The following is a 55,854-nucleotide window of genomic DNA, read 5'->3' as shown; positions in this document are numbered from 1 at the left end:
TACAACAAGGCGGTCGCTCTGCGTCCACGCGACGATGCCGCCCGCAGCGGCCTCGCCCGCGTCGGCGGCTGAGGGGCCGCCGCCTTAGTCGGGGGTGGAGCTCTTCGGCAGGACGGAGTGGAACATCGACTTCATGCCCGACAGCATCTCGTCCGCGACGTTGGTCTTCTTCGGCCGCGGCATGGTTGCACCAGCATCGGCGCGCAGGTCGAGCGGCGGCGCGATCACCGGCACGGGAATGTCAGCCGGTGGCGTCATCCGATTCGGGTCGTCGTTGCCGACCGAGGCCGTGTAGGACGGCGACGAGCCGCCATTGCCATAGGCCTCCGGTGCGGGCGTCGACACAGTGATCGGCGGCGGCAGCGGACGCACCGTGGACGGCTCGGTCGTGACGATTCGCGGGGCCTCGGGGATGCGGACGGCTTCGCGCATCACGGGCTCAGGGGTCCGCTCGACCGGCTTGGTCTCGGTAGATTTGGCCTCGGCTGCCTTTTCGGCAGCTTTGCCCTCAGGCGACTTACGAAGGCGCTCGATGGCGGCGCGCGCCAGATCGTTGGCGTCGGGGGTCGCGGCCTGGGATGCAGCAGCCGGCGCCGAATTGGCTTCAACCACCGGAGCGGTGGGAGCCGGGGTCGACTTGGCGGCCGCCTTCTCACGTGCCGGGGCGCGGCCGTGCGAAGCAGTGTCGGAGGGAGCAACGTCCGCAGCCTTGGTGTCCGCAGCCTTGATGTCCGCAGTCTTGGTGTCAGCAGTCTTGGTCTCGGACTTGTCGGCAGGCTTCTCGACCGCCGCCTTCTCGATCACGTTCTTCTCTGAGACGCCCTTGGCCTTGACGCCAGGAGCGGGAAGGCTGGCGGTGTCGGCAGGCTTGCCATTCTTGCCGGCCTCGGCAGGCGCAACGATAGCCGCAGGGGTATCAGCCGCCGGCTTGGCGTTGATGTAGTGGTTAACGATGTAGGCCCCGATGATCGTTGCGAGCACCGAGGGTAAGATATCCATCGAGATTTTAGCGAGGTATTTCAGCATTTCTCGGCCACTCCCCGCGCGATCAGATGCGGGAACTTTGGGGCATTGTAAGGGATCAACTGCGACGGATCGATGGCAAAGGTTACGCGTGCATTACGGCTTCAGCTCGATCTCAAGGAACACGATCTCGGTTGAGGTTTCGTTAAGTACGTCGTGTTGGACGCCGGTCTTGCGGAAGTAAGATTTTCCGGCCGCGAGCTGCGCCTTGGAACGCTCCCCATTGGGCGCCACGATGGTCATTTCGCCGGCAACGACGGGAACGATGACATAGTCCATGCCATGGGTGTGATGCCCGGTCGCGCTGCCCGGGGCGAGCCGCCATTCGGTCACCCGGACCTCGTCGTTGTCGATCTGGACCTCGGACTTGGCGGCAAGCATCGGAACTCTCCTGGGGAATTGCTTCAGGGCACGAAAACCATGAACACGTAGACAGCAAATACCACCATATGGACCAGCCCGAACAGGACATTGGTCCTGCCCGTGCCGAAGGTCAGCATGCTCAGCAAGAATGTCAGGACCAATAGCGCCGTGTTCTGGGGATTGAGGCCGAGCACGAGCGGCTGGTCGAACGCATAGGTGGCGAGCCCGACCGCCGGAATGGTCAGGCCGATGGTGGCAAGCGACGAACCGAGCGCCAAATTGATGCTCTTCTGGAGGTCGTTCTTGCGGGCGGCCGCGACTGCCGAGACACCCTCCGGCAGGAGGATCAGGAGCGCGACCAGAAGGCCCGCAAACGCCGGCGGGGCGCCGATCCTGACCGCGACGGCATCGACCACCAGCGAGAACTTCTTGGCGAGGAGAACCACGGCCAGCAGCGAGATCAGCAGCAAAACGATGCTGAGCACCAGCATCTTGCCGGACAAATGCGTCTCCCCGCCCTCGCCATCCGCCCTCTCGTGGACGAAATAGTCCTTGTGCAGGACAGTCTGGGTGTAGAGGAACACGCCGTAGAGCACGATCGTCACGAGGTCGACGAAGCCGAGCTGAAGCGCCGAAAAGAACGGGCCCGGCGTCGTCAGCGTGTAGTTGGGCATGATCAGCGTGAGGGTCGCCATTGCAATCAGCACGCTGAGATAGACATTGGCGCCCGAGACCTGAAAGCCCTGCTCGCGGTAGCGCATGCCGCCGATGAACACGCAAATGCCGACGAGGCCGTTGCAGACGATCATCACGACCGAGAACACGGTGTCGCGCGCGAGCTCCGGCGCCGGCTTGTCGCCGAGCATGATCGTGGTGATCAGCGCAACCTCGATGATGGTGACCGCGAGCGTCAGCAGCAGCGTGCCGTAAGGCTCGCCGATCCGCTCGGCGATCACCTCGGAATGATGAACGGCCGCGAACACGGTGCCGAACAGGATCACCAGCAGGACGACCGCAAAGGCGGCGCCGCCGGCCGACAGGGTGAAGCCATAGCCGGTCGCAGTGACGATCAGGAACAGCAGCACCGCCAGAGCGGGGAAGATCCATGACGACCGCGGCATCGGTCCGTGTGCGCTCATGCAGGCGATTCCTTCAACTGGGAGACCGATTATGCGCGAGAAGATCGCGCCCGTCAGCCCTCAGGACCCATTGATGAAGTTTCGCGCGGTCTCCAAAGCCCCGAAATCATCGAGATTTTCGTGGCCTCCGCCGGGAAACCGCACCAGCTTCTTCGGTTCTTGCGCAAGAGCAAACAGGCGTTCGCCGAACGTGATGGGAATAGCCGGATCATTCGTGCCGTGCATGATCAGCAGCGGCACTGCAACGCGCGCAATCCGCTCGTCGGAGTGAAACTGGTCGCGCATCAGGAGGCGAATCGGAATGAAGCGAAAGAGCGAAGCGGCAACGTCGACCGTCGACGTGTAGGGAGCTTCCAGAATCAGCTTGCCGACCGGTTGCTGGGAGGCGACGGCGACTGCAACGCCAGTCCCGAGCGAGAAGCCCCAGGCGACGATACGCCGGGGGTCATAGCGCTCTGTCGCAAAGGCGTAAGCGGCCGCGGCGTCCTGCAACAGGCCCTGCTCGCTCGGCGCGCCGGTCGAGCCGGCGTAGCCGCGATAGGACAGCGCGATGAGGCCCGTGCCGTCGGCCGTGATACCCTTGAAGCGGCTGACGCGCCCTGCAAGGAAATCGCCGTTGCCGTGGAAGAACAGCACCACCGCATGGCCGGGCTTTGCCGGCACGTGCCAGACGATGACCTTCTCGCCGTCCGATGTCGTGAGGACGTGTTCCTCGGCCTGCGGAAATCCCGCCGCGGCGGGCGCGGTGCGCTCAGTGGTCGGGATCGGAAACAGCATGGCACGCTGCTTCACGAAAAGCAGGACGAGACCGGCGCAATAGCCGGCGGCAACGACGATGGCGATCCATTTCAGGAATGTCATCGTTGCGCCGGCTCTCCGGCGCTACATCGCCTTGACGATGCTCTCGGTGACCTTCTTGGCGTCGCCGAGCAGCATCATGGTGTTGTCGCGATAGAACAGCGGATTGTCGATGCCGGCGTAGCCAGAGGCGAGCGAGCGCTTGATGAACATGACGGTACCGGCCTTCCAGACCTGGAGCACCGGCATGCCGTAGATCGGCGAGGTCTTGTCGTCTTCGGCCGCCGGGTTGGTGACGTCGTTGGCGCCGATCACGAAGGCGATATCGGCCTGCGCGAATTCGGAGTTGATGTCCTCGAGCTCGAACACCTCGTCATAGGGCACGTTGGCCTCAGCCAGCAGCACGTTCATGTGGCCGGGCATGCGGCCGGCGACCGGGTGAATGGCGTATTTCACCTCGACGCCTTCCTTCTTCAGGATGTCGCCCATTTCGCGCAGCGCATGCTGGGCCTGCGCCACCGCCATGCCGTAGCCGGGCACGATGATGACCTTCTGGGCGTTCTTCATGATGAAGGCGGCATCGTCGGCCGAGCCGAGCTTCACCGGCTTCTGCTCGCCGCTGCTGCCGCCGCCGGCCGCCGCGGTCTCGCCGCCGAAGCCGCCGAGGATGACCGAGATGAAGGACCGGTTCATCGCGTGGCACATAATGTAGGACAGGATCGCGCCGGATGAACCGACCAGCGCGCCGGTGATGATCAGCGCGGAGTTGCCGAGCGTGAAGCCGATGCCGGCCGCGGCCCAGCCCGAATACGAGTTCAGCATCGAGATCACGACCGGCATGTCGGCGCCGCCGATCGGGATGATCATGAGCACGCCGAGCGCCAGCGCGATCATGACGATCAGCCAGAAGTCGAGCGCGCTGCCCGACATCACGAGACCGACGATGAAGACGACGAGCGCGATCGCCAGCGCAACGTTGATGATGTGGCGGAACGGCAGGATGATCGGCGCGCCGCTCATCCGCGCGGACAGCTTCAGGAACGCGATCACCGAGCCGGTGAAGGTCAGCGCGCCGATGGCGACGCCGAGCGACATTTCGACAAGGCTCTGCGGATGGATGTTGCCGGGCGTGCCGATGTCGAAGGCCTCGGGCGCGTAGAACGCGCCGGCGGCGACCAGCACCGCGGCCATGCCGACAAGCGAGTGGAAGGCGGCGACCAGTTCCGGCATCGAGGTCATCGGCACCCGTCGCGCGACGACCGCGCCGATAGAGCCGCCGATAGCGATGCCGAGAATGACGAGCAGCCAGGCGAGGCCGTCTGCCGGCGGATGGTTGGCGAGCGTGGTGGCGACCGCGATCGCCATGCCGATCATGCCGAACAAATTGCCCTGGCGCGACGAAGCCGGGCTCGACAGCCCGCGCAGCGACAGGATGAACAGCACTCCCGCCACGAGATACAAAAATGCAGAGAGGTTGGCGCTCATCTCAGGTCCCCATTGATCCCATCAGCCCGAGGTGGCCGCTTACTTCGACTTCTTCTTGTACATCGCCAGCATGCGCTGGGTGACAAGGAAGCCGCCGAAGATATTGATGCAGGCAAAGATCAGCGCGACGAAACCGAAGGCGCGTGCCCAGCCCGAGCCGCTCGAAACATTGGCGACGCCGCCTGCCAGCAGTGCGCCGACCACGATCACCGAGGAGATCGCGTTGGTCACGCTCATCAGCGGCGTATGCAGCGCGGGGGTCACCGACCACACCACGAAATAGCCGACGAAAACGGCCAGTACGAAAATCGACAACCGGAAGACGAAGGGATCGACGACCTGTGCAACATGCTCCATGGCGGCTCTCCTTAAACCTTCGGCTGGAAGTTCGGGTGAATGACGGCGCCGTCCCTGGTCAGCGCGGTCGCCTTGACCAGTTCATCGTCCCAGTTGACCGCGAGCGCCTTGCTGGTCTTGTCGACCATGGTCTCGATGAAGTTGAACAAATTGCGCGCGTAAAGGCTGGAGGCCGAGGCCGCGACGCGGCCGGCGACATTGGTGTAGCCGACGATCTTGATGCCATCGACCTCGGCGACTTCGCCCGGCCTTGCACCCTCGACATTGCCGCCGCGCTCGACGGCGAGATCGACCAGCACCGAACCCGGCTTCATCGACTTGACCATCTCGGCCGAGACGAGCTTCGGCGCGGGCCGGCCCGGAATCAGCGCAGTGGTGATGACGATGTCCTGCTTCTTGATGTGCTCGGCGGTGAGCGCTGCCTGCTTGGCCTGGTACTCCCTAGACATTTCCTTGGCGTAACCGCCGGCGGTCTGCGCGTTCTTGAATTCCTCGTCCTCGACGGCGAGGAATTTCGCACCGAGCGATTCCACCTGCTCCTTGGTCGCGGGCCGGACGTCGGTCGCGGTGACGACGGCGCCGAGCCGGCGCGCGGTCGCGATCGCCTGGAGGCCGGCGACGCCGACGCCCATCACGAACACCTTCGCCGCGGGCACGGTGCCCGCCGCGGTCATCATCATCGGGAAGGCGCGGCCGAAGGCCTCGGCGCCCTCGATCACGGCGCGGTAGCCGGCGAGGTTGGCCTGCGAGGACAGCACGTCCATCACCTGCGCGCGCGTGATGCGCGGCATCAATTCCATCGCGAAGGCGGAGACGCCGGCATCGGCCATCGCCTTCAGCGCGGCCTCGTTGCCATAGGGGTCCATGATGGCAATGACGAGCGCGCCGCGCTTGTATTGCGAAAGCTCGGAGGCCTCGGGGCGCTTCACCTTGATGATGATGTCGGCGTCCTTCAGCGCATCCGCGCTGACGGTGGCGCCCACGGCGGTGAACTCGGAATCCGGCAGGCCCGACTTGATGCCGGCGCCCGGCTCAACGGCGATCTCGGCGCCCAGCGCCTTGAACTTCTTCACCGTATCAGGCGAAGCAGCAACGCGCGGCTCCGACGGATCGATTTCCTTGGCAACAGCGATCTTCATAGGCCCTCCGGCGACGCGGGCAAAAACGCGCACGCGAACTTAGCGTCACTCCCGCAACGTTGGATACCGGTTTTGGAACCGGCTTGTATGCAAATTTTATAAGCAGCCGCCGGCGTTGGCGGATGCAGCAGGCGATCAATCAGGTCAGGAAGATCGCCATCAGGATGACGATGAGCGCAACCGAGGCCGTGCCGTACTTCACCAGCTTGATGAAGCCCTCATAGGTCTGCTCGTGGGCAATATAGTCGTTGCCGTCAGCAGTGGTGTAGGCCACTTCGCTATGGTCAGCCATGGATTGTCCCCAGTCGAAAGTCGAATTCTTGGGCTGGGATACCTTAATCCTTCGGGCAGGGCAACGGCAGGCAGACGCGGTTTTGCAGCAAATCAGCTCATTCGGAATCCAGATTGTCGCGAATCCAGCGTGTCAGGCTCTGCTCGCTGACTTCACCGGCGGCGAGTGAGAGGATGATCGCTGCCGCTTCCGCCTCGGGCACAGCGAAGTCGATGCCGTTGACGCCGAGGAACGTGTACAGCGCGAGCAGTGACGTGCGCTTGTTGCCGTCGACGAATGGATGGTTGCGCGCAATGTCGAAGGCATGCGCCGCCGCCAATTCGGGGAGGTCGGCGTTCTCGTACGACCATTTGTTTTTTGGCCGATCAAGCGCGGAGCCGAGCGTGCCCGCATCGCGAAGGCCGCTAGCACCACCGTGGATAGCGAGCTGTTCGTCGTGGATGGCAATGATCATTTGACGCGTCAGCCAGAACAGCTCGCTCACTTGGCGAGTTCAGCGAGGGCGTTGTGATAACGCTTCATGCCTCGCCGCGCGACTTCCATTGCCTTCTCGAAATCAGGATCATGGGGCGTCAGCAAGAACCCGCCGTCCGGTTGCTCCACCGGAAACAGCTTATCGCCTTCCTTGAGATTGAGACGCGCAGCCAACTCCTTCGGCAGAATGACGCCGATGGAATTGCCGATCTTTCGCACCTGAAGAACGGTGGATTCGCTCTTCACGTCCTTGGGGGAGGCATTCATGGTCACACCTATGTTATACAAATGTATAACACGACAAAATCCCTGCGTTCAACAGATGTTTTACACCCGTTCGGCACCCCCCTCGCCTCACCCCATATCCAGCACGGCGACCGTCACGGTCGGCGGCGGCGGCTCCTCGACCGACAGACCGAGGGCGCGGCGGACTGCTCGGATGGAGTCCATCTTGCTGTCGCAGAAGCCGCGCCTCGCACAGCGCTCGCCCGGGACGTTGACGACGATCTCGTCGGCGCCGGCATCCTCGCTGAGGAAGCCATGCGTCATATGGAAGCCGAGCGCGCGGTAGACCTCGAACTGCTCCTCGGAGAAGAACTGGTCGCCCGTGGTTTCGTGCGGAAAGGTATCGTTGCGACGCGCATAGTCGCGGATGTAATCGTTCTCGTCGCCACTCAGGGACGACTTGATGTAGACGAGATATCCCGTCTCTTCCCCGCCATAGTCGATCCTGCCGATCGCGACATGCGGTCCGGCGGACGATCGCAGCGGCTCCCCCAACGGCTTGCCAGCGTTGCAATTCATCCATTCCCGCGTCGCGTTGCGGATCGGCGTCCACGGCAGGTCGATGATGATCCCGAGGTCGATGCGCGCGTATCGCTGCAAGGTCACCAGCGCAGAGAAATTCATCGGCGCATCGGCTTCCGCGTCGACCGCGATGATCACCCTGCACCGCCGGCGCAACAATTCGTAGACGCCGAGATTCTCGATGTGCCCACCATCGGTGAGATAGACCGCGTCGGCGTTCTCGTAGAGGCGCCCCGAGATTTCAGACCACAGGAACAGCGGCGTCGAGTGATGCTGCGGCCTGTCCTTGGAGTCCACATAGCGCGGATTCTTGAGCCAGTAGCCGAGACGCACGTTGAGCAACGCCAGGGTCGGCGTCAGCGATTTGATCGACCCGGAGCCCATGTTCGAGGACGCAGCAGCCCCCGAGATCGCCATGGCGGTCGCAAGGTCGAGGCCCGGCGCGACCTTTTCGAACGCGCAGGTGCGCGCATAGCCGGTCGCTTCGCTGCCCACACGCAACGGCGAGAACATGAAGAAATCGGCATTCCGTCCGCGCCGATTGGCGAAGTCAGAGCCCTGGATGTTCAGGGCGGCGTTCACGATGTGGTACGGTGAAGCGAGGGCCTTGGCGATCACCTGCGCCGGCCCGTCGGCCTCATCGACCGTGGGATGAAGCAAATGGCTCAGCTTCTCCTCGTCGAGCGGGAGGAAGTCACGCCCCTGGTCAAGACTCGGCTCGTTCCGTGCCGGCTCGCCATCAGCATAGTAGCACGGGTTGAACAGGAAGGCCTTGCTCAGCCGGTCGCGATAGAGGCGATGCAGGGAATTTGCATTCGGTCCCAGAATCCACGACAGCGCGAACAGGATGATCGCGGCAACCAGGTAGAGCCCCGCCATCCGCAGATTGACGTTGTTGCCGAAGCGGTACTTTACCCACTGGAATTCGTCGGCGGATGTCTCGACGTCCGTGGAGGCACGCCAGGGCGCGATCGAAAACAGCCAGGATGGAATGTGCGATACCGGGGTCACATCCTTCTTCGCCGACAGCGACCTTGGTTCGTTTTTCGCCCTGGCCCTGGTTTCCGTCCTGGTGTCGTTGCCGGTCTGGTTGCGGCCGCCGATTTCGGCGGATGGCGTTCGCGACGCCGGATCCAATCGCGCACTGTCCTTTGCGCGGGCCAGTCTGCCCGGCATAGGCCTCACGGCTGCCCGGCCCCACTCGTCCGCCATCTGATATTGGCGACTCCTGTCCTCCAGCACCTTGTCGTCGGCGATGCCCCAATAGCAGAGGTAGAGATATCCGACCCAGATCAGCAGCGGCACCGCGAGGCCGGCAACGATCACGGCGGCTTTCGCGACATGGGCGAGCAGGCGTGACGTCAGGTCAGACGCGCCGGCCCCCTTCAGCAGGTCGGCGAATTGCTGCCTGAACACCGTCACGGCCGCGGCGACCGGCGCCGTGATGGCGGCGAGCGATTGAACCCACTTGATCGCAACGCCTGCAACGATGCCGCCCGACTGGTTCGCATTGGCCTCGGCGATGTCGAACATCTGCGCGATCATGAAGGGCTGGAATTCGAAGAAGCAGATCGCCGCCAGCAGCACCAGATAGGTCGCGCCGATCGTCGGCGGATAGCCGCGGAATTCGCCTCGGGTGATGGGCAGCACGGATCGCAATATCGCCCAGGCGAAGAACAGAATCAGCCCCAGCAGAACGGCGGCCAGCGTCAGCCCGAAATGGTCGACCGACAGATAACGTGCGATCGCGCAGATGAACCCCATCGCGAGCGCAAGTCCCGCGGTGTACTGAAAGAATTCACGCCGAGCGACCGTGAAGACGACGCGATAGACCCCTCCTGCCGACAACATCAACAGCGCCGCCGCGACGCCCGCCAGAATGAAGCCCGGCGCGGATCCGAGCCATGCCAATGGTCCGAAAAGCTGGTCATCCTCGACGCTGAGCCCGAAGAAATTGGCCACATAGAGCGACGACCGCGCCGCATTGGACAGCACCGTGATCGCCGCGACGCACAACACCGCCGGCAAGGTCAGGCCGAGATTGGCGACGAGGCCCCGAACGACGATCGCAATGCCGGTGATCAGGTCGCGCACGCCTGCGGGAACGAGGTAATTCGAATAATTGCGGATGTGACCGACCGCAGGCGTGTCACTGATCTCCTTGGCCAGTTTCGGCCCGTCGGCGCTGCGGTTGCCGAAAACGAAATGGCCCGAGCGGGTCATCGTCGCGGTCAGGGAACTGCCGACATAACCGCCGCCCGAGACCGTCGACAGATAGTCGACGCGCTTGATGAGATCGTGATGATTGAGCGCCTGCAAGACGCCGAGACCGATGGCGGAAGAGCGGATGCCGCCTCCCGAAAGGGCGAGGCCTACCGTTTCGATCGCCTTGTCGTCGCCGGGATATTGCACGGGGTCGAATCCCTCGGCCCGGCGGCGCGTGTTGATCGCCGCCAGCTCGAGCCTGACCATGTTCCGGTGCTGCTCGCCCCAAGGCTTCTGCGTTTCCACATGCCGCACCGGATCAGGCTGCGGGACGCGGGCTCCCATCCTGGCCATATCGGCCTCCGAACCCGGCACTCGGACAATCAACAATCAAAAATTGCATTCTGAAAAAATAGTGCCGCACAGGATTAGTCTGGCAAGGACGCGCGAACGTTCAATCCAAAATAGCAACGCCTCGCGCGCCGTCGCGAAGGTGGCTTGGCGGGAGCGGGCCGGGACCCGCGGCGGCCCCGCCGCTCCGTCGCCAGACCGTGCGCCGCTGCCTCAGCCCATCGCCTCCAGTTCGTCGATCATCCCGGCGATGACGCTCAGGCCGCCGTCCCAGAATTTGGGATCCTTGGCGTCGAGCCCGAACGGCCGCAGCAGCTCGGAATAGTGCTTAGTGCCGCCGGCGGCGAGCATGTCGAGATAGCGCTCGGCAAATCCCTCGGCCGCGTTCTCGTAGACGGCGTAGAGCGAGTTCACGAGGCAATCGCCGAACGCATAGGCGTAGACATAGAACGGCGAGTGGATGAAGTGCGGGATGTACATCCAGTAGTTCTCGTAACCCGCCTTGATCTCGATCGCGGGACCGAGGCTCTCGCCCTGCACCGACAGCCAGATCTCGCCGAGCCGCGTCGCGGTCAGCTCGCCGTTCTTGCGCTCGGTGTGGACCGCGCGCTCGAACGAATAGAACGCGATCTGCCGCACCACGGTGTTGATCATGTCCTCGACCTTGCCGGCGAGCAGCGCCTGGCGCTGCTTTGCGCTCTTGGTCTGCGCCAGCAGCCGGCGGAAGGTCAGCATCTCGCCGAACACGCTCGCGGTCTCCGCCAGCGTCAGCGGCGTCGGCGCCATCAGCGCGCCGTTCTTGGCCGCCAGCACCTGATGCACGCCATGGCCGAGCTCATGCGCGAGCGTCATCACGTCGCGCGGCTTGCCCTGGTAGTTCATGAGCACGTAAGGATGCGCCGACGGCGTGGTCGGATGCGAGAAGGCGCCCGGGGCCTTGCCCGGACGCACCGGCGCGTCGATCCAGCGGTCGGTGAAGAAGCGCTCGGCGATGTCAGCCATTTTGGGCGAGAAGCCGCGATAGGCCGTCAGCACCATGTTCCGCGCGTCGGGCCAGCCGATGATTTCGGTCGCCGCGAACGGCAGCGGCGCGTTGCGGTCCCAATAAGCCAGCCGCTTCCTGCCGAACCACTTCGCCTTCAGCGCGTAATAGCGATGCGACAGCTTTGGATAGGCCGCGCGCACCGAGGCGACCAGCGCGTCCACCACCTCGCGCTCGACGCGGTTGCTCAGATGCCGGGAATCCGCGACGTCCTTGAAGCCGCGCCAATTGTCGGAGATGTCCTTGTCCTTGGCGAGGGTGTTGGTGATCAGCGCAAAGGTGCGCTCATTGGCCTTGAACGTCTTTGCCAGTGCTTCCGCCGCCGCCTTGCGCTTGGCGCCGTCGCGGTCCGCCAGAAAATTGAGTGTCGGCTCGATCGCGAGCTCCTTGGACCCGACTTTGAATCGCAAGCCGGAGATGGTCTGGTCGAACAGCCGGTTGAAGGCGGAATAGCCGGTCTGGGACTTCTCCAGGAACAGCTGCTCGAGCTTGTCGTCGAGCTGATACGGCTTCTCCTTGCGCAGATCCTCGATCCAGGGACGGTAGTGCGCCAGCTCCGGCGCCTGGATCGCGCGGTTCAAAATATCGTCATCGACGCGATTGAGCTCGAGCGCGAAGAACAGCAAATGCGTCGACGCATCCGTCAGCCGCTCCGACACATCGCCGTAAAACTTTGAAATCGCAGGGTCCACGCTGTCGCCGGCATGGACCAGGCCGGCATAGGAGCCGAGGCGGCCGGCCAGATCGTCGATCGCCTCATAGCGTCGCACGGCCTGCGCGAGCCATTTTCCGCCATCTTCGTTTGCTGTTCCTGTTGCGAGCTTGCCCTTGAAGTCGGTCTCGAACGCGACGCAATCGGCATCCATCTTTGCGAGATCGCGCGCCACTTCCGGCGCATCGATCCCGGAATAGAGATCGGCCAGGTTCCACTCCGGAAGCTTGCCGGTCTTGCTCGCAGGTTTGCTGGAGGGTTTTGCCTTGGTGGCGGATTTCTTGACGGCGGATGTCTTGGTGGCTGGCTTGCGGAGAGCGGGCTTCTTCAAGGCAGACTTCTTGAGAGCAGATTTGGAGCGCGAATTCATTGTGTGGGAAACCTGTGTTCAACAATCGCGACGGCGGGCGGGGGCATCAAGGTTTAAGAGTGCGTTAATCGGCTTCGGCCAGAGTGCCCCGATTCGAGACAGATAGTAGTAGCGTGCGGGGAACACCATGGCTGCCAGTATTTTGATCGCCGACGACGACGCAGTGGCCCGCCGGCTGATCGAGAACATGGTGCAGAAATGCGGCTATGAGACGATCGTCGTGGACTCCGGCGACGCCGCGATCGCCACCCTCACCGCCCCCGACGCACCTGTCATCGACGCCATCATCCTCGATCTCGTGATGCCCGGCCTCGACGGCATGGGCGTGCTGGCGAAGATCCGCGACGCCGGCCTGACCGTGCCTGTCATCGTGCAGACCGCCCATGGCGGCATCGACAATGTCATCTCGGCGATGCGCGCAGGCGCGGCCGATTTCGTGGTCAAGCCGGTCGGCGTGGAGCGGCTCCAGGTTTCCTTGCGCAACGCGCTCAACGCCTCCGCGCTGAAGGGCGAATTGCAGCGCATCCGTCACAGCCGCGAGGGCCGGCTGACCTTCTCCGACATCATCACCCGCGCCGAGGCGATGGCGGGCGTGATGCGCACCGCGCAGAAGGCGGCGGGCTCGTCGATCCCCGTGCTGATCGAAGGCGAGTCCGGCGTCGGCAAGGAAATGTTCGCGCGCGCCATCCATGGCAGCGGCGAGCGCAAGGCCAAGCCGTTCGTCGCAGTCAATTGCGGCGCGATCCCGGACAATCTCGTCGAGTCCATCCTGTTCGGCCACGAGAAGGGCGCCTTCACCGGCGCCACCGAACGCCACACCGGAAAATTCGTCGAAGCCCATGGCGGCACGCTGTTTCTGGACGAGGTCAGCGAGCTGCCGCTGGCCGCGCAGGTCAAGCTGCTCCGCGCGCTCCAGGAAGGCGCAGTCGAGGCCGTCGGCGGCCGCAAGCCGTTGAAGGTCGATGTCCGCATCGTCTCAGCAACCAATCGCAGGCTGCTGGAACGGGTCAAGCAGGGCCATTTCCGCGAGGATTTGTTCTATCGCCTGCACGTGCTGCCGCTGACGATCCCTTCGCTGCGGGCGCGCCGTGAGGACATCCCGCATCTGCTCCGGCATTTCCTGGTGCGCTTTGCCGCCGAGGAGAACCGCTCCATCAGCGGCATCAGCGGCGAGGCCGTCGCGCACCTCGCCCAGCTCGACTGGCCCGGCAACATCCGCCAGCTCGAGAACGCGGTCTACCGCGCTGTGGTCATGAGCGAGGGCGACCAGCTTGGCCTTGCAGACTTCCCCGTGCTCACCTCGCAGCCACATCTCGCGGCAGACATTCCGACCGCACCGCTGATGCTCGAGCCGATCGCGGCCCCCTCGATGATATCGGGTAGTGAAATACCGATCGCGCCGTTGCCCCTGGCCGGCGCCCTCTCCATGCTGACCCCAACCGGCGACGTCCGCCCTCTGGAGGACATGGAGAACGAGATCATCCGTTTCGCCATCTCGCATTACCGCGGACAGATGTCCGAGGTCGCCCGCCGCCTCAAAATCGGCCGGTCCACCCTCTACCGAAAACTCGACGAAGCCGGGGTTCCCGGCCATGGCGGGAAAAGCGGCGAGGAGACGCACTGAGCCTCATGCGAACGGAGGTTCGCGCGACGCTGCGGGACGGTCGTAAGCCGTTCGCATGACGGCAGAATTCAACTGCGACTTGAACCGTGACTTGGAAGTGACAGACAGAGGGAAAAGCGCGTGCTGCAGGCGCACAATCCGTTGCCAAGAGGCTCCCTTGAAGTCAGTTTGTCGTGAGTTGTCCCGGGTAGCGCTGGCTGCGAAATCGGGGCCTGTATATCGTCTGCGTAAGAATCGTTGCGTGCAGGCGTGCAACTTTCGAGAGGCCGGCGCGGTTTAGCCGAAGCTCAATAGGCGATAACGAAAGCTGTTCCACGAGGAACAGTTCACCCAAGGGGTGCGACCAATGCGTGACTGTTTGAACCACCGTCGAGGCTTTGACCGCGTCTTGATGACGGTCGCGGCGACCTTCCTCACGGTCTCGGCCGGTGCGGCGCTGGCGCAGGATCAGGCGCGCAGCAGCGCGGCCGAGCTCGCGATCGAAGCCGCGATCCCGCGCCCCGAGCCCGCAAACGTCCCGCCCCCGACCGCATCCGACATCAGGCTCGACACCACCGCCACGGTGCAGGACGCCCCGAAGGACGCTGCCAAGGAGCCCGTGAAGGCTGAAGCCGCTCCCGCACCGGACAAGGTCGAGACCAAGCCTTCCGACGTCGCCACCACGCCTCCGGTCGAGGCGCCCAAGAGCGAGACGGCCAAGACCGAGCCCGCGAAGACCGAGCCCGCCAAATCTGAACCAGCAAAGGCCGACACTGCGACGGCAACGCCTGCGGCACCCGCCGCTCCAGCCGCCGAGCCGGTGAAGGCCGCGAGCAATGTTCCCGCTGCCGACCAGCCGGTTGCCGACAAGCTCAAGGACATCATCGGCGCCAAGACCTCGCGCCATTTCGACCGCAAGACCGAGCGCGCCGCGATCGAGAAGTTCTACGGTGCACGCGACTTCGCGCCGGTCTGGACGCAAGCCGGCAGCCTGACCGCTGCGGCCAAGGGCGTGATCGCGCGGCTGAAGGATGCGGCCTCCGACGGGCTCAACCCCGCCGACTATCCGGTGCCGGATTTCGCCGCCGCCACCAACCCCGATGCGCTCGCCGACGCCGAGCTGAAGCTCACCGCCAGCATGTTCGACTATGCGCGCCAGGCGCAGAGCGGCCGCATGCACTGGTCTCAGGTCAGCGCCGACATCCTCTATCCCGAGCATCCGACTGATCCGAGCGACGTGCTCGCCAAGGTCACGACCGCGACTGACGCCTCCGCAGCGCTCGACAGCTATAACCCGCCGCAAAAGCTCTACAAGGAGCTGAAGGCCAAGCTTGCGGAGCTCCGCGGCCAGGGCAGCGGTCCGGTGGTCGAGATCGCCGACGGCCCGGCGCTGAAATACACCCCGGCCGGCAAGAAGCAGGCGGAAATCGTCGTCGAAGATCCGCGCGTGCCGCAACTGCGCGCCAAGCTCGGCCTCGCCGAGAACGCCAGCGACACCCGCTATGACGCCACCGTCGCCGAAGCCGTGCGCAAGTTCCAGAACGGCGCCGAGATGAAGGCGACCGGCGTTCTCGACGCAGTGACCGTGAAGGCGATCAACACCCCGAAGCGCGACAAGCAGATCGACGTGGTGCTGGTGAACATGGAGCGCTGGCGCTGGCTGCCGCGCGACCTCGGCGTGCCCTCGCTGGGCGATGCCTATGTCATCCTCAACATTCCCGACTACACGCTGAAGGTGATGCAGCGCGGACAGCAGGTCTGGACCACCCGCGTTGTCACCGGCAAGCCGGGCCAGCACGCGACCCCGCTGCTGACCGAGACGATGAAGTACATCACGGTCAATCCGACCTGGAACGTGCCGCCGTCGATCGTCTATGGCGAATATCTGCCGGCATTGCAGCAGGACCCGACCGTGCTTCAGCGCATGGGTCTGAAGCTCGAGCAGAACCGCGACGGCTCGGTGCACATCTCGCAGCCGCCCGGTGAAGCCAACGCGCTCGGCCGCATCCGCTTCAACTTCCCGAACAAGTTCCTGGTCTATCAGCACGACACGCCGGACAAGAACCTGTTCGCCCGGGACGAACGCGCCTTCAGCCATGGCTGCATGCGCGTGCAGAACCCGGATCAGTACGCCTCCGTGCTGCTCGGCATCGCGCTGCCGAACGAGAAGTACACGCCGGAGCGCGTGCGCAGCATGTACGGCAAGGGCGAAATCGACCTGAAATTCCCGACGCCGATCCCGGTCAACATCACCTATCAGACCGCGTTTGTGGACGATGGCGGCAAGCTGCAATTCCGCAAGGACGTCTATGGCCGCGACGCGACCATGAGCAACATCCTGAAGAACAGCCGCGGCAAGGACCTAGAGAACGTCGTCGCCCACTCCCAGCCGAGCTATTCGCGCCCGGCAACGACGCTGCCGAACGGCGTGTTGGCGGCCAACAATGGCGGCTCGTCCGGCCCGAACTTCTTCGAGCGGCTGTTCGGTGGTGGGGCCCCGGCCCAGCCGTCGGCCCCGGTCGGCCGCAAGCCCCAGCGGGTGTTCACCCGCTGAGACTCGGCCCAGCGTCTCAATTTCTAGAATTCTGCAATAAAATCAGCGACCTCATCCCCTGGATGGGGTCGCTTAACGTTAACCATTCTCCACCCGATCTCGGGCAGCGGGCGTTTTTTCGCCACACTCAAGCGTTTAGGTTTGTATTCTGGCTTGGTTTTGGGGGCGGGAAGGTAAGTTCGGATTAACCTTCTCGCTTTAAGAAAGCGTTCACCCTCTTTCGCGCGCTAACGGGGTTGGCGGGAGAGTCCATTTTGAACGCTGGTCGACTGGGTGGGCTCTAACGTGCTGACTGGTCTCGCACGCCAATTATCTGTGCTGTCGTTGTCCCATGCGGGAGTGAAGGTCGGTTCCAGGATCGGCCTCGCGTCCGTATTGCTGCTTGCTGCCGCGGGCTCAGTCCATAACGCCGCCGCGCTGAACGAGACCAAGACGCTCTCCTTCCACCACACCCATTCCGGCGAAGATCTCACCGTCACTTTCAAGCGTGATGGCCGCTACGACGAAGCCGCGCTGAAGCAGCTCAACCACTTCCTGCGCGACTGGCGCACCCAGGACGAGACGGTCATGGACCGTCACCTGTTCGACATCCTCTGGGAAGTCTATCGCGACGTCGACGGCAAGCAGCCGATCCAGATCATCTCCTCCTATCGCTCCCCCGCCACCAACGCCATGCTCCGCCGCCGCTCCTCGGGTGTGGCGCGCTTCAGCCAGCACATGCTGGGACATGCGATGGACTTCCACATTCCGGGCGTGCCGCTGGAGCAGATCCGCTTCGCCGGCCTGCGCCTGCAGCGCGGCGGCGTCGGCTTCTATCCGACCTCCGGCTCGCCCTTCGTGCATCTCGATACCGGCAGCATCCGGCACTGGCCGCGCATGACGCATGACCAGCTCGCTCGCGTGTTCCCGGACGGCCGCACGGTGCATGTCCCGACCGACGGCACCCCGCTCAAAGGTTATGAGCTCGCCAAGGCCGACATCGAACGCCGCGGCGATGGCGACGATGCCGGCAGCAAGCCGAGCTTCTTCGCCGCCTTGTTCAAGGGCAAGCCGGCTCCGGCAGCCACGAGCAGCGACGAGGATGACGAAGGCGCGCCCGCCCCGGCCGCCAAGCCTGTCGCGCCAACCGTGGTCGCCGCCGCAGCCAAGCCTGTCGAAACAAAGCCCGCCGATCCGGTACCCACGCCCCGCGCCAAGCCGTCAGTTGCCGCCGCGATCCAGCTCGCTTCCGCCGATGCGCAGCTCGTTGCGCCGCCAAGGCCGAAGCCCGCGCCCGTGGCTGACAAGCCGGCCGCCGGCAAGCCTGAGACCCCGGCCGACATCATCAATGCTCGCGGCTTCTGGGATGCCCCGGCCACGCCGCAGCAGGCGACGCCCGCGCAGATCGCAGCGCTGAAGGCGCGCCAAGCCCTTGCCGCCGCCACCGATCCGCAACCGACCGCGAGCGTCTCCAACGCAACGCTTCAGGCGCTGGCTTACGCGCCGGCCGCCTCCCCCGTCGATCGCGCCAATGTGGTCGCCGCCTCCGCGCCGATCCCGCGCTCAGCCCGTCCCGCCTCCGCCGCACGCAACCTCGCGCCCGCGACCGAGATCAACAGTGTGGTCGGCAAGAGCACCGATGGCATGATCGCGACGGCGACCCGGCTGTCCGCGGCCAAGGGCGGCAGCATCTGGCTGAAGATCGTGATGCTGTCGCCGAGCGCCAGCCGCGCGATGTCGGTCACGCTGATGGGCGAACTCGACATGGCGACACTGCGTGGCTATTTCGTCAAGCCGCAGGCCGTTGTCGCGATGGGCTTCACCGACGATCCGATGCAGGGCCTGTCCTGCGACAGTTTTTCGGGCAGCGCGACGGCGAAGCTCCAGACGTCGTCCTTCGTCGTGCGCACGGCGGCGCTGCACTGACTCTGAAACTTACGCCGAGCGCCTCCGGCGCCGTTCCAGATGATATTTCAGCGCCAACGACAGGCAGACCGATAGCTCACGCTTCGGCAGCTTGCCCGCCACCGGCAATAGCAATGCCCGGGTCTGCCGATATTCGAACTGATCGGGAAAGCGCTCGCGGAAGGTATCGACCAGCGTCGTCTTGCAGTTGAAGAGAATAGCGGCGTGCTCGGAGTCCTTGAGGCGGCCGAGCCGGATCGTCGAGCCGCTGCCGGTCTCGTCGGTCAAATAAGCGGGCTCGCCCCATTTCAGGGTCTCGGTGAGTTCACCGACATCGTCATGCGCAGCTGCGGTCGCGAAGATCAGGTCGCGCACCTGAAGCAGCCGCTTGCTCATCGGCGCCGGCAGGGCGTCGAACGCACGGCTCACCTCGCGCGGCGGCTTTGGCGCAGTCACGGCGGTCTCCGTTCACACCACGGATTTGTAGCCCGGATGGAGCGCAAGCATAATCCGGGCTACGGCAGCGGTGTCTGAGGCGCGAACGCCTCAGAGCATGCCCAGCGCCTGCATGTAGGTCTCGAGAATGGTCTCGGCCTCGGCGCGCTCGTTCGGGTCCTGCTTGCGCATGCGCACGATGGTGCGCAGCGCCTTGACGTCGTAGCCGTTGCCCTTGGCCTCGGCGAAGACGTCGCGGATGTCGTCGGAGATCGCCTTCTTCTCTTCCTCCAGCCGCTCGATGCGCTCGATGATGGATTTGAGCTGGTCCTTGGCAAATTTCGTCGCGGGCTCGTCGTCGCGGACGGCGGCGGTGGTGGCCATCTTGGTACTCCAAATGGAACTGGCAAAACGAGGTGACGCCGGCATCCTCACCGCGCGTGCTGCAGAACCCTTAGGGTTGGCGTCCCTCGCGTTCAAGCAAGCATCGCGCTCGTCCACAGCGCGCCCACACCTTCCTGCGGGGAGGCGAAGAAAGCTGTTGTGTGGTGCGACTCAAGGGGGCGCGCTCAGTGCCCGTGGGGATGGACCTTCTTCATCGCCTCGATCTGCTCCGGCGTGGCCGTGCCCTGGTGCTTCGATTTCCAGGTCTCGTAGGGCATGCCGTAGACGGCCTCGCGGCTCTCGTCCTTGCTCAAGACGACGCCTTGCGCGTCGGCGGCGTCCTTGAGCCAGTTGGACAGGCAATTGCGGCAGAAGCCCGCGAGATTCATCATGTCGATGTTCTGGACGTCCGTTCGCTCCCGCAAATGGTCGACCAGGCGCCGGAAAGCGGCCGCCTCGAGCTCCGTTCTGGTTTTGTCGTCGATGGCCATGGCTGGATCCCTTGACTGCCCTTTTGGCGACCCCTGAAATCGTCACCCTTACGGGATCAGGTGGGGTCCTGTCACAGATTTTGCCATATCGCGGCGCAAACGGGCCAAAGCCCGGCTTCGGGGCGGTTCCCCCCGGGCCCTACGCCAAATCGTCAATCATCTGGTATACGTTCCGCGACAATGATCGCCGAATCTCCCCGTTTCCCCCTTCGCCTGCTCGCCCGGTTGGTCCCGGTGCTGGCGATTGCCCTGCTGTGCCTGTGGGCGAGCCCCGCCGCCGCCGATTTCCGGCTCTGCAACAACACATCGAGCCGGGTCGGCATTGCGCTCGGCTACAAGGACGCCGAGGGCTGGACCACCGAGGGCTGGTGGAACATCTCGTCCCGCTCCTGCGAGACCCTGCTGCGGGGAACGCTGGTCGCGCGCTATTATTACATCTACGCGATCGACTATGACCGCGGCGGCGAATGGTCGGGCCAGGCCTTCATGTGCTCGCGCGACAAGGAATTCACCATCCGCGGCACCGAGGATTGCCTCGCGCGCGGCTATGACCGGACCGGCTATTTCGAGGTCGATACCGGCGAGCAGCGCGCCTGGACGGTGCAGCTCACCGATGCCAACGAGCAGCCGTCGCAGCAGCAGCGCGTGCCCGGCATGCCCGGCCCTGTCGGCCCTGGTGGCGGCGTTCCGGGTTTGCCCAATGGTCCGCCCGGTGGTACGCCCCCCGCGCCTGGCCTCCCGCCAGTTCCCTCGCCACCATCTGGAAATAAGCCATGAGGCGTCTTCGCCGTATCAAGATTCTCGCGACCCTCGGACCCGCTTCCTCGGACCTCGCGATGATCCGCCGCCTGTTCGAGGCCGGCGCCGACGTATTCCGCATCAACATGAGCCACACCCCGCATGACAAGATGCGGGAGCTGGTCGCGACGATCCGCAATGTCGAGTCGAGCTACGGCCGGCCGATCGGCATCCTGGTCGATCTGCAGGGCCCCAAGCTACGGCTCGGCGCGTTCGCCGAGGGTGCGGTGCAGCTCCAGAACGGCCAGGTATTTACACTCGATTCCGACAAGACGCCGGGCGATGCCAATCGCGTCAATCTCCCGCATCCGGAGATCCTGGCTGCGCTGCGGCCCGGCCACTCGCTGCTGCTCGACGACGGCAAGGTACGGCTGATCGCGGAGGAGACCACCAAGGAGCACGCGGTGACGCGTGTCGTGGTCGGCGGACGGATGTCCGACCGCAAGGGCGTCAGCCTGCCCGACACTGATCTGCCGGTCTCGGCGATGACGCCGAAGGACCGCGCCGATCTCGAAGCGGCGCTGGTGACCGGCGTCGACTGGATCGCATTGTCGTTCGTGCAGCGCGCCGACGACGTGATCGAAGCCAAGAAGATGATCCGCGGCCGCGCCGCGGTGATGGCCAAGATCGAGAAGCCGCAGGCGATCGACCGCCTCGCCGAGATCCTCGAGGCCTCCGACGCGCTGATGGTGGCGCGCGGCGACCTCGGTGTCGAGCTGCCGCTGGAGCGCGTGCCGAGCCTGCAAAAACAGATGACGCGGATGGCGCGACGCGCCGGCAAGCCGGTGGTGATCGCAACCCAGATGCTGGAATCGATGATCCAGTCGCCGGTGCCGACCCGCGCCGAAGTCTCCGACGTTGCCACCGCCGTCTACGAAGGCGCCGACGCCATCATGCTGTCAGCGGAATCTGCGGCCGGCAAATTCCCGGTCGAGGCAGTCTCGACCATGAACCGCATCGGCGAAGAGGTCGAACGCGACCCGATCTATCGTTCTGTGCTCACCGCTCAGCGCCCGGCGCCGGAAGCGACCGCCGGCGACGCTATCGCCGACGCCGCGCGACAGGTCGCCGAAACGCTCGACCTGCCCGCCCTGATCTGCTGGACCAGCTCGGGCTCGACCGCCGCGCGCGTCGCACGCGAACGGCCGAAACCGCCGATCGTGGCGATCACGCCGAACATTCAGGCCGGACGCCGGCTCGCCGTGGTCTGGGGCGTGCATTGCGTGGTGGCCGAAGACGCGCGCGACCAGGACGACATGGTGAGCCGCGCCGGCCAGATCGCATTCCGGGACGGTTTTGTCCGCGCCGGTCAGCGCGTGATCATCGTCGCCGGCGTGCCGCTCGGCATACCCGGCACCACCAACATGCTGCGCATTGCTTCGGTCGGCCCCGAGGGCGACGCGAATATTTAAGGCGCCGGACCTCGACAAACAAAAATGTCGAAAACAACCCCATGCACAGTAGCCGGCTGGTCCGGCGAGAATGCTGCGGTTTGTCGAAAAGTTGCGCTCAGGCAATGACCTGAGCGTAATCAGGTCTCAGCCTCGACCGCGCCCTGCTTTTAAGCTCCGACCAACGCTTTCACGGTCGGCAGCAGCGTCTGCTGCACCACCAGACCCCGGGCGCGGGCGTCCATGACGCCGACGGCGCGCAGCGCCAGCAGGGTCACGGTCTGGACGGCATCGCGCATCCGGGCGGTATCGTCGAGATTGTCCGGTGCGAGCGGCCCGACCAGCGACTCATGCAGCGCGCCGAGTAGCGCAGTGGCGGCAAGCGCGGTGTCCTGCGCCGGCAAATGACCGGCGCGTACGGCGGCGTCGATCCGCCCGGCCATCTCGCCGGCGATCTCGCGCCGGCTGGCGAGCCTGGAGGCACTGACATCGACATCGACAGGCTCGGCCAAAATGCCCCAGGCCAGCCTGCGCTGCGACAGGGTATGGACCGCCACGGTGGTGACCGCGGCCGCCAGCGCCGAGGACGGACCGGGCGCTGCATCGGCCGCCCGGCGGATCGCCGCGAGCTCGTCGCGAGAGACCTCGGCAATCAATTCGGAGATCAGCTCGGCCTTAGACGGGAAGTAGCGATAGACGGTGCCCGCCGCGACATTGGCGCGGACCGCGACCGGCGCGATCTGCACCGCCGCCATGCCGCCTTCCGCCGCTGCCTCCCGCGCCGCCGCCAGTATCGCACTGCGCCGGGCCGCGAGGCGCTTAACCACTTGATGCGTCCGCCGATAAACCATGGCGCGCTTCCTGTCCCACACGCTAGCCACACGCCCTGCGGCCGAACGCTTAGTCACTGATTTCGCTGCAAATCGCCCGCAAGGACTGAACAACTATTCAGAGGTGATGACAAGAAGCAAATGCGTGAAACGTCACGGTAAAGAGGCGTGGCGCGCCAATCATTCAAATTGCAGCAATCGGATTGGCAAAAGGTTGATCCTGGCCGTTACCGCCATTTTAAGGCGACCCCACCACTGTGCTGAGGTACTGCGATTCCACTCTGGTGCAGCATGCTCGATACGGATACCCGGACCGCCTGGCAGCTCTTCCAGCTGAACTGGCTCCCCATCGTTGCGATGGGCAGCCTGCTGGCGTTTGGCCTGCCCGCAACCGGTCTGAGCCTCGAGCCCGTCGCCTACGGCATCACGCTGGCGATCGCAGCGATCCTGATCGCAATCGCCTATCGCCACCAGCTCGCCAAGGGCGAGCTTGCCGATCCAAAGCTGGTGTTCTCGCTCGGCACCATCGGACAAGTCATTCTCACCTGCGCCATCGTCGGACCGCTGAGCTACGTCGCGGGCAAGATGAACTGGCCGCTCCAGGACGACGCGCTGCTCGCGATCGACCGCGCGTTCGGCCTCGATCCCGAGCCGATCATGCGTTTCGTCAACGACCATCCCTGGCTCGCTGACCTCTTGGCGCGCGGCTACGGACTGATCAAATGGCCACTGCTCGGCATTCCCGTCGTGCTGACACTGACCGCGCGTTACGTGCGGCTGCAGGTGTTCATGCTCGCGATGAGCCTCGCGCTCGCGGTCACCATCGCGATCTCCGCAATGGTGCCGGCGATCGGCACCTATTACGGGCTGCAATTGCCGGCGGCGCATTTCCCCGAGATCACCCCCGCGGTTTATGCCGGGCAGTTGCGTGATATCCTGGCTCTGCGCGACGGCAGCCTGCACGAGCTGCGGCTGTTCTTCCTCTCCGGCATCGTCTCGTTTCCGAGCTTTCACGCAGCATCCGCCGTGCTCTACATGTGGGCGCTGTGGCCGGTGCGCGGCATCGGCGGCATCGCGGCCGCGCTCAGCCTGTTGATGATCGCGGCAACGCCGGCGATCGGCGCGCATTACCTCATCGACGTCGCCGGCGGCATCGCGCTCGCCGCAGCGTCGATCTGGGCGACGAAATTCTATGTCGAGCGGATCGGTCGCGTGTCGGTTGTGTCTGCCGCGCCTGTGCCGGCGCCAGTCTGGCAGACCAGCCTCGCAGAATGACGGCGCGCTAGTCGTAGGCAAACTGCCGTGGGCAAAGGCGCACAGCGCCGTGCCCACCATCTCTCCGCAATCGCGATAGACGCCGCGAGTACGCCAAGGCTTCCTCGTCATTGCGAGCGCACGTGCCGACTATCTACCGCGCGCTTGTGACGGTGGGCACGCTGCGCTTTGCCCACCCTACGGGTTCTCATCGCGAGGATCGCAGCAGATTTTTCGCAAACCCGCCGCCCAAACGAAAAGAGCCCCGTCGGAGGACGGGGCTCTTTAAACTCTGGCTTCGTCAGCTCTTACTTGAGGCTGGCCGAGATCGAGCCGAACTTGGTGTTCAGCGTGCTGCCGAGGTTGTTGACGACGGTGATGATCGCCAGCGCGATGCCGGCGGCGATCAGGCCGTATTCGATGGCGGTGGCGCCGGATTCATCGTTCAGGAAACGCGCAACGAGGTTCTTCATGACTGCTCCAAAAAGGTACACGAGGCTACAACTGATCTGGTCTTTTCGGCTTCCCAGCGCCGCCCGACCATGGAACCGAACGTAGTTGCAAAGAATTGCGCCGCAGTTAATTCGACTGCGTAAACACCGAGCGGTTTGCGTGTATTCGGCGATGGTAAACCGAAATTAAAAACAATCCGTTAAATTGTCGGGACATCACACAGCAACCAGAGCCCCGTTCCGATCATCGGAACCGGGCTCTGGATTTTTGTTTTGTCGCGTTTTCCTGGCGCGAACCGGCATCCACTTCGCTCGAAAACGCTCTCGCCCGCCGATTTACTCGAAGTTATGACCGCTATGGTCTGATGCAGCCCGCCAACCGACAAGAACAAGCAGGACGACGAGGCGGCATGTCCCTCTCCTTTGCCAATAGCATCGCGGTGCAGAGCCGCGCGCGAGCGCTGGTGCCGCTCTGCGTCGGTGCGGGCGCCTATCTCTTCTTCCTCTATGTCGGCGACACCTTGCTTCAGGACTCCGACTCGTTCTGGCAGATCAAGATCGGGCAATGGATCCTCGATCACCACGCCCTTCCCTATACCGACTTCTATTCCTTCACGCGGCCGGGTGCGCCCTGGGTTTCGACCTCGTGGTTGTCGCAGGTCGCGTTCGCTCTCTCCTATACGCAATGGAGCTGGGCCGGCCCGGTGATCCTCACCGCGCTCGCGGTCGCATTGTCGGCGGCGATCCTCGTCGACCTGCTCGACGCGCATCTGGAGATGCCGCGCTCAATGCTGTTCGCGATGCTCGCCGTCGTGCTGTCGTTGCATCACATCCTGGCGCGGCCGCATATCTTGGCGTTGCCCGTGATGGTCGCGTGGGTCGGCATGCTGATGGCTGCTGCCGATCGCAGGGGCACGCCGTCATGGACCTTTCTGCCGCTGATGTCGCTCTGGGCGAATTTACATGGCGGCTTCGTGCTGGGCCTCGCGCTGATCGGCCCGATGGCGTTCGTGGCGCTGTGGGGCCTCGAATCCGACAAACAGGTCCGGCTGCTGCTGCGCTGGTTCCTGTTCGGTGTCGCGGCGCTGGCCGCGTGCTGCGCCACGCCCTATGGCTGGCGCACTTTGCTGGGTGCGACCAACATCCTCAATCTCGGCGAGCTGCTGACGGTGATTTCCGAATGGTCGCCGGTGAATTTTGCATCCTTCAACGCGTTCGAAGGCGCGCTGTTCGGCCTGATCGCGCTCGGGCTCTATCGCGGCCTGACGCTGTCGCCACCGCGCATACTGCTGATCCTGCTGCTGACCTGGATGGCGCTCAGCCATGTCAGGAGCATCGAGGCCTTCGCTTTCCTGGTGCCGCTGGCGCTGGCCAAGCCGCTTGGCGAAAGATTCCCGCTGCAGCAGCCGGATGCACAAGGCGAGGCGAACTGGCCCGCCCGCTACGTGACCGCAACGGGCGCGCTGATGATCGTGGCCGCGGCCTGGACCTCGACCTCGCTCTTCATGTCGCATCATCGCTTCAACTTCACGATGGACCAGACGCCGGTGGCGGCGCTCGACCTGCTCGAGAAGCGTGGGGCGCAGCGCATCTTCAACGCCTACAAATTCGGCGGCTATCTGATCGCGCGCGACATCCCGGTCTTCGTCGACGGCCGCGCCGAGCTCTATGGCGAAAAATTCGTGATGGACTTCTTCAACGCGACCGAGGGACGCAAGCCCGCGCTGCTCCCCGGCCTGCTCGACGAGCACAAGATCGACGCAACGCTGCTGGGAGCGGATTCTCCGGGTCCCCAGATCCTCGATCACCTCAAGGGCTGGAAGCGAATCTATACGGATGATATCGCGGTGATCCATGTGCGGGACAGCGCGGACGGGGCGGCGGCGACGTCGAAGTAAGGACGCGGCTTTCGGTGCATCGACGATCTGCACCTTTTCCTGGGCTAACCCTCTCCCTGGCCCTCCCCCGCAAGGGGGGAGGGAACGCACTTTCGTCGGAGCTGCAGGCGCGTCTCGTTACCTGCAAGGATGGCGGCTGCCGTCCAGACCGAGATAGGTACCCGTTGCCGGATCGAAGGAACGATAGCGCTCGGAGCAGGACCGCGACATAGCGTCATCCGCGCGGGCCAGGGCGTTGTCCACGCCTTGCACAGGCGCTGCGCCATCCGGCAATTCGAGGCCGAGCCGACCGGCCGGCGTCAGCGTGCCATTCAGGTTGCGATCGGGGTTCTCCGCCTCGTACGCACCCGGATGGCTGCTCGCAAAGCCGGATTGGGCGTAAGCGGTGGTTGCAGTCAGGGCCGACAACAAAGCCGCGGCAGCGAGAGTTCTAAGTCCAGTCATGGTCGATCTCCATCATGGGCCCGGTGCAACGTGCGGCCGGTGCGGCAGGAAGTGGATCGACACGGTGTGCGGGACAAGCTCGTTGCGCGCATGGACTGTCCATCAGCGCAATCCGGTCGTTCAAATCCGGAAAGAGTCGTTTGTTTGGGGAATGCGGCGGATGATGCACCAACGCCGCGTGCGTAGAGATCGGCAGCGAGGTCTCGTGCCCCGGACGCAGCGCAGCGTCCCTTCGACGGTGCGCTGCAGAGCCGGGGCCCACACAGCGGCCTGCATGGCCTTCTGGGTCCCGGCTCTGCGCAGCAACGCTCACGCGTTGCAGCGCGTCCGGGACACGAGAGGACGCGAGCCATCGCCGCAAACCCTTGTCATTGCGAGCGCGGCTCCCCGTCCGGCAATCAATTCCCCGTCTGCAACTCGCCAAAGCGTTCCCAGCTCTTGCCGTTGAAGCGCATGAACTGCATCTGGTCGACCGGGACGTGGTCGGTCGTGCCAGTATTGACCTTGATGCCCGGCAGCAGCATCGGCAATTCGAGATCGCGGATGGCGTAGGCCTGCTTCAAAATGTTCTCGGTCGAGAGGTCGTCGCCGCAGGCCTTCAGCACCGCTTCCAGCGCCATCGCGCTGTTGTAGGAATTGACGTAGTTGGTGTCGTGCTGGTCTGCCTCCGGCACATACTTCGTCATGAACTCGCGCCAGCCCTTCACACCCGCATCGTCCTTCCAGGCGGGATCGTCGGGGTCCTTCACATAGGCGGTCGAGATGATGCCGGTGCCGGCTTCAAGCCCTGCGGGCTCCATCACGGTCGAGACCCACACTGCGACGTTGGACAGGAACGTCATCGGACGCCAGTTGATCTCGAAGGATTTGCGGATCGCTTGGGCTGCAAATTTCGGTGTCGCCGCGATCACGAACACATCGGCGCCTGACGCTTTCAACTTCACGATCTGGGAATCGATGGTGGGATCCTGGATCTCGTAGGTCGCGCCTGTCACGACGCTATCGTATTTCTCGCCGAGCACGTCCTTGAGACCGGCGAGATAGTCGCGGCCGTAATCGTCGTTCTGCGAGATCACGGCGAATTTCGCGTTCGGGTTCTTCGCCAGTGCGTAGCGCGCATAGAGCCGCGCCTCGTAACGGAACGGCGCCTGCACGCCCATCGTCGCCTGCGGATATTGCGCGATGTCGGCGAATTTCGAGGCGCCGGAGCCGATGAAGAGCTGCGGCACGTTCCTGGACTGGAGATATTTTGCGATCGCCGTGTTGTGGGCGGTGCCAATCGAAGAGAAGATCAGCGCGACCTCGTCGCTCTCCACCAGCCTGCGGGTCTGCTCGACCGATTTCGGCGGCGCGTAGCTGTCGTCGAGCGAGATCAGGTTGACCTTGCGGCCGTTGATGCCGCCTTTCTCGTTCAGCATCTTGAAATAGCCGACCTCGCCCTTGCCGAGCGCACCGAAGGCCGACACCGGGCCACTGTACGGCATGGTCTGGCCGATCCTGATTTCGGTCGCGGTGACGCCGCGCATCTCGGCTGCAATGGAAGCACTCGACAATGTTACAAATGAAACGGCGCCAAGCGCGCCCAATGCCGTCGCAAAGCGCATCGCCCTTCCCTCCCCTGATATTGATGCGGTCGGGCCGCACCTTTATTTGAGGACAACATGCCATGACATCGCGGCGAACTCCAATCATTATGGCGGAGGGGTTTGTCGGACAGAAAGGCGCGTCATGCTGCTTCGCAATCTCTTCGTCGCGTGTCTCGTCACGATTTCAATCAACACCGCGCATGCGGCGCCGCAATGGCTGAACCTGCCGCCGACGCCGACATTACCCAAGGCGACGCAAAGCGGCCTCGCCCCCGTCAACGGCGTGAAGATCTGGTACGCCATGTTCGGCCGCGGCGAGCCCGTGCTGTTGCTGCATGGCGGCCTCGCCAACGCCAACTACTGGGGTCATCAGGTCCGTGCGCTGCAACGGCACTATCAGGTCATCGTCATGGAGAGCCGCGGGCATGGGCACAGCAGCCGCAATGGGGAGCCCTATGGCTACGATCTGATGGCTTCGGACGTGATCGGGCTGCTCGATCACTTGGAGATCAAGAAGGCGGCGATCGTCGGCTGGAGCGATGGCGCGATCATCGGCCTCGACATCGCGATGAAGCACCCGGAGCGGGTGAGCAGACTGTTCGCCTTCGCGGCCAACTCGGATCCGTCAGGCGTTGCCGATATTGCGTCAAGCGACGTCTTCAACGCTTACATCGCGAGAGCCGGCAAGGAGTACAAGCGGCTCTCGCCGACGCCGACAGAGTACCAGGGTTTTGTCGCTGACATCACCAGGATGTGGGAGAGCCAACCGAAATGGACGGCCTCCGACCTCGCCGCGATCAAAGTCCCGACCTGGATCGTCGACGGCGACCACGACGAGGCGATCAAGCGCGAGAACACCGAGTTCATGGCGGCGAGCATTCCGGGCGCGGGCCTCTTGATCCAGCCTGAGGTCAGTCACTTCTCGTTCCTGCAGGACCCGGAGCAGTTCAATGATGATGTGCTGCGTTTTCTGGAGCGTGGCGGTAAGAGGTCGGGAGCAGGGGCGAAGTAACAAAGGCACGGTGCCTGTCCCGGACGCGCTGCAACGCTCTTGGCGTTGCTGCGCAGAGCCGGGACCCAGAAAGCCACACAATAGGATGCGGAGACATGGGCCCCGGCTCTGCAGCGCACCGCCGAGGGGCGCTGCGTTGCGTCCGGGGCACGAGACCGGGGTTTCGGGAGCAACTCCATCAACGTCGTCATTGCGAGGAGCGCAGCGACGAAGCAATCCAGACTGCCTCCGCAGATACATTTCTGGATTGCTTCGCTGCGCTCGCAATGACGGAGTTTGCGGCACCGGCGCGCTTTCCTCTCGGGTCCCGGACGCGCTGTTGAATGGTGGGCGCGCTATGCTTTACCCACTCTACGAAGCCGGTGCTACTTCGCCGCCTTGACGCGGTCCTTGACGGGGATCACGAGCTTCAGGCCGGACCAGACCTCGTTGACGGCGCAGACCTTGATATCGACGAGGCCGTTGGCAAGCGCGGTCTCGCGCACCAGCGTCTCCGTCACGTCGGTCACGATGCCAGACGCCTTCTTCGGCCATGACGCCCAGATCATTCCGTCGGGCGCGATCGTCTTGCGGTAGCTGCGCAGTTTTGCAGCGAGGCCTTTGGCCTCGGCCGCGAAGACATGCACCATGTCGAGCGGCGCCTTGGCGGTCTTTGCGAGACTGACGCCATCAGGCAACTCACCAACAATGTCGCCATAGGCAACGGAGAGACCATCCACAAAAATACAAAAGCCCGGCTTGATGCCGAGCTTTTGCACTAACGGTTTGCCGGAATAGCCGGCCATGAGACGCGGGCGGTTACGCCTGCGGCTGCGGCTCCAGGCCGGGATCGGCATCGGGCCGCGGACGCGGCGACTTGCCGGCCGGGGGCACCGCGGAAGCGCGCGGCGTGGTCGGCTCGAGCACGGATTCGCGATTCGGCTTCTTGCCCTTGAGCAGGTCGATGATCTCGTCGCCGGAGAGCGTCTCGAACTCGAGCAGACCCTTGGCGAGAGCTTCGAGGTCCGCGCGCTTCTCGGTGAGAATACGCGTCGCTTCCTTGTAGCCCTCTTCGACGAAACGGCGGATCTCAGTGTCGATCTTCTGAACCGTTGCTTCCGACGCGTTCTGGGTGCGCGACACCGACATCCCTAAGAAAACCTCGTCCTGGTTTTCGCCATAGGACACGGTGCCGAGCGACTCGGAAAGACCCCAGCGCGTCACCATCATGCGCGCCAGCCGCGTCGCCTGCTCGATGTCGGACGACGCGCCCGAAGTCACCTTTTCACGGCCGAAGATCAGTTCTTCCGCGACACGTCCACCCATCATGATGGCCAGGCGCGACGTCATTTGCTCGAGCGACATCGACAGCTTGTCGCGCTCGGGCAGCTGCATCACCATGCCGAGCGCACGGCCGCGCGGAATGATCGTCGCCTTGTGGATCGGATCGGTCGCGACGACGTTGAGGCCGACGATGGCGTGGCCGCCCTCGTGATAGGCCGTCAGCATCTTCTCTTCTTCGGTCATCACCAGCGACTTGCGCTCGGCGCCCATCATCACCTTGTCTTTTGCTTCCTCGAACTCGGACTGGGTCACCATGCGCTTGTTACGGCGGGCGGCGGTCAGTGCGGCTTCGTTGACGAGGTTCATCAGGTCGGCGCCGGAGAAGCCGGGCGTGCCGCGTGCGATGGTCTTGAGGTTGATATCCGGCGCCAGCGGCACCTTGCGGACGTGAACCTTGAGGATCTGCTCGCGGCCGACGACGTCGGGGTTCGGCACCACGACCTGACGGTCGAAGCGGCCGGGACGCAGCAGCGCGGGATCGAGCACATCAGGACGGTTGGTCGCGGCGATCAGGATCACGCCCTCGTTGGCCTCGAAGCCGTCCATCTCGACCAGCAGCTGGTTCAGCGTCTGCTCGCGCTCGTCGTTGCCGCCGCCGAGACCGGCGCCGCGATGACGACCGACCGCGTCGATTTCGTCGATGAAGATGATGCAGGGCGCGTTCTTCTTGGCCTGCTCGAACATGTCGCGCACGCGGCTGGCGCCGACGCCGACGAACATCTCGACGAAGTCCGAACCCGAGATCGTGAAGAACGGCACGTTGGCTTCGCCCGCGACCGCGCGTGCGATCAGCGTCTTGCCGGTGCCGGGGGGGCCGACCAGCAGCACGCCGCGCGGAATCCGTCCGCCGAGCCGTTGATACTTGCCGGGATCGCGCAGGAATTCGACGATCTCCTGCAGGTCCTGCTTGGCTTCGTCGACGCCGGCGACGTCCTCGAAGGTGACGCGGCCATGCGCTTCGGTCAGCATTTTGGCGCGCGACTTGCCGAAGCCCATCGCCTTGCCGGCGCCGCCCTGCATCTGCCGCGACAGGAAGATCCAGACGCCGATCAGCGCGATGAAGGGCAGCCAGGAGACCAGCAGCGAGACGAACCACGGCACGTTGTCGCCGGGCGGCTTCGCGGTGATCTGAACCTTGCTGTCATAGAGGCGCTTCACCAGCGTCGGATCGCTCGGCGCATAGGTCTGGAAGCTCGAGCCGTTGGTGAAGGTCCCGTGGATATCCGGCCCTTGGATGACGACGTCGCGGACATTGCCGCGGTCAACTTCGCTCAGGAGCTGGGAGAAGGCGATGTCCTGCGAGGAGGCGCGCTGGCCCGGATTCTGGAAGAGCGTGAACAACGCCAACAGCAGCAAGACAATGATAACCCAGAGGGCGAAATTGCGCAGATTGGCGTTCATCGATCTTCCTTCGTGGTCGCGCGGATCGCGGCCCTAATCCTTGGGCATACGAGGAAATCCCCAAGGAATCCTCATCATTAGACGCATACAATTTAGGTGCAGTCCCGGTCGCTGCCAAGGGAACGGGATGGGACTATTTATCCCATCTTAGAGCGATTCCCGCTGAAATAATGGCGACCTGGCCGGGGTTTTTCCTGCCTGGTTAAGGTGTCCTGACGCGGTACAGCGGAAACGGCCGGTGTCATGGTCCGCCCTTCACGTCCCTTTATAGGTCCCTTGGGGACCGCCGGGCCGGCGCAGGCGTGATGTGGATACGCCCCCCGGCTAGGCTGATCAAGGCTCCGGCCAGAGTCTGCTTCAAGATCGCACGGCCATTTGCGGGCGCACCGGGACCCGCGGTGGTTGGCTGGTTCATGGCCTGATCGAGCGCGGCCAGGAGGGTCTCGACCTTGCCGAGTTCCGCCGGCCCTTCGTGGCCGAAGGCATTAACGGCCCGCAGCAGCAGCCGCAGCCGGACCTCCTCCGGCAGGAGGGCAAAGGCTTTGGCGTCGAAGAAGGTTTGGGCCTCGAAGACGGTTTGGGCCTCGAAGCTGCGACCACCCGCCTGCGGCGCATCGCCGCGATCCCGCAAACGGAGGAAGCGCTCGGCGCCATCGACCAGCACCTCGACCGCCGCATTGGCGCGCGACAACCGCGTCGCGAGCCGCGCAAGGCTCCTGCTATCGCCGCCCTCGGCCGCGAGCTGCGGCAACAGCGCGCGCAGCCGCGGCCGGGTGAAGGCGGTGTCGCGGTTGGTGGGGTCGTCGGCGAAGGCGATTCTGGCCCGCTTGAGCGTCGCAATCAGCTGGGACTTCGGGACATCGAGCAGCGGACGCGCCAGCACGATGCCGTCGCGCTCCGTGAGGCGCGCCATCGCCGACAACCCGGCAAGGCCACTGCCGCGGAGCAGGCGCATCAGCAGGGTCTCGGCCTGATCGTCGCGGGTGTGGGCGGTCAGCACATGGCTCGCGCCCACCTTGCGTGCGGCCTCTGCGAGCAGACTGTAACGGGCGTCGCGCGCCGCTGCCGGCAATCCGGTCTTCGGCTTCGCTCCGCGCCAGCGCAGGGTCCGGTGCGTCAATCCGAGCCCGGTCGCCAACCGCTTGACCTCGCGCGCCTCACGCGCCGCTTCCGGACGCAGGCCGTGATCGACTGTGACGACGGTGAGAAGAGGGCCGCGTGCGAGGCCGCGCTGCCAGCGCGCGGCGAGCCACATCAGCGCGACCGAGTCGGGCCCGCCTGAGACCGCGAGCACGAGCGCCGGTGCGCTTTTGAGCCCGGCGAAGAGTTGCTTCGCCGCGCGCGCCGAGATTGGTGAATTGTCGTCGTCTGGCATGACGCTGCAATCGTCCGCGAATGGACCGACAGTTTAGCGCAACGCCATCCGCTTTGTCAGCGGATCAGCACTTCACCCGCTTCTGCTCGCGATCGACCGCAGCTTTGACGCCGGCGGAGGCGCGCGAATATTTGCGGCCGACCTCGCCGAAGGCGGCGCAGGCGGCTTCCTTCTCCTTCAGCGCGGCGAGCGACTGGCCGAGCCGCAGCAGGGCATCGGGCGCCTTGGCCGATTTGTCGTATTTGGTGGTGACGGCGAGGAAGGCTTCCGCGGAATCGCGATATTGCTGGCGCTGGAAGTAGCTCTCGCCGAGCCAGTATTGGGCGTCGCCGAGCAGCGGATCGCTTGGATATTTCTGCGCAAAATTCTTCATGGTCTGCTCGGCCAGCGCATAGTCCTTGCGCTGCATGTAGCCGATGCCGAGGTCGAACTCGTCGCGCGGCGTCGCCGAGGGCGGCAGGGTGGTCAGGCCGGTGCCCGCGGCCGGCCCCTGCTGGGCCGGCGGATAGCCGGGCTGTGCTGCCGGCGGCACGCCTTGCTGGTAGTGCGGGCTGGTGTTGGCAAGATCGAGCGGCTCGCCGGCGTTGCGCCCGCCGGGCGCGCCGGCTCCCGCCGGCATCGGCTGCTGTCCGCCGCCAAGGGCGCGCGGTGCGCCGGGAGCATTCGGGTTCTGGCTCGGGTCGAAGGAATCGCCGCGGCGGCGCGTGCCGGGGGCGCCGGGGGCCGGCTGCTCCTGAACGATCGGCGCGGGCGCGGCGATCTGCGGCTGCTCGTAATTCGGCTGCACGGCCTGCTGCTGCTGGCGATAAGGCGGCGCGACTTGTGCGGGCGGCATGGCGGCGGCATTGGGCTGGCCCTGTCCGGGCGCGGCTGGCGCCCCGCCTTCGAGCGCCCGCAGGCGGTCCTCGAGCTGGCGGTTGCGGTATTGCAGCTCTTCGTTCTGGCCGGTGAGCTGGCGCAGCTGGTTCTCCAGCCGCTCGATCCGCATCTCCGGATCATCGTCCGACTGCGCGAAGACCGGCGAGCAGAAAGAGAGCAGCGCGGCGATCGCCACGGTGCCGGTAAAGACCTTGGATCTGGATGACATCTTGCCCTGACGACGAAAGCGAAATGGTCTGCGACGGAACATTCGACGCGCCACACATTGAAAGGCACTACGCCAAAAATGTGACTGGCACCACGGGGTTTCGGTCACAGATCGCTGAAACGAAACCGGCGCCCGAGAGGGCGCCAGCATCATCGGTTTCAGAAGATGAACGGCACCTGACTGGACGTCAGGGACCTGACTGAAGCGTCAGGAGCTCGCGTTCAGTACGGTCACAGCACGACGGTTCTGCGACCAGCAGGAGATGTCGTTACAGACGGCCACCGGCCGCTCCTTGCCGTAGGAGATCGTGCGCATGCGGTTCGGATCGATGCCGCGCGAGGCCAGGAACGATTTCACCGACTGGGCGCGACGGGCGCCGAGCGCGATGTTGTATTCGCGGGTGCCGCGCTCGTCGGCGTGACCTTCGACAGTGAAGTTGTACTGGCGATAGTTCTGGAGCCACTGCGCCTGCTTCTCCAGGGTCACCATGGCTTGCGGGGTCAGGTCGGTCTGGTCGCTCTCGAAGAACACGCGGTCGCCCACGTTCACCACGAAATCCTGCTGGCTGCCCGGCGTCGCCGCGCTCCCATTGGCGTCCAGGGCTGCGTTCTGCTTGGCGCAGGCGCCCATCGACAGCGCGATGGCGACCACCGCGGCCAGCTTCAATCCCCGGAGGATACGCGTAGGATATTTCATTCCGGAGCCTCCACGCTCACGTTCGTCCACTGCTGTCCGGTCTACAGGGGGTTGGTTAAGCGAACGTTCCGTCAACCTTGACGGAACCTTGCCTCAGCCGGTCAAATGCCCCCAACACGCGAAAAGCAACCGTGATGGTTAATGGGTTGTAAATGTGGCGCGAGGGTGAAGGCAAGCCGCGTCAGCCGGCAAAAACGCTGGCTTTGCTTGAATTTTGGGCCCGAGACCGGAGAAGCCGAGAAGCCGCCTTGAGCGCGGCATGCGCGCCTCGATCAGGCGAGGGCGGCGTCCGCCACCAGCACCGGCCGCTGCGGGACCTGGCGCTGGCCACCGCGCCCGAACAGCATCCGCCGCTCGAAGGCGGTGGAGCGCATGATCGGATAGCGTTCGAACACCTTCTTGCGGAAGGTCGGGAAGTCAGCCGCCATCAGGCCGAACGGTTTGGTGAGACCCGGAACCAGCCGGGGCTCGGCGATGGTCTCGTGCAGGAACACCCGCTTGTAGAAGGCCTGATGCTCGGGACGCACGATCGCAAGGCCGAGATCGGCATTGAAATGCTCGCACGCCATGTAGGCGAGCCGGGTCGTCAGATAGGGCAATTCCGGAACCCGCTTGACCTGGTCGGGATCGGCGACGAAGCGGGTCGGATCGATCATGACCTCGCCGCTATCGAGCCGCGGCAGCAGGATTTCGGGGAAGACGTCGGCCGAGGTGGACTCGCGCCATTCGGAGGTCAGCACGCTGATGCGCACCGAGCTACAGAGCTGGCCACGGAGATAGACGCCGAAGGTCCAGGCGTTCGGCAGTTCGTCGTAGCGGTCGGTGACCCGGGCTTCCGGAGAGTCCTTGACGGCGCCTTCGCGCAGATAGGCGCGGTAGCGGAGATTGTAGATCTCCTCCTTCTCGGCGGCCGTTTCCGCAAGATGATAATCGACGTCGGTCAGGAGTTCCGCACCCCGTCCAACAGCCGAAATGATCGCTCTGGCTGAGGACTGCATTCCAACTCCTTAACTCACCACCGCTCACCACGCGCGCGAGGACAACTTCCGCGCGCGTGATGATTTATTAACAGCTTCTTAACAATGAAGCAAAGCAATCGAAGGGTTAGGGTTAACCTCCCGTAGGACTACGGTGCCCAGCAACAGACTGAAACGACAGGGAATTCCCGGTGATGCGCGTTAGGCGAAGGAGCGCGAGCCGACGACCTGGAGCAGGCTCTCGCCGCGCCGTCCATGCGAGGCGTTGAGCAGCTGGCGCATCCGCACGGCGGGCACCGGACGGCTGAACAGATAGCCCTGCGCCTCCGAGACGGTGCCGTCGGCGCTGATCAGCTCGAGCTGCTCGTTGGTCTCGATGCCCTCGACCACGACGGCCATGCCAAGGTCGGCCGACAGCCGCGCGACGCCGCGGAGCAGCGTCAGCGGCCGGTCGGTATCGATGCCCTCGAGGAAGGAGCGGTCGATCTTGACCTTCTGCATCGGGAAATTGTGCAGATAGCTGAGGCTCGAATAGCCGGTGCCGAAATCGTCCAGCGAGATGCGCACGCCGAGCGCATGCAACTGCGACAGGATGTCGTGGGTGAGCTGGGTGTTGCGCAGCAGCGAGGATTCGGTGATCTCGATCTCGAGGCGATGCGCCGGCAGGCCCGACACTTCGAGCGCGTAGCGGATTTCGCTGAGCACGTCGCGCTGGTGGAATTGCTGCGGCGAGAAGTTGACGGCGACGCTGACGCCGTCCGGCCACTTCATGCATTCCATGCAGGCGCGGCGCAGGATCCAGCGGCCGAGATCGACGATCAGGCCCATGTCCTCGGCGACCGGGATGATGTCGACCGGCGAGACCGTGCCGCGCACCGGATGATTCCAGCGCAGCAGCGCCTCGCAGGTGGTGATCTTGCCGGACTTTAGGTTGACCAGCGGCTGGTAGAACAGCTCGAACTCCTCGTTGGCGAGCGCCTTGCGCAGGTCGAGCTCGAGGATGCGGCGGGCCTCGACGGTCGCCGCCATCTCGTCGCGGAAGAAGCAGAAGGTGCCGCGGCCGTCGGCCTTGGCGCGGTACAGCGCCATGTCGGCGTTCTTGAGCAGCGTGTCGGCGCTGGCGCTGTCCGGCGAGGTCAGCGCGATGCCGACGCTGGCGCCGATCTCGACGAGGTGATTGTCGATGCGATAGCGCTCGCTCAGGCGTTCGACGATGCGGCGGGCGAGGCTCGCGGCATCCTCGGGCGCGCTGATGTTCTGCTGGAACACGACGAACTCGTCGCCGCCGAAGCGGGCGACGAAATCCTCAGGCCGCAGCATCTCGCGCAGGCGGTTGGCGACCGCGCACAAGAGCTGGTCGCCGCAGGGATGACCGAGCGTGTCGTTGACCTGCTTGAACTGGTCGAGATCGACGAACAGCAGCGCGGAGAGCCGTTCGGCATGGTGCGATTGCGCCAGCAGCCGCTCGATCTCGTCGCGGAACGAGACCCGGTTGGGCAGCGCCGTGAGCTCGTCATAGCGGGCGAGATGGCTGATGCGGGCTTCGGCGTTGGTGCGCTCGGTGATGTCTTCCAGCAGCAGCACGGTGCCGCCGCCGGTCATCGGCTGGAACGTCCAGGCCAGCGTGCGGCCGCGCGAGGCATCCGGATCGGCGGTGACGATCTCGCAGATCCGCGCATGCTCGATCTCGGCCAGAACCTGGTTGCCGCTCTCCGCCGAGAGTGAGCCTGCGGCGACGCAGGCCGAGACGATGTCGGCGGCGGTGGCGCCGCGCTTGACCAGATCCTCGGGCAGGTTCATCAGCTCGCCGAAGCGATGGTTCATCACCGCAAGGCGTCCATCGGCGCGAAACATGCACAAACCATGCGGCATGTTGTTGAGCGCGGTGTCGAACTGGCTCGCCAGCGCGGATTCGCGGAAGCTCGAGGTCAGCGCCTTGACGAAGATCGCATGCAGGCTGAGGTTGATGTTCTTCAGCCCGATGAAGAAGAACCCGAGCAGGATGGCGAGACCGATGTGATAGAGGCCGCCATGCAGCAGCAGCGCGAGTGACATCGGCCCGCAGGCGAGCGCGACGTGCCACTGGATCACCCGGGGCTGGCCGTAATTGCGGGCGGCGCCGCCGGCGGTATAGCCGATGCCGATGGCGACACAGAGCATGTCAGCCACCGGATCCTCGTTGTTGTAGATGACGACGAAGGCCCAAATGCCGAGCACCGCTGCATAGCTGAGCGCGCCGATCCAGTAGCGCGGCGCCAGATGCTTGGCCTCGTCGAATGACAGTGGCTGCGTTCGGTTTTCGTATCCGCGCATCTGAAAGGCACGGGCGGTGCCGATGGCGATCAGCATGAACGCGAGCGGCCACAGCCAGACATCGCCCGTCTTGAGCGCAGTCATGACCGCGGCCACGGCCGCGGAGGCCGAGCCCAAAAAGATCGCCCAGAAATTCTGAACCATAGAGTTGATGAGAGCGGCGTAGAGTATGGGCTCCAGCTCGTCTCGATCGCTCTGCTTCTGGTCGGCCAGCTGCATTGCTTGTTACGCGTCCTGTTTGGCGCGTACTTTTACCCAGACCAGATGAAGTCTTTCTGAGGGAACATCGTTAAAGTCGAGTTGTTTTTCGGCAATAGCGAACCTGTTTCCGCTGAAATATCAAGCAACTAGGCAAGCGTTGCCGGGCACAAGGTGAAGGAAACCTTGCTTTCCCAACCGAACCGGAAAAAATCGGCGCGATTTTTCGAAAACATCGCGCGTCCAAACGCGCGATTTATTGACCCGCCGTCGAGGACAACAGCGGCGACCATGCCGGGTCGGAGGCGAAGCCCGGCGTCGGCACCTTGAGCTCGTTGCGGCCGGAGATGTCGACGGAGAACAGCGACGGTCCACCACTGCCGCCGGGATCGCGGAAGAACATCAGCACGCGGCCGTTCGGCGAGAAGGTCGGGCCTTCATTGTGATAGCCGGAGGTCAGCAGCCGCTCGCCGGAGCCGTCCGGCTTCATGACGCCGATCGAAAACTGCCCGCCGCCCTGCCTGGTGAAAGCGATGTAGTCGCCGCGCGGCGACCACACCGGCGTCGAATAGCTGGCGTTGGTGTCGTCCTTGGAGAAGGAGATGCGCTGCGCCTGTCCGCCGCCCGCCGCCATCACATAGATCTGCGACCTGCCGCCGCGATCGGATTCGAAGCAGATTCGGGTGCCATCCGGCGAGTAGGACGGAGACGTGTCGATCGCCGGCGTGTCGGTGAGGCGCGTGGTCGAGCGCGAGCGCAGATCCATCACGAACAGATTGGAATTGCCGCCCTGCTGCAGACTCATGATGACACGCTGGCCGTCCGGCGAGAAGCGCGGCGCAAAAGTCATGCCGGGGAAGTTGCCGACGATCTCGCGCTGGCCGGTCTCGATGTTGAACAGATAGACCTTCGGATCGCCCTGCCCGAACTCCATGTAGGTGATCTCTTGCGAGTTCGGCGAGAAGCGCGGCGTCAGCACGAGGTCGGCGCCGCGGGTCAGATAGCGCACATTGGCGCCGTCCTGGTCCATCATCGCGAGCTTCTTGACGCGGCGTTCCTTCGGCCCGGTCTCGTCGACGAACACGACGCGGCTGTCGAAATAGCCTTTCTCGCCGGTCAACTTCTCATAGATCTGGTCGGAGATAATGTGGGCGATGCGACGCCAATATTCCGGCGAGGTGAAATATTGCTGTCCCGCCAGCTGCTGGCCGGTGACCACGTCCCACAGGCGGAATTCGGCCTTGAGGCGGCCGTCCTGCTGCCGCGTCATGCGGCCGGTGACGAGGGCCTGCGCGTTGAGGGTCTTCCAGTTCTCGAATTGCGGCGCGACGTCGATGTTGCTGATGCGCTCGATGAAAGCGGCCTGGTCGACCGGGGCAAACAGGCCCGACCGCTTCAGATTGTTGGTGATGACCTGGGTGACGCCGTTGCTGACGTCGCCGTCGGCGGACGAGCCCGGCACGAAGTTAGTGATCGCGATCGGGATCGGACGAAACTCGGTGGGGTCGAGGCGAATTCGTCCCTGGGCGAAGCTGCTTCCGCTCCCGAGCATCGCGAGCGTCGATCCCGTCAGGGTCATGAAGCGGCGGCGGTTCATCGATCGGGCGTCATTCATCGCAAAATTCTTTTGTCCGGATGTCACAACATGTCTTTCAGGCCGAAAGTCATTTCGATCTTCTTCCAGCCTTCATATTGCTGCTTGGGCATGAACGAATAGACCTGACATTGCACGATGGCGCGCTTGGCGCTTTCGGCCACGGCCTGGGCAATCGACTTGGATGGCCCTCGCACCTCGACGATAACAGGCTCGGACGCAAGCGAGCCGTCAATCTTCATCGGGATATCGATGTCGGCTTCGTATTGATCGGCGTCCTGCCCGTTATAGGTGGGCGTGAAGCAGCGCCGGACCGCACTCGTGAACGCGCCCCGCCACGTCGCGACGTTGTTGGAGGCCGCCCCCGACGTCGACCCCAGCGAGGCCGACGCATTCAGTGCCGCGCCGCCGAGCTCGTGCCGGGTCGGATCTCTCTTGTCGAGGTTGCGCTGAATCTGCGCAGGATCGAACGAGCGCTCCTTTGGCTTCGGCTGCTGCTGCGGCTGCACCGCGGCAACCTTCTGCTCCACAGGCTTGGGCGGCGGCTTCTTGGTCTCCAGCTTCTTCTGGAGCTCGGCGATCGGATCTTCCTTGGCCGGGTCAGGCTTCTTTTCCTGCGGCTTCGGTTCTTCCTTGGGCTTTGCCTCGGCCACCGGCTTCGGCGGCTCGGGCTTCTTCTCGACCGGCTTCTCGACGGGTTTCGGCGGCGGCTCGGGCGTCGAGTTGGTCTTGATCAGCTCTTTCTTCTCGGTGACCTTGCCGACGGCGTCTTCCTCGGGCTTGGCTTCCGCGATCTTCTCGACCTTGGGCTTCGGCTCTTTCTTGTCGCCGGTCTTCTGCCCCGACATCATCTGCGCGAGCTGATCGGTGGAGATGATGTCGACCGGAAGTGACTCTTCTGCCGGCACGAAAGCCCTACTGCTAAAGGTGAACAACCCCCATCCAAGCACGAGGACGTGGAGAGCAATCGACGCAACCAGTGTCTTGTCGACGTTCACCTTCACCGGTCTATCCCTGATCCGCCTCGGTGACGAGCGCCAGCTTCTTGAAGCCCGCGCCCGACAGCAGGCCCATGACCTTGGCCACCGTGCCGTAATCCGCCTTCTTGTCGGCGCGCAGATAGATGCGCTCCTCGAGCCCGCCACGCGCGTCCGTGATCGCCTTCAGCTTCGGGATCAGCTCGTTGATCGCGATCTCGGCGTCGGCGATGAACACCTTGCCCTTGATGTCGACGGACATCTGGATCGGCTTCTGGTCGTTTTGCTCGAGGCTCTTGGCCTGGGTCTGCGGCAGGTCGAGCGGCACGCCGACGGTGAGCAGCGGCGCCGACACCATGAAGATGATGAGCAGCACCAGCATCACGTCGACCATCGGCGTGACGTTGATCTCGGCCATGACCGGCTTGCGCCGGCTGCGGCGCCCGCCGCCTCCGGACGAACTGGCTGCGTTCATGCCCATGGTCTGGTGCCCAAATTGCCCTTCACACTATACATGCCGTCCGTCAGGCCCGCTCGTCGATCTGGCGGGACAGGATGGCTGAAAATTCATCGGCGAAGCCTTCGAGCCGCTGGGCCTGCCGGTTCACCTCGGACGTGAACTTATTATAGAAAATAGTGGCGGGAATGGCGGCGATAAGGCCGACGGCGGTCGCAAACAGCGCTTCCGCGATACCCGGCGCCACCACCGCCAGAGAGGTATTTTTCGACGCCGCGATCGACTGGAAGCTCGACATGATGCCCCAGACCGTGCCGAACAGGCCGACGAAGGGGCCGGCTGAGCCGACAGTGGCAAGCACCAGCAGCCGGCGTTCGAGCCGCTCGATCTCGCGCGAAATCGAGACGTTCATCACCTTGTCGATGCGCATCTGAAGACCGGCGACCGAACGGGCCTGGTTCTCGAACGAACGCTTCCACTCGCGCATCGCGGCCACGAAACACGCTGCCATCGAGTGCGTCGGCTTGGCCGAGAGGGTGCGATAGAGCTCCTCGATCGACTCGCCGGACCAGAACGCCTGCTCAAAACGGTCCATCGAGCGGCGGGTGCGGGCAAACAGAAAGATCTTGTCGATGGCAATCGCCCAAACCCAGACCGAGCAGGACAGAAGTCCCAGCATCACCGCTTTCACGATCCAGTGAGCCTGCCAGAACAGCGCGATCAGCGACACGTCCGCGGAAGCAGCAACCGGGAGGGCTGACTGAGCCATTTCGGCCGGATTCATAAGCAGTATCCTCTCAAGGCGATCGTTATCTCATGTCCCGGCAAGCGAAATGGCCGCCGGTTCCCCAATGGCCACGCCAGAACCGGGCGCAGCCGGCAAGCCCGCTCAAAGCCTTGTCTTTCTGAGGTGCAGGGCTCGTCCAAAAGCCGGTCGCCTGCATTCCCTGCCAAGATGTCAAAACTATGGGCCTCGACGACAGCTCCGGGCGCGATTGTCCGGGATTACCAGAGCCCGCCGATGGTTAATGCTGGGTTACCAGGGGCGAATTTGGCTGCGGGAAAGGGTGGCAGACCAGGGGGATGGGGGCGGCGATGGCGAGGCAGGATGTCGCGTGGCGGTGCCGGCTGGGGCTGCGGCCTGCTACGGGCGAGGTCGGTTCCCTCCCCCCCTTGCAGGGCCGCAGGCCCGTCATCCCTGAGGCGTGAGCCCCGCGACGCGACTGCGTCGCTGGGCGAGCCCCGAAGGATGAGCGGCCCCGATGCAGCCGGGCCGCCGCCCTTCGAGGGCCGCTGAAGAGGCGGCTTCGCCGTTGCGTAGGGGTGACGGGGAGAGGTCGCTTCGCTGCCCCTCACCACTTCTCCTTCGACGTCCGCACGTCCAGCTCGAACGACCAGGCGCGTTCGGGCTGGCGGTAGAGGAAGGCGAAGGCATCGACGATGCCCTCGATGTCGATCAGGCTGTCCTCGCGTCCCGCAGCATCCGGAAAGCGCGAAAATATCTTGTCGCCTGCGATCGCGCCGTCGACCACGACGTGGCCGACATGGATGCCGTCGCTCGCATATTCCTTGGCCATAGCCTGGGCCAGCGTGCGCAGGCCCGCTTTTGACGAGTTGAAGGCGCCGTAGCCGGAGCGCCCGCGCAGCGAGGCACTGGCGCCGGTGAAGAGCAGCGTTCCCGTCTTCTTCGGCACCATGCGGCGCACCGCCTCGCGGCCGAACAGGAAGCCGCCGAAGCAGACGACGCGCCAGGCCTGCTCGAAATAGTCGGCCTCCATCTCGATGATTTTGCCGGGCGTGTTGTTGCCGGCGTTGTAGACGGCGAGGTCGAGATTTTCACCGGCGGCATCGAACAGCGCGGCGATGTCACTCTCGCTCGTCGCGTCGGCGACGAAGGGCACGGCCGTCCCGCCAGCCTTCGTGATGTCGTCTGCAACGGCCTGCAACGCGGACAGTGTCCGGCCCGCGACGATCACCTTGAGTCCGTCGGCCGCAAAGCGTTTGCAGAGCCGGGCTCCGAGCCCGCGGTCCGGGCCGACGCCGATCACGATTGCTGTCTTCATTGCAACTCTCCAAGAGATTGATGAGGGTCAGGCCACTGGTTCGGGGCAATTGGTCAATCGCGCGGGGTTGCCGACCGCGGTGCAGCCGCCGGGCACATCGCTGGTCACGACCGTGTCCGCACCGATCTTCGCGAAATCGCCGATGCTGATGTCGCCGAGGATGGTTGCACCGCTGCCGATGAAGACATTGCTGCCGATGCGTGGCGAGCGCGCCGGCAGTTCGCCACGACGGCCGATACTGACGTTCTGGAGGATGGTGACGTCGTCGCCGATCACCACATTGGCGCCGATCACGATGCCGGTGGCATGGTCGAGATAGACGGACGAGCCGATGCGTGCTGCCGGATGAATGCTGACTTGCAGGAGGTTCGACGCCTCGTTCTGGAACAGCAGCGCGGCATCGCGATGGTCACGGCACCAGAGCCAGTTCGAGACGCGCCAAGCCTGCAGCGCGACATAGCCCTTGTAATGCAGCAGTGGCGGCAACAGGTCGCCGATGGCGGGATCGCGGCGCGCAATGGCCCGCAGGTCCTGGCCGGCCACTTCGATCAGGTCCGGCTCGCCGTGAAAGGCCTCGCGGGAGAAGGACGTGAAGCGCGCGCGCTCGGTGGCGCCGCTGCCGAGCCGCTGCCCGATCAGATCGGCCAGCGCAGCGGCAAAATCGTCATGCGCGAGAATGGCGCTCGCAACGGCCTTGCCGAACACGGGATCGGCAGCCGCCGCGCGCTGCGCCTCGCTGCGGATCGTCTGCCAGAGGCCGTCGCTCGCCGTGATCGCAGCTTCCGCCATTGTCGCCTCCGCGCGGCCCAGCGCCTGCCATGGCGAATATAGGCGGTCCGGATCGGGGCGCCAGTCACGCCGCCGGGACGCGATTGCTTTGGCTATCGAGACCGGGCCGGGCCCGCTTGCGCAGGCTGAGCGCATAAAGCCAGCCGCCCGCCGCGACGAGGGCGGGCAGGACGAAGAGCGCGAAGTCGCGGAGCATGATCATGGTTCGATGCTCCGCTTCGCAAAACTGATCGCACGGCCGAGTGCGAGCCAGGCGAACCAATAGAGATACAGGCTCAGGAAGAGCTTCCAGGACTCGCCGACCTGCCAGTGCGGATAGAGTTCAACTTCCGTCGGCCATTTATTGAGAAAAGCGATCGCCGTGGGAATTAGGCCGCCGAACCGTCCGAACAGCGCCGTCGTGCGCTCGAGCAGCGCGATGCGACGACTGATCTCCCTGCGTTCGGCGTCGGTCATGGTCGGACCCGTCAGCGCGCGGCAGGCGCGCTCAGGACTTAGTCGGGGCTCGCCTGGATCGGGTTCTATGGGACCCCCAAAACCAAACCGCCCGCCTGCGTGTTGCGCAAGCGGGCGGCTCGGGGCCATCAGGACTTTGGGGGCGCACGCCTGAAGGCTTTGAGATGTGGCCTCAGATCAGCCTCGTCAGATCAGCCTTGCGGCTGGTCGGTCGGCGGCGGGGTCGGACGCGTCTTGTGCTGGGCCATGAACTGGTCGAACTCGGCCTTGTCCTTGGCGTGGCGCAGACGATCGAGGAAGTTCTTGAACTCGACCTGCTCCTCCTCGAGCCGCTGCAGCGTCTCGGTGCGGTATTCGTCGAAGGCACGGTTGCCTGAGGACGGCGGGCCGAAGCCAAAGCCGAAGCCATGGCGCTCCATTCGGCCGCGCATGCGGTCCATCTTGTACTGCATCCGCTCCATCTTGTTCTGCCAGCGATCCTGGCCGCTCCAGCACGACATTCTTCTGCTCCCGAGTGTGAAAAAGAGAAGGGCAAGTCCGACCGGCCACCAGATGATGAAGCCGAGGATGGTCACGGCGATCCAGCCGGGATGCCATGGCGTATCGAGCATGCGAGGACGCTCGTAGTGTTGGTTTTGGTCCGAAGAACCGCGCCATCGATTGACATCAGCGGTGTAGGCCATTTCCATCTCCATCACGGCACCAGCGCCGTTGTGAATGTAAATAACATTCACATAGCTAAATCATCCCGCGATTTTGTCAAGCTGGCGGCCTGACAGGTCGGCAGGATTATTTGCGCAATTTTATTTCGGCTTGCCCCAAGGACCACCCGGATTGCCACCGGGAGGCACGCCAGAACCGGAGGATGCCTCCGGTGGCACGGGCGGAGGCTCGGCGCTTTTCGCAGGCGGACCGCGGTCGGTCGGGAAGCCGAGTCCGCGCAGATAAATCAGCACCTCGGCTTCGAGCAACTCGTCGGGCGACATCGGCAGTTTTCGGCGCGCGGCATCGCCGCGCGAGAACAGCGAGGCGACGCCATGCGCCATCGACCAGATGTGCAGCGCCATCATCATGGCGGGTGGCCGAGGCGCGCCCGGAGGCGCGAGCGCCGCAAGTCGCTCGGCGGCGGCGCGAATGACGTTAAAGGCGCGCTCGCTGGCGGCCTGCAGCGCCGGATTGGCATCGACCGGCAGACCGGATTCGAACATTGCGTTGTAGAAAGCCGGCTCCTCGCGGGCGAAGGCGAGATAGGCCCTGCCGACACGCTCGAACGCGGTGACCGTGTCGGGCCGCCCGTCGTCCCAGGCTGCGGTCAGCCGCGCCTCGAACTGCTCGAAACCGCGCTGGGCGATCGAGGACAACAGCTCGTCGCGGTCGCGGAAATGCCGGTAAGGCGCGGCAGCACTGACGCCGGCCATGCGCGCGGCATCGGCGAAGGTGAAGCCGGCCGCGCCCTTCTCGGCGATCAGCCCGAGGGCGGCCTGCAACAGGGCTTCCTTCAGATTGCCGTGGTGATAGCCGCGCTCGGCGCGGCGCTCTTCCTTGCGCCAGCTCATGTGAACGAGCTTTACATGAGCCGGGCGTGAAGGTCACTAGCGGGAATCGGGCGTGATTAACCCTGTACTTCCATGGGTCCTGCCGGGCCGATGCGTCAGCATCGAGCCCGGAAACGACCTCCGTGGGGGCTAAAGCTGCGGAATCGGCAGCACGGGCATCACCTCGATCGCCTCGCCCGGAAAGATCGCAAAGTGCGGATGGTTCTCGAACAGTTTTGCGGCTTCCTCCTGCGAGGCAGCCCGTACCACCGTGAAACCGGTCAGCGCATTGCTGATCTCGGTGATGCCTTTCCCGTCGATCCTGCGGGTCTTGCCGAGCGGGCCGCCCATCTCGACGATGACGGCCTTGTGCGTCTCGACCCAGCCGTGCCAGGCGGCCATGCCCTCACGCTCCCTGGCCTTCCGTTCGGCCTCGGGCATCGCGTGCCATGCCTTCATCTTTTCGCCGCTCATGCTGCCGAGATAGACGGCGAGGAATTTGTGTTCGGTGCTCATCGGTTCTCTCCCTTGTTGATAGATTGACGACGTCAGCGATTTGATCGCAAGCGCTGGACTATTTTTTCAGGACGTCGAAGCCTGCGGCGGCGGCCTGAACTTCCGGCGAAAAGTCGGACATTTCCTGCACCTGCCTGATCTCGATGACTTCATTGGCGGAGGCCGGGCATCGCTTCGCCCAGGCGATCGCTTCCGCACGCGAGTCCACCTCGATCATCCAGTAGCCGCCCAGAACTTCCTTGGATTCGGCGAAGGGACCGTCGGTGACGACGGGCGTGCCGGTCGCAAACGAGATGCGCGCGCCCATCGAGGGCGGGTGCAGGCCGTCGAGCGTAATCAGGACGCCGGCATCCTTCAGCGCCTCGTTGTAGCGCATCATCGCGGCAACGCGTTCGGGATCGAGTTGGACGTCCGGCGGCGCGGTCTCGTAGCCGAGCGGGATCATCAGCATCATGAATCGCATGAGGGCTCCTCGTACTCTCGCCATTCCAGGGCGCTACGGCGCAGGCCCAACCGACCCGCGCTCCCCTTCAAGACGAACGCCCTTTTATGGAACCGACACGGCGGCGAAAATTATTCTGGAGGTCATTGCGCATCGCGAACTCGGCTGCGGAGGACGCGGATCCTTCCGCATCATGCGAAAAATAATTCCAATGCGGTTCCGTACAAATACGGCCCGTCTATGAATTCCGCCGTGCATATGAATCGAGAACGCTTGCGCGCTGAGGAACATGGCCCGCGCACGTGAAACTACGGAACGAATGCCGATCCGTGCAAGAATTTACAGTTGCTCAAGAACGACATGCAACTTTTCAGCCCAGAAGAAACGTTACGGCAATCCTGCCGATTCGTTTCAAAGGCATTGCGGAGCTTACGTGTTCAATTTCCAGAGCAAGAAAGTCAGGCACGCGGTCGCGGAGGTCGAGGCGCTCGACCGTTCGCAGGCGGTGATCGAATTCGGCCTCGACGGCACCATCCTCGATGCCAATGAGAACCTGCTCGAGATGAGCGGCTATTCGCTCGCGGAGATCAAGGGCAAGCATCACAGCATCTTCGTCAGCCCGGCCGAGCGCGACAGCGCCCGCTATCGCGACTTCTGGGCCAGTTTGAATCGCGGTGAATTCCAGACCACGCAATACAGGCGCTACGGCAAGAACGGCAAGGAACTCTGGGTCCACGCCTCCTACGCGCCGCTGCTCGACGAAAACGGCAAGGTGGTCTCCTTCATCAAGTTCGCCACCGACATCACGGCCTACAAGATGAGGAGCCTGGAGGAAGCGGGCAAGCTCGCCGCGATCAGCCGTGCGCAGGCCGTGATCGAGTTCAACATGGACGGCACCATCGTCACCGCCAACGAGAATTTCCTGAACGCCATGGGCTACTCGCTCGACGAGATCCAGGGCAAGCACCACAGCATGTTCGTGACGCCGGAGGATCGTGCCGGCGCGGCCTATGCCGATTTCTGGGCGCGGCTGAACCGCGGCCAGTTCGAGGCCGCCGAATACAAGCGGCTCGGCAAGGGAGCTAAGGAAATCTGGATTCTGGCGACCTATAACCCGATCCTCGACGAGATGGGCCGGCCGATGAAGGTGGTGAAGTTCGCGACCGACGTCACCGCGCAGAAGATGAAGACGGCCGACAGCGACGGCCAGCTCGCCGCGATCCAGAAGTCGCAGGCGGTGATCGAGTTCAACATGGACGGCACGATCCGCACCGCCAACGCGAATTTCCTGGGGGCGATGGGTTATTCGCTGGCCGAGATCAAGGGCCAGCACCACTCGATGTTCGTCGAGCCGAACGAGAAGAATTCGGCCGGCTACCGCCAGTTCTGGGAGACGCTCAACCGCGGCGAATACCAAGCCGCCGAATACAAGCGGATCGCCAAGGGCGGCCGCGAGATCTGGATCCAGGCGTCCTATAACCCGATCTTCGACCTCAACGGAAAACCCTACAAGGTGGTGAAATACGCCACCGACATCACCGCGCAGGCGATCGGACGCAAGAAGGCCGACAATGCACGCGGGCTGATCGAGGCGGTCGCGGCCGGCAGCGAGGAAATGAGCGCCTCGATCCGCGAGATCTCCGAGACCATGGCGAAGTCGCGCGAGAATTCCAAGGTCGCGACCACAAGGGTCGACGCCGCCGACGGCCAGGCACAGAGGCTGAACGCGGCTGCGCAGGCCATGACCGGCATTGTCGAGATGATCGCCGGCATCACCAGCCAGATCAACCTGCTCGCGCTCAACGCCACGATCGAATCGGCGCGTGCGGGCGAAGCCGGCCGCGGCTTCGCGGTGGTGGCGTCCGAGGTGAAGAACCTCGCCAACCAGGCCAAGCAGGCGACCGACACGATCACGTCCGAAATCGACGCGCTGAACACCATCTCCGGTGACGTCGCGAGCTCCCTGACCGCGATCAAGGTCGCAATCGCCGGCGTCAACGAGTTCATCGCCTCCACCGCCGCCGCGGTCGAGGAGCAGAGCGCCGTGACGGCGGACATGTCGGCCAACATGCAGCGTGCCGTGGCGGAGCTGTCGTAGGCTCTCGCTCTCTCACTATCCCCGTCGCCCTTCGAGGGCCGCTCAGAAGCGGCCACCTCAGGGTGACGGAGATAGACTGTCGGTCCCCCTTCTTGCAGGAACAAAAGCGACGTAAAAGGGCGATGGTCGCCGCCCATGCGGCTCACCTTTTCGATTCAAGGACAGATCAGCCCATGCCCGCCTCCCCGCAAAAAGTCGCCCTCGTCACCGGAGCCGCACGTGGCATCGGGCTTGCGACCGCGAAGAAGTTTCTGGCCGAGGGCTGGCGGGTGGCGCTGCTCGACATCGAGGGGGAATTGCTCGGCCGCGCGGTCGCCGAGATCGGCCAGGACAAGACGACGCTGGCGCTGACCTGCGATGTCTCGGACACGGACGCGGTTGCTGCCGCGATGAAAGCGGTCGAGCAGCGCTTCGGCCGGCTGGATGCGCTCGTCAACAATGCCGGCATTGCCGTGTTCGCGCCGCTGATGGAGACGTCGGAGACCGACTGGCGCCGCGTGCTCGAGGTCAACCTCACCGGCCCGTTCCTCTGCACCAGGGCCGCGGTGCCCTTGATGCGCGAGGCCGATGGCGGCGCCATCGTCAACATCACCTCGATCTCGGCCGTGCGCGCCTCGACGCTGCGCTCGGCCTACGGCACCAGCAAGGCGGGCCTAGCGCACCTGACAAAACAGCTCGCGGTCGAGCTCGCCTCGCTCAACATCCGCGTCAACGCGGTCGCGCCCGGGCCGGTCGACACCGCGATGGCCAAGCAGGTTCACACCAAGGAGATCCGCGCCGACTATCACGACGCCATTCCGCTCAACCGCTACGGCCTGGAAGAAGAGCTCGCGGATGCGGTCTATTTCCTGTGCTCGGAACGATCGAGCTACATCACCGGTCAAATTTTGGCCGTCGATGGCGGCTTCGATGCGGCCGGCATCGGCCTGCCGACGCTGCGCGGGCAAAGGCGGAACGGGTAGGCACGGGATTTGTAGCTACGGCACCGCATTCGTGGAGGCTTCATGCGCATCACCCTCCTCAAAGCGCTGATGCTCTCATCCGCCCTGCTCGCTTCCGCGCCCGCCGCGGCCGAGATCCGCATCATCCAGTCACCGGGCGGACAGGTCGGGCCGTTCCTCGACCTGTTCGAGAAGGTGCGCGAGAGCGGCGAGCGCGTGGTGATCGACGGTCCCTGCCTGTCGGCCTGCACGCTGGTGCTGAGCATCGTGCCGGGCGAGCGCATCTGCGTGACGAAACGCGCCGTGCTCGGCTTCCATGCCGCGCGTTCGATCGACCGTCGCGGGCGCTTCTCAGCCGAGCCGGAAGCCTCCGAAGCGGTGCTCCAGGCCTATCCCGGTCCGGTGCGCGACTGGATCAGCCGCCGCGGCGGTCTCACCTCGCGACTGCTGGTCTTGAAGGGGCGCGACCTCGCCGCGATCTATCCGCGCTGCCGGTGACGCCGAGGACGCGCAGGCGCGGTTTGACCATGATCAATCCTCTCCTGTCCGGCGATTAGGCAGTTTTGCAAAATTCCGACTGTCCGGACACGAAATCCGCTCAACCGCTTTGCAATGCCTGCACAATTTACGCGGTTTCCAGCTTTTCCCTGCGGTCTATGATGGTGATGGCCGGACTGAGGCTGCGTCACAAACTCAGCAATGGTCACAGGCTATGATGGTCTCGCTTTTTCAAGATTGCTCATTTTCAAACGGGGCGCACGCCATGCTGCCCATCGATTTTCGCTACCGCCTGTCGGATCAGGGACGGATCGTCCTCGGTCCGCTGAGCTCCGAGGAAACCGTCGAGTTCGAGTTATTGTCGCAGCGTGACCGCGAGGGCCTGATGGACCTGCCGTCCGAGCTGCGGCTGCTCGAGCTCTATGTGAAGTATGTCGGTTGCAGCGCCGAGGCTCCGCTTGCGCCGTCCGGGCCCGCCCGCGACATCGAGCCGCCGCGACCGAGGAGACCGCGGCCACCGCGAACCCCGCGGGCCAGCAACTACATCGTTTCGATGATCGTGATCGCGAGCGTCAGCTTCACGCTCATCGCATTGCTCGTGAGCTAGCAGGCAAGCAAAGCGCGCCGGCGAAATTGCGCTGGTCGCGCGCCTCAATGGTTCTAGTAGAACCTCTGGATCATCTGCGCCAATTCCATGCTCGCGCAGATGAGCATACCCCAAAGTGCAAAGTTGATCTGTAGCGCCGCTGCCATCGGTCGCTCCCCTTCCAAGTCACGCCCGCCCCAGTGTGTAAAATTTATGAATGAATAATTAGCGATTCTGGCGCGCGGTTCACAGCCTAATATTGCGCCAGTTGTTGTGCGATGCGATCCTTACATTTCCACGAAGAGGCCTCACTGCTCTCGCAATGTCACACGAGAGTATGATTCCATATTCGGCCATGCCGGCCACCCTGTTTCCCTTAAGTTCCATTTTACCGGTGCGATGCAAGGCTTGTGCAGTGCAAGGCTTTTGCGACGTGAAGGCTTGCCACGCGGATTTCGCGTGTCGCGTACCGCACTTGGGGTCTGATATCTTGGGGTCCGGCATCATGCGACACAGCCTCGTCTTGCTCACTTTTTGCGCAGCGCTCATGGGATGCGCGGGCGCGCCGGCGCAGGAGCGTCGTCCGATCGGATGGGACGGCCTGGGCCAGAACCCGAACCGGCCTGTTGTCACAAAGCGGCGCGCGACCGATCACGCACCTGCTGTGAGCGACCCCAATCAGGAGCGAGAAAGAGTGCTGGGCACCTTGCGCCCCTACTCGGAGGCGTGGTGGGCGGTCCACGACGAGATCGAAGCGGAGAACGACAGGCAGCTCGGCACGAAGCTCGTGATCTGCCCACGCTGCGTTCAGGCGCCCCCATCGAGCGAAGACGTGACCGGATCAATCCGTTGAGCGAGCAACCGGCCGATCCGGCCATGACGTGACGATACGATATGCGGCGATCCGATGCGTGTCAGGCGACCTCGCCTGTCACATTCCCTCCGCCGGGCAGTTCACCATCCAGGGAATGCCGAACTTGTCGACGCACATGCCAAAGCCCTTGGCCCAGAAGGTCTTGCTGAATGGCATCGTGACGGTGCCGCCGTCGGCAAGCGCGTTGAACTTGCGCTCGCCGTCTGTGGGGTCCGTGACCGTGACCGAGACCGCAAAGCCCTGCGGCTTGTTAAAGTGCTCACCCGGTACGTCGGAGGCCATCAGCACGGTGCCGTCAGGCAGCGACATCCGTGCGTGCATGATCGTCTTCTCGCGGCCGGGCGCGGCCGGCATGTCCGGCGGCGCGTCCGATGACCGCATCATCGCATCGATCTTGCCGCCGAGAGTCCTGGCGTAGAAGTTGAACGCCGCTTCGCAGCTGTCCTGATAAAACAGATAGGGATTGAGCATCGTTTCTCTCCTTTGGTTTGCTTGCGCCACCGGGGCGTTACTTCTCGGTGAGCTTCTTCAGGCTGACGAGGCCTGCCTCAAAGTCCTTGCCGATCATGGTGTCCATGTTGATGAAGACCTGCATCACCTTGGACATGAACGGGGCCGGACCGTACATCGCCCATGTCACCAGTGTGGCATCGCCTTGCGGCACAAAGGTGAACTCGGCGGTGTTGTGGCCCTCGAACGGACGCTCGAAATCGAGCTTGATGCGCAGTTTTGACGACGCATTCGCCTCGAGGATCTCCATGTGGCCGGCGCCGACATTGTCGTTGCCGTCCCACGCATAGGTCGCGCCCTTGCCTGCCGCGGCTCCGCCAAAGGTCCGCTTCATGGCGGGATCGCGGTTCTCATAGGCCGACCAGTTGGTCCAGAAGTGGAAATCGGAAACGAGCGGATAGACCGCATTGGCGGGCGCCTTCAGCGCCAGGGAGCGCTCGACGCGGAACGTGTCGGGTTTTGTCAATGCAAAGACGAGGATGCCCGCGATTCCGACCGCGAGCGCGATGGCGAGGAGGGCAATGGCTTTCAGCATCAGGGACTCCTTGGATACGGGCATAGGACGAAGGAGGCGGGCTGGGGCCGACAATCGCAAACGCAATTATTTTGCGTCACTTCGCCTTCGCGCCCTGCCGGGCGCCGCCGCCCTTCGGCTGGCTGTCCCGGATCAGCCGATCGATGTGCATGCGGATGTGGGCGGCTTCGGCCGAAGTGTTGGCGAGCGCGATGGCGCGGTCGAAGGCGATGCGGGCTTCGTCGTTGCGGCCGAGCTGCATCAGGAAGGCGCCGCGCACGCCGTAGAAATGGAAGTAGTTGGCAAGCTTCGGTGCCAGCGGCTCGATCAAATCGAGCGCGGCCTGCGGCCCGCGCACCTTGGACACCGCGACCGCGCGGTTGAGCGTCACCACCGGCGAGGGCTGCACCAGCTCCAGCGCACCGTAGAGCAGGTCGATCTGGGCCCAGTCGGTCTCCTCCGGCGTCGCGGCGCGCGCATGCAGCGCTGCGATCGCGGCCTGGATCTGATAAGGGCCGCCGCGGCGGTGGCGCATCGCCTTGTCGATCAGCGCCAGGCCCTCCGCGATCATGGTGCCGTTCCACAAGGAACGGTCCTGGTCGTCCAGCAGGATCAGCGTGCCGTCTTCGGCAAACCGCGCGGCGCTGCGGGCATGCTGCAGCAGGATCAGCGCCGTGAGCCCCATGATCTCCGGCTCGCTCTGGAACAGCCTCAGCAGCAACCGCGCCAGCCGGATCGCTTCCTCGCAAAGCGGCTTCCTGATCTCGGCGGTGTCGCCGCTCGCGGAATAGCCTTCGTTGAAGATCAAGTAGATGATCGCGGCGACGCCGGCGAGCCGCTCGGAGCGTTCGATCGCGCCGGGAGTTTCGAACGGCGTCCCGGCCTCGGCAACCTTCGCCTTGGCGCGGGTGATGCGCTGCTCCATCGCGGCGTCCGACACAAGGAAGGCGCGTGCGATCTGCTTCACCGTCAACCCCGAGACGATGCGCAGCGCCAGCGCGATCTGCTGCGTCGCCGGCAGTTGCGGATGGCAGCAGATGAACATCAGCCGCAAAATATCGTCGCGATAATGCGAGCCGTCGAGCCGCTCGGCGAGCTTGCTTTCGGCGTCGTCGAGATCGGAGATCACCTGATCGTCCTCAGGCAGCGGCTGCTGCTTGCGGGTGCGGCGGACCTCGTCGATGGCGACATTGCGGCCGACCATGATCAGCCAGGCCGCGGGATCGCGCGGTGGTCCGTTCTGCGGCCAGGTTTTGAGCGCGCGCAGGCAGGCGTTCTGAAAAGCCTCCTCGGCGGTATCGAGATCGCGGAAATAGCGCAAGAGCGCACCCACCGCCTGAGGTCGCGCCGAGATCAGCGCGGTCTCGATCCAGGCGGTATCGGCTTCGCTCACGTCAGATTCCCTCCGGGCCTGAACACGCCCACGGGGCGCACCTCATAGGCGCCGCCGGGATTGGCCGAGCCGAGGTCGCGCGCGACGTCGAGCGCCTCATCGAGATTGTTGCAGTCGACGATGTAGAAGCCGAGCAACTGCTCCTTGGTCTCGGCATAGGGGCCGTCGAGCACCAGCGGTGGGTCTTCCTTGCGCAGCGTCGCTGCGGACGTGGTCGGCAACAGCCGCGCCACCGGCCCGAGCCGGCCCTGCTGCGTGAGCTTCTCCTGCACCACGGCGAGCTTCTTCATCACGGCTTCGTCCTGGTCCTTGCTCCAGGAGCCGACGAAGTCCTCGTCGTGATAGCAGAGGATCGCATAAAGCATGGGCAGCACCTTCCCTGAACGCTTGTTTTGAAGACGATCCACTATGCCCGGCCCCGACAGGGCTGCGGAAAAAAATTGCAAGAAAAATCCGGCAGATCGTGCCAAGGAGGGCAACCAAAAGCGGAACCTTATGAGGCACTTCGAATGACCGTGGGCATACTGGCAGTCCTGATCAACAGCACGCAGCAGAACTGGCTGCCGGAGCGCTGGAAGGCCCGATTCGAGGCGGTCTGCGGCGGCCGCCGCGTGGTGCTGCTGCCCAATTCCGCGCTCGATCCGGCCGAGGTGCATTATGCAGCGGTG

General features: G+C 64.2%; 57 protein-coding genes (2 of these 57 only partly in view). 15 read left to right on the top strand and 42 right to left on the bottom strand.

Annotated features, from left to right (window positions below; all coding sequences use genetic code 11):
- On the top strand, positions 1-72 hold the 3' end of the coding sequence (locus tag BMW89_RS33595; RefSeq protein ID WP_092034616.1) for a tetratricopeptide repeat protein. It extends 579 nt beyond the left edge of the window; the window shows 72 of its 651 coding nt (coding positions 580-651); its start codon lies off the left edge, out of view; the stop codon is at positions 70-72.
- A gap of 12 nt (positions 73-84) precedes the next feature.
- Here the strand turns inward: BMW89_RS33595 and BMW89_RS33590 are convergent, their stop codons facing one another.
- The 12 genes from BMW89_RS33590 to BMW89_RS33535 form a co-directional block, all read right to left on the bottom strand.
- Complete coding sequence (locus BMW89_RS33590) at positions 85-1,026, bottom strand: hypothetical protein (protein ID WP_092034615.1); 942 nt, start codon at positions 1,024-1,026, stop codon at positions 85-87.
- A 93-nt stretch (positions 1,027-1,119) separates the two neighbouring features.
- Positions 1,120-1,404: a cupin domain-containing protein gene (locus BMW89_RS33585; protein ID WP_092034614.1), complete on the bottom strand. Its 285-nt coding sequence runs from the start codon at positions 1,402-1,404 to the stop codon at positions 1,120-1,122.
- A 23-nt stretch (positions 1,405-1,427) separates the two neighbouring features.
- Entirely contained in the window at positions 1,428-2,525 is a 1,098-nt protein-coding gene (locus BMW89_RS33580) for a calcium:cation antiporter (RefSeq protein WP_092034613.1), read from the bottom strand.
- Positions 2,526-2,585: 60 nt separating this feature from the next.
- Positions 2,586-3,386, bottom strand: coding sequence for an alpha/beta hydrolase (locus BMW89_RS33575; protein WP_092034612.1), 801 nt, complete (start codon positions 3,384-3,386; stop codon positions 2,586-2,588).
- 21 nt (positions 3,387-3,407) lie between these two features.
- Positions 3,408-4,808, bottom strand: coding sequence for an NAD(P)(+) transhydrogenase (Re/Si-specific) subunit beta (locus BMW89_RS33570; protein WP_092034611.1), 1,401 nt, complete (start codon positions 4,806-4,808; stop codon positions 3,408-3,410).
- Positions 4,809-4,847: 39 nt separating this feature from the next.
- Positions 4,848-5,165: a proton-translocating transhydrogenase family protein gene (locus BMW89_RS33565; RefSeq protein ID WP_063981116.1), complete on the bottom strand. Its 318-nt coding sequence runs from the start codon at positions 5,163-5,165 to the stop codon at positions 4,848-4,850.
- 11 nt (positions 5,166-5,176) lie between these two features.
- Positions 5,177-6,304: a Re/Si-specific NAD(P)(+) transhydrogenase subunit alpha gene (locus BMW89_RS33560; protein WP_092034610.1), complete on the bottom strand. Its 1,128-nt coding sequence runs from the start codon at positions 6,302-6,304 to the stop codon at positions 5,177-5,179.
- 139 nt (positions 6,305-6,443) lie between these two features.
- Positions 6,444-6,596, bottom strand: a complete 153-nt coding sequence (locus BMW89_RS33555) for an aa3-type cytochrome c oxidase subunit IV (protein WP_035704696.1) — start codon at positions 6,594-6,596, stop codon at positions 6,444-6,446.
- A gap of 97 nt (positions 6,597-6,693) precedes the next feature.
- Complete coding sequence (locus BMW89_RS33550; protein WP_244547756.1) at positions 6,694-7,080, bottom strand: type II toxin-antitoxin system death-on-curing family toxin; 387 nt, start codon at positions 7,078-7,080, stop codon at positions 6,694-6,696.
- Positions 7,077-7,337 (bottom strand): AbrB/MazE/SpoVT family DNA-binding domain-containing protein, encoded by a 261-nt coding sequence (locus BMW89_RS33545; protein ID WP_092034609.1) that lies wholly within the window; start codon positions 7,335-7,337, stop codon positions 7,077-7,079. Before BMW89_RS33545 ends, BMW89_RS33550 begins: the two co-directional genes overlap by 4 nt.
- Before the next feature lie 87 nt (positions 7,338-7,424).
- A complete protein-coding gene (locus tag BMW89_RS33540) occupies positions 7,425-10,436 on the bottom strand; it encodes a patatin-like phospholipase family protein (RefSeq protein ID WP_092034671.1) in 3,012 nt (1,003 codons plus the stop codon).
- A gap of 210 nt (positions 10,437-10,646) precedes the next feature.
- The gene (locus BMW89_RS33535; RefSeq protein ID WP_092034608.1) at positions 10,647-12,557 is read right to left on the bottom strand and encodes a M3 family oligoendopeptidase; all 1,911 of its coding nucleotides are present in this window, start codon (positions 12,555-12,557) and stop codon (positions 10,647-10,649) included.
- A 127-nt stretch (positions 12,558-12,684) separates the two neighbouring features.
- Here BMW89_RS33535 and BMW89_RS33530 point away from each other — a divergent pair, with 127 nt between their 5' ends.
- The 3 genes from BMW89_RS33530 to BMW89_RS33520 all read left to right on the top strand — a co-directional run bounded on the left by BMW89_RS33530 (position 12,685) and on the right by BMW89_RS33520 (position 18,619).
- Positions 12,685-14,181, top strand: a complete 1,497-nt coding sequence (locus BMW89_RS33530) for a sigma-54-dependent transcriptional regulator (RefSeq protein WP_092034607.1) — start codon at positions 12,685-12,687, stop codon at positions 14,179-14,181.
- A gap of 346 nt (positions 14,182-14,527) precedes the next feature.
- Entirely contained in the window at positions 14,528-16,714 is a 2,187-nt protein-coding gene (locus BMW89_RS33525) for a L,D-transpeptidase family protein (RefSeq protein WP_092034606.1), read from the top strand.
- A gap of 285 nt (positions 16,715-16,999) precedes the next feature.
- Positions 17,000-18,619, top strand: coding sequence for a peptidoglycan L,D-endopeptidase MepK (locus tag BMW89_RS33520; protein WP_244547755.1), 1,620 nt, complete (start codon positions 17,000-17,002; stop codon positions 18,617-18,619).
- 9 nt (positions 18,620-18,628) lie between these two features.
- Here the strand turns inward: BMW89_RS33520 and BMW89_RS33515 are convergent, their stop codons facing one another.
- The 3 genes from BMW89_RS33515 to BMW89_RS33505 form a co-directional block, all read right to left on the bottom strand.
- On the bottom strand, positions 18,629-19,054 hold the full coding sequence (locus BMW89_RS33515; protein ID WP_092034604.1) for a DUF1801 domain-containing protein: 426 nt from the start codon (positions 19,052-19,054) through the stop codon (positions 18,629-18,631).
- Between the two features lie 90 nt (positions 19,055-19,144).
- Positions 19,145-19,417 (bottom strand): DUF2312 domain-containing protein, encoded by a 273-nt coding sequence (locus BMW89_RS33510; RefSeq protein ID WP_092034603.1) that lies wholly within the window; start codon positions 19,415-19,417, stop codon positions 19,145-19,147.
- A gap of 185 nt (positions 19,418-19,602) precedes the next feature.
- Positions 19,603-19,908 carry a DUF1244 domain-containing protein gene (locus BMW89_RS33505; RefSeq protein WP_092034602.1) on the bottom strand — a complete coding sequence of 102 codons (306 nt, stop codon included), beginning with the start codon at positions 19,906-19,908 and terminating at the stop codon, positions 19,603-19,605.
- Positions 19,909-20,088: 180 nt separating this feature from the next.
- Between BMW89_RS33505 and BMW89_RS33500 the strand changes: the two genes are divergently transcribed.
- Positions 20,089-20,685, top strand: coding sequence for a DUF1036 domain-containing protein (locus BMW89_RS33500; RefSeq protein WP_092034601.1), 597 nt, complete (start codon positions 20,089-20,091; stop codon positions 20,683-20,685).
- Positions 20,682-22,118 (top strand): pyruvate kinase, encoded by a 1,437-nt coding sequence (gene pyk / locus BMW89_RS33495; protein WP_092034600.1) that lies wholly within the window; start codon positions 20,682-20,684, stop codon positions 22,116-22,118. Before BMW89_RS33500 ends, pyk begins: the two co-directional genes overlap by 4 nt.
- 149 nt (positions 22,119-22,267) lie before the next feature.
- Here the strand turns inward: pyk and BMW89_RS33490 are convergent, their stop codons facing one another.
- Entirely contained in the window at positions 22,268-22,948 is a 681-nt protein-coding gene (locus tag BMW89_RS33490; protein ID WP_092034670.1) for a TetR/AcrR family transcriptional regulator, read from the bottom strand.
- Between the two features lie 270 nt (positions 22,949-23,218).
- On the opposite strand from BMW89_RS33490, the gene BMW89_RS33485 reads away from it, so the two are divergent.
- Entirely contained in the window at positions 23,219-24,202 is a 984-nt protein-coding gene (locus BMW89_RS33485; RefSeq protein WP_092034599.1) for a phosphatase PAP2 family protein, read from the top strand.
- Positions 24,203-24,489: 287 nt separating this feature from the next.
- Here the strand turns inward: BMW89_RS33485 and BMW89_RS33480 are convergent, their stop codons facing one another.
- Complete coding sequence (locus BMW89_RS33480; protein WP_092034598.1) at positions 24,490-24,654, bottom strand: Flp family type IVb pilin; 165 nt, start codon at positions 24,652-24,654, stop codon at positions 24,490-24,492.
- Between the two features lie 389 nt (positions 24,655-25,043).
- Between BMW89_RS33480 and BMW89_RS33475 the strand changes: the two genes are divergently transcribed.
- A complete protein-coding gene (locus BMW89_RS33475; protein WP_092034597.1) occupies positions 25,044-26,531 on the top strand; it encodes a hypothetical protein in 1,488 nt (495 codons plus the stop codon).
- A gap of 117 nt (positions 26,532-26,648) precedes the next feature.
- Here BMW89_RS33475 and BMW89_RS33470 read toward each other — a convergent pair whose 3' ends face one another.
- Together BMW89_RS33470 and BMW89_RS33465 are read right to left on the bottom strand one after the other, a co-directional pair.
- On the bottom strand, positions 26,649-26,975 hold the full coding sequence (locus BMW89_RS33470; protein WP_092034596.1) for a BA14K family protein: 327 nt from the start codon (positions 26,973-26,975) through the stop codon (positions 26,649-26,651).
- Between the two features lie 398 nt (positions 26,976-27,373).
- Entirely contained in the window at positions 27,374-28,579 is a 1,206-nt protein-coding gene (locus BMW89_RS33465; protein ID WP_092034595.1) for an ABC transporter substrate-binding protein, read from the bottom strand.
- 124 nt (positions 28,580-28,703) lie between these two features.
- On the opposite strand from BMW89_RS33465, the gene BMW89_RS33460 reads away from it, so the two are divergent.
- The gene (locus tag BMW89_RS33460) at positions 28,704-29,573 is read left to right on the top strand and encodes an alpha/beta fold hydrolase (protein WP_177196507.1); all 870 of its coding nucleotides are present in this window, start codon (positions 28,704-28,706) and stop codon (positions 29,571-29,573) included.
- A 365-nt stretch (positions 29,574-29,938) separates the two neighbouring features.
- On the opposite strand, the gene BMW89_RS33455 is transcribed toward BMW89_RS33460, so the two are convergent.
- From BMW89_RS33455 to BMW89_RS33370, 19 genes are all read right to left on the bottom strand, one after another.
- Positions 29,939-30,331, bottom strand: a complete 393-nt coding sequence (locus tag BMW89_RS33455; RefSeq protein ID WP_244547754.1) for a DUF3052 domain-containing protein — start codon at positions 30,329-30,331, stop codon at positions 29,939-29,941.
- Between the two features lie 40 nt (positions 30,332-30,371).
- Entirely contained in the window at positions 30,372-32,297 is a 1,926-nt protein-coding gene (gene ftsH, locus BMW89_RS33450) for an ATP-dependent zinc metalloprotease FtsH (protein WP_092034593.1), read from the bottom strand.
- Positions 32,298-32,562: 265 nt separating this feature from the next.
- Complete coding sequence (gene tilS, locus BMW89_RS33445; protein WP_092034592.1) at positions 32,563-33,672, bottom strand: tRNA lysidine(34) synthetase TilS; 1,110 nt, start codon at positions 33,670-33,672, stop codon at positions 32,563-32,565.
- A 64-nt stretch (positions 33,673-33,736) separates the two neighbouring features.
- Positions 33,737-34,759 carry a tol-pal system protein YbgF gene (ybgF, locus tag BMW89_RS33440; RefSeq protein WP_177196506.1) on the bottom strand — a complete coding sequence of 341 codons (1,023 nt, stop codon included), beginning with the start codon at positions 34,757-34,759 and terminating at the stop codon, positions 33,737-33,739.
- A gap of 207 nt (positions 34,760-34,966) precedes the next feature.
- Positions 34,967-35,455 carry a peptidoglycan-associated lipoprotein Pal gene (gene pal / locus BMW89_RS33435; protein WP_092034591.1) on the bottom strand — a complete coding sequence of 163 codons (489 nt, stop codon included), beginning with the start codon at positions 35,453-35,455 and terminating at the stop codon, positions 34,967-34,969.
- Positions 35,456-35,727: 272 nt separating this feature from the next.
- Positions 35,728-36,453: an N-acyl amino acid synthase FeeM domain-containing protein gene (locus BMW89_RS33430; RefSeq protein ID WP_092034590.1), complete on the bottom strand. Its 726-nt coding sequence runs from the start codon at positions 36,451-36,453 to the stop codon at positions 35,728-35,730.
- A gap of 180 nt (positions 36,454-36,633) precedes the next feature.
- Complete coding sequence (locus BMW89_RS33425) at positions 36,634-38,964, bottom strand: putative bifunctional diguanylate cyclase/phosphodiesterase (protein WP_092034589.1); 2,331 nt, start codon at positions 38,962-38,964, stop codon at positions 36,634-36,636.
- 235 nt (positions 38,965-39,199) lie between these two features.
- Entirely contained in the window at positions 39,200-40,540 is a 1,341-nt protein-coding gene (gene tolB / locus BMW89_RS33420) for a Tol-Pal system beta propeller repeat protein TolB (protein ID WP_092034667.1), read from the bottom strand.
- A 41-nt stretch (positions 40,541-40,581) separates the two neighbouring features.
- Positions 40,582-41,541: a cell envelope integrity protein TolA gene (gene tolA, locus BMW89_RS33415; protein WP_092034588.1), complete on the bottom strand. Its 960-nt coding sequence runs from the start codon at positions 41,539-41,541 to the stop codon at positions 40,582-40,584.
- 4 nt (positions 41,542-41,545) lie between these two features.
- The gene (gene tolR, locus BMW89_RS33410) at positions 41,546-41,995 is read right to left on the bottom strand and encodes a protein TolR (RefSeq protein ID WP_092034587.1); all 450 of its coding nucleotides are present in this window, start codon (positions 41,993-41,995) and stop codon (positions 41,546-41,548) included.
- Positions 41,996-42,038: 43 nt separating this feature from the next.
- Positions 42,039-42,755 (bottom strand): protein TolQ, encoded by a 717-nt coding sequence (tolQ, locus tag BMW89_RS33405; protein ID WP_092034586.1) that lies wholly within the window; start codon positions 42,753-42,755, stop codon positions 42,039-42,041.
- A 568-nt stretch (positions 42,756-43,323) separates the two neighbouring features.
- The gene (locus tag BMW89_RS33400; protein ID WP_092034585.1) at positions 43,324-44,034 is read right to left on the bottom strand and encodes an SDR family NAD(P)-dependent oxidoreductase; all 711 of its coding nucleotides are present in this window, start codon (positions 44,032-44,034) and stop codon (positions 43,324-43,326) included.
- A gap of 27 nt (positions 44,035-44,061) precedes the next feature.
- On the bottom strand, positions 44,062-44,823 hold the full coding sequence (locus BMW89_RS33395) for a serine acetyltransferase domain-containing protein (protein ID WP_092034584.1): 762 nt from the start codon (positions 44,821-44,823) through the stop codon (positions 44,062-44,064).
- A gap of 64 nt (positions 44,824-44,887) precedes the next feature.
- The gene (locus BMW89_RS38230; RefSeq protein ID WP_177196505.1) at positions 44,888-45,025 is read right to left on the bottom strand and encodes a hypothetical protein; all 138 of its coding nucleotides are present in this window, start codon (positions 45,023-45,025) and stop codon (positions 44,888-44,890) included.
- Positions 45,022-45,279, bottom strand: coding sequence for a hypothetical protein (locus tag BMW89_RS33390; RefSeq protein WP_092034583.1), 258 nt, complete (start codon positions 45,277-45,279; stop codon positions 45,022-45,024). Before BMW89_RS33390 ends, BMW89_RS38230 begins: the two co-directional genes overlap by 4 nt.
- 191 nt (positions 45,280-45,470) lie before the next feature.
- The gene (locus tag BMW89_RS33385) at positions 45,471-45,962 is read right to left on the bottom strand and encodes a DUF2852 domain-containing protein (protein WP_092034666.1); all 492 of its coding nucleotides are present in this window, start codon (positions 45,960-45,962) and stop codon (positions 45,471-45,473) included.
- Positions 45,963-46,082: 120 nt separating this feature from the next.
- Positions 46,083-46,835, bottom strand: a complete 753-nt coding sequence (locus BMW89_RS33380) for a TetR/AcrR family transcriptional regulator (protein ID WP_092034582.1) — start codon at positions 46,833-46,835, stop codon at positions 46,083-46,085.
- A 129-nt stretch (positions 46,836-46,964) separates the two neighbouring features.
- Positions 46,965-47,330, bottom strand: a complete 366-nt coding sequence (locus BMW89_RS33375) for a YciI family protein (protein ID WP_092034581.1) — start codon at positions 47,328-47,330, stop codon at positions 46,965-46,967.
- Between the two features lie 58 nt (positions 47,331-47,388).
- A complete protein-coding gene (locus BMW89_RS33370; protein WP_092034580.1) occupies positions 47,389-47,793 on the bottom strand; it encodes a YciI family protein in 405 nt (134 codons plus the stop codon).
- Positions 47,794-48,205: 412 nt separating this feature from the next.
- On the opposite strand from BMW89_RS33370, the gene BMW89_RS33365 reads away from it, so the two are divergent.
- The 5 genes from BMW89_RS33365 to BMW89_RS33345 all read left to right on the top strand — a co-directional run bounded on the left by BMW89_RS33365 (position 48,206) and on the right by BMW89_RS33345 (position 52,748).
- Complete coding sequence (locus BMW89_RS33365; RefSeq protein WP_092034579.1) at positions 48,206-49,870, top strand: methyl-accepting chemotaxis protein; 1,665 nt, start codon at positions 48,206-48,208, stop codon at positions 49,868-49,870.
- 173 nt (positions 49,871-50,043) lie between these two features.
- On the top strand, positions 50,044-50,832 hold the full coding sequence (locus tag BMW89_RS33360; protein ID WP_092034578.1) for an SDR family NAD(P)-dependent oxidoreductase: 789 nt from the start codon (positions 50,044-50,046) through the stop codon (positions 50,830-50,832).
- Between the two features lie 42 nt (positions 50,833-50,874).
- Positions 50,875-51,309 (top strand): hypothetical protein, encoded by a 435-nt coding sequence (locus tag BMW89_RS33355; RefSeq protein ID WP_092034577.1) that lies wholly within the window; start codon positions 50,875-50,877, stop codon positions 51,307-51,309.
- Positions 51,310-51,523: 214 nt separating this feature from the next.
- Entirely contained in the window at positions 51,524-51,916 is a 393-nt protein-coding gene (locus BMW89_RS33350; protein WP_244547752.1) for a hypothetical protein, read from the top strand.
- 481 nt (positions 51,917-52,397) lie between these two features.
- Positions 52,398-52,748 (top strand): hypothetical protein, encoded by a 351-nt coding sequence (locus tag BMW89_RS33345; protein WP_092034665.1) that lies wholly within the window; start codon positions 52,398-52,400, stop codon positions 52,746-52,748.
- A gap of 78 nt (positions 52,749-52,826) precedes the next feature.
- On the opposite strand, the gene BMW89_RS33340 is transcribed toward BMW89_RS33345, so the two are convergent.
- The 4 genes from BMW89_RS33340 to BMW89_RS33325 all read right to left on the bottom strand — a co-directional run bounded on the left by BMW89_RS33340 (position 52,827) and on the right by BMW89_RS33325 (position 55,551).
- On the bottom strand, positions 52,827-53,240 hold the full coding sequence (locus tag BMW89_RS33340; RefSeq protein ID WP_092034575.1) for a VOC family protein: 414 nt from the start codon (positions 53,238-53,240) through the stop codon (positions 52,827-52,829).
- Between the two features lie 37 nt (positions 53,241-53,277).
- Positions 53,278-53,814, bottom strand: coding sequence for an SRPBCC family protein (locus tag BMW89_RS33335; protein ID WP_092034664.1), 537 nt, complete (start codon positions 53,812-53,814; stop codon positions 53,278-53,280).
- A 76-nt stretch (positions 53,815-53,890) separates the two neighbouring features.
- Positions 53,891-55,186: an RNA polymerase sigma factor gene (locus BMW89_RS33330; RefSeq protein WP_092034574.1), complete on the bottom strand. Its 1,296-nt coding sequence runs from the start codon at positions 55,184-55,186 to the stop codon at positions 53,891-53,893.
- The gene (locus BMW89_RS33325; protein ID WP_092034573.1) at positions 55,183-55,551 is read right to left on the bottom strand and encodes a YciI family protein; all 369 of its coding nucleotides are present in this window, start codon (positions 55,549-55,551) and stop codon (positions 55,183-55,185) included. The genes BMW89_RS33330 and BMW89_RS33325 overlap by 4 nt, the downstream gene beginning before the upstream one ends.
- 144 nt (positions 55,552-55,695) lie before the next feature.
- On the opposite strand from BMW89_RS33325, the gene BMW89_RS33320 reads away from it, so the two are divergent.
- Positions 55,696-55,854, top strand: the 5' portion of a protein-coding gene (locus BMW89_RS33320; protein WP_092034572.1) for a 2-hydroxyacid dehydrogenase. Its footprint extends 807 nt past the window's final position; the window shows 159 of its 966 coding nt (coding positions 1-159); the start codon lies at positions 55,696-55,698; its stop codon lies off the right edge, out of view.

This window comes from Bradyrhizobium sp. OK095 (assembly GCF_900109945.1).
Lineage (GTDB): Bacteria > Pseudomonadota > Alphaproteobacteria > Rhizobiales > Xanthobacteraceae > Bradyrhizobium.
The sequence above is the reverse complement of the archived record's forward strand: the minus strand, read 5'-3'. Positions and strand labels throughout refer to the sequence as shown.

Excerpts from the sequence above, each read along its gene's own strand:
- BMW89_RS33430 (WP_092034590.1), bottom strand. The coding sequence starts at position 36,453 with ATGCAGTCCTCAGCCAGAGCGATCATTTCGGCTGTTGGACGGGGTGCG.
- BMW89_RS33535 (WP_092034608.1), bottom strand. The coding sequence starts at position 12,557 with ATGAATTCGCGCTCCAAATCTGCTCTCAAGAAGTCTGCCTTGAAGAAG.
- tolQ (WP_092034586.1), bottom strand. The coding sequence starts at position 42,755 with ATGAATCCGGCCGAAATGGCTCAGTCAGCCCTCCCGGTTGCTGCTTCC.
- BMW89_RS33500 (WP_092034601.1), top strand. The coding sequence starts at position 20,089 with ATGATCGCCGAATCTCCCCGTTTCCCCCTTCGCCTGCTCGCCCGGTTG.
- tilS (WP_092034592.1), bottom strand. The coding sequence starts at position 33,672 with ATGCCAGACGACGACAATTCACCAATCTCGGCGCGCGCGGCGAAGCAA.
- BMW89_RS33575 (WP_092034612.1), bottom strand. The coding sequence starts at position 3,386 with ATGACATTCCTGAAATGGATCGCCATCGTCGTTGCCGCCGGCTATTGC.
- BMW89_RS33540 (WP_092034671.1), bottom strand. The coding sequence starts at position 10,436 with ATGGCCAGGATGGGAGCCCGCGTCCCGCAGCCTGATCCGGTGCGGCAT.
- BMW89_RS33425 (WP_092034589.1), bottom strand. The coding sequence starts at position 38,964 with ATGCAGCTGGCCGACCAGAAGCAGAGCGATCGAGACGAGCTGGAGCCC.
- BMW89_RS33480 (WP_092034598.1), bottom strand. The coding sequence starts at position 24,654 with ATGAAGAACCTCGTTGCGCGTTTCCTGAACGATGAATCCGGCGCCACC.
- BMW89_RS33490 (WP_092034670.1), bottom strand. The coding sequence starts at position 22,948 with ATGGTTTATCGGCGGACGCATCAAGTGGTTAAGCGCCTCGCGGCCCGG.
- BMW89_RS33385 (WP_092034666.1), bottom strand. The coding sequence starts at position 45,962 with ATGGCCTACACCGCTGATGTCAATCGATGGCGCGGTTCTTCGGACCAA.
- BMW89_RS33390 (WP_092034583.1), bottom strand. The coding sequence starts at position 45,279 with ATGACCGACGCCGAACGCAGGGAGATCAGTCGTCGCATCGCGCTGCTC.
- BMW89_RS33475 (WP_092034597.1), top strand. The coding sequence starts at position 25,044 with ATGTCCCTCTCCTTTGCCAATAGCATCGCGGTGCAGAGCCGCGCGCGA.
- BMW89_RS33395 (WP_092034584.1), bottom strand. The coding sequence starts at position 44,823 with ATGGCGGAAGCTGCGATCACGGCGAGCGACGGCCTCTGGCAGACGATC.
- BMW89_RS33465 (WP_092034595.1), bottom strand. The coding sequence starts at position 28,579 with ATGCGCTTTGCGACGGCATTGGGCGCGCTTGGCGCCGTTTCATTTGTA.
- pyk (WP_092034600.1), top strand. The coding sequence starts at position 20,682 with ATGAGGCGTCTTCGCCGTATCAAGATTCTCGCGACCCTCGGACCCGCT.
- BMW89_RS33555 (WP_035704696.1), bottom strand. The coding sequence starts at position 6,596 with ATGGCTGACCATAGCGAAGTGGCCTACACCACTGCTGACGGCAACGAC.
- BMW89_RS33585 (WP_092034614.1), bottom strand. The coding sequence starts at position 1,404 with ATGCTTGCCGCCAAGTCCGAGGTCCAGATCGACAACGACGAGGTCCGG.
- BMW89_RS33360 (WP_092034578.1), top strand. The coding sequence starts at position 50,044 with ATGCCCGCCTCCCCGCAAAAAGTCGCCCTCGTCACCGGAGCCGCACGT.
- BMW89_RS33530 (WP_092034607.1), top strand. The coding sequence starts at position 12,685 with ATGGCTGCCAGTATTTTGATCGCCGACGACGACGCAGTGGCCCGCCGG.
- BMW89_RS33460 (WP_177196507.1), top strand. The coding sequence starts at position 28,704 with ATGCTGCTTCGCAATCTCTTCGTCGCGTGTCTCGTCACGATTTCAATC.
- pal (WP_092034591.1), bottom strand. The coding sequence starts at position 35,455 with ATGAAATATCCTACGCGTATCCTCCGGGGATTGAAGCTGGCCGCGGTG.
- ftsH (WP_092034593.1), bottom strand. The coding sequence starts at position 32,297 with ATGAACGCCAATCTGCGCAATTTCGCCCTCTGGGTTATCATTGTCTTG.
- BMW89_RS33570 (WP_092034611.1), bottom strand. The coding sequence starts at position 4,808 with ATGAGCGCCAACCTCTCTGCATTTTTGTATCTCGTGGCGGGAGTGCTG.
- BMW89_RS33380 (WP_092034582.1), bottom strand. The coding sequence starts at position 46,835 with ATGAGCTGGCGCAAGGAAGAGCGCCGCGCCGAGCGCGGCTATCACCAC.
- BMW89_RS33560 (WP_092034610.1), bottom strand. The coding sequence starts at position 6,304 with ATGAAGATCGCTGTTGCCAAGGAAATCGATCCGTCGGAGCCGCGCGTT.
- BMW89_RS33350 (WP_244547752.1), top strand. The coding sequence starts at position 51,524 with ATGATGGTCTCGCTTTTTCAAGATTGCTCATTTTCAAACGGGGCGCAC.
- BMW89_RS33590 (WP_092034615.1), bottom strand. The coding sequence starts at position 1,026 with ATGCTGAAATACCTCGCTAAAATCTCGATGGATATCTTACCCTCGGTG.
- BMW89_RS33565 (WP_063981116.1), bottom strand. The coding sequence starts at position 5,165 with ATGGAGCATGTTGCACAGGTCGTCGATCCCTTCGTCTTCCGGTTGTCG.
- tolR (WP_092034587.1), bottom strand. The coding sequence starts at position 41,995 with ATGGGCATGAACGCAGCCAGTTCGTCCGGAGGCGGCGGGCGCCGCAGC.
- ybgF (WP_177196506.1), bottom strand. The coding sequence starts at position 34,759 with ATGTCATCCAGATCCAAGGTCTTTACCGGCACCGTGGCGATCGCCGCG.
- BMW89_RS33325 (WP_092034573.1), bottom strand. The coding sequence starts at position 55,551 with ATGCTTTATGCGATCCTCTGCTATCACGACGAGGACTTCGTCGGCTCC.
- BMW89_RS33525 (WP_092034606.1), top strand. The coding sequence starts at position 14,528 with ATGCGTGACTGTTTGAACCACCGTCGAGGCTTTGACCGCGTCTTGATG.
- BMW89_RS33335 (WP_092034664.1), bottom strand. The coding sequence starts at position 53,814 with ATGCTGAAAGCCATTGCCCTCCTCGCCATCGCGCTCGCGGTCGGAATC.
- BMW89_RS33505 (WP_092034602.1), bottom strand. The coding sequence starts at position 19,908 with ATGGCCATCGACGACAAAACCAGAACGGAGCTCGAGGCGGCCGCTTTC.
- BMW89_RS33510 (WP_092034603.1), bottom strand. The coding sequence starts at position 19,417 with ATGGCCACCACCGCCGCCGTCCGCGACGACGAGCCCGCGACGAAATTT.
- tolB (WP_092034667.1), bottom strand. The coding sequence starts at position 40,540 with ATGAACCGCCGCCGCTTCATGACCCTGACGGGATCGACGCTCGCGATG.
- BMW89_RS33545 (WP_092034609.1), bottom strand. The coding sequence starts at position 7,337 with ATGAATGCCTCCCCCAAGGACGTGAAGAGCGAATCCACCGTTCTTCAG.
- BMW89_RS33470 (WP_092034596.1), bottom strand. The coding sequence starts at position 26,975 with ATGACTGGACTTAGAACTCTCGCTGCCGCGGCTTTGTTGTCGGCCCTG.
- BMW89_RS33375 (WP_092034581.1), bottom strand. The coding sequence starts at position 47,330 with ATGAGCACCGAACACAAATTCCTCGCCGTCTATCTCGGCAGCATGAGC.
- BMW89_RS38230 (WP_177196505.1), bottom strand. The coding sequence starts at position 45,025 with ATGATCATGCTCCGCGACTTCGCGCTCTTCGTCCTGCCCGCCCTCGTC.
- BMW89_RS33370 (WP_092034580.1), bottom strand. The coding sequence starts at position 47,793 with ATGCGATTCATGATGCTGATGATCCCGCTCGGCTACGAGACCGCGCCG.
- BMW89_RS33580 (WP_092034613.1), bottom strand. The coding sequence starts at position 2,525 with ATGAGCGCACACGGACCGATGCCGCGGTCGTCATGGATCTTCCCCGCT.
- BMW89_RS33485 (WP_092034599.1), top strand. The coding sequence starts at position 23,219 with ATGCTCGATACGGATACCCGGACCGCCTGGCAGCTCTTCCAGCTGAAC.
- BMW89_RS33355 (WP_092034577.1), top strand. The coding sequence starts at position 50,875 with ATGCGCATCACCCTCCTCAAAGCGCTGATGCTCTCATCCGCCCTGCTC.
- BMW89_RS33400 (WP_092034585.1), bottom strand. The coding sequence starts at position 44,034 with ATGAAGACAGCAATCGTGATCGGCGTCGGCCCGGACCGCGGGCTCGGA.
- BMW89_RS33340 (WP_092034575.1), bottom strand. The coding sequence starts at position 53,240 with ATGCTCAATCCCTATCTGTTTTATCAGGACAGCTGCGAAGCGGCGTTC.